This is a genomic window from Streptomyces herbicida (genome assembly GCF_032656585.1).
Classification (GTDB): Bacteria; Actinomycetota; Actinomycetes; order Streptomycetales; family Streptomycetaceae; genus Streptomyces; species Streptomyces herbicida.
The window spans coordinates 57,672-113,486 of record NZ_JAUYWJ010000014.1 but is presented as its reverse complement, the minus strand read 5'-3'; the positions used below and the strand labels follow the sequence as shown (position 1 = coordinate 113,486).

Annotated in this window: 54 protein-coding genes and 7 pseudogenes (2 of these 61 running past the window's edge); 33 read left to right on the top strand and 28 right to left on the bottom strand. The window is 68.7% G+C overall.

Annotation, left to right across the window (positions count from 1 at the left end; genetic code table 11):
* A protein-coding gene (locus Q8A52_RS28100) for an MDR family MFS transporter (protein ID WP_316756428.1) crosses the window boundary here: on the top strand, positions 1-402 show its end. The gene continues 852 nt to the left of window position 1, outside the view; the window shows 402 of its 1,254 coding nt (coding positions 853-1,254); its start codon lies off the left edge, out of view; its stop codon occupies positions 400-402.
* Between the two features lie 116 nt (positions 403-518).
* On the top strand, positions 519-1,460 hold the full coding sequence (locus Q8A52_RS28095) for a YhjD/YihY/BrkB family envelope integrity protein (RefSeq protein WP_316756427.1): 942 nt from the start codon (positions 519-521) through the stop codon (positions 1,458-1,460).
* A 268-nt stretch (positions 1,461-1,728) separates the two neighbouring features.
* Here Q8A52_RS28095 and Q8A52_RS28090 read toward each other — a convergent pair whose 3' ends face one another.
* A complete protein-coding gene (locus tag Q8A52_RS28090; protein WP_316756425.1) occupies positions 1,729-2,136 on the bottom strand; it encodes a hypothetical protein in 408 nt (135 codons plus the stop codon).
* 187 nt (positions 2,137-2,323) lie between these two features.
* Here Q8A52_RS28090 and Q8A52_RS28085 point away from each other — a divergent pair, with 187 nt between their 5' ends.
* Together Q8A52_RS28085 and Q8A52_RS28080 are read left to right on the top strand one after the other, a co-directional pair.
* Positions 2,324-4,096, top strand: coding sequence for an RNA ligase family protein (locus Q8A52_RS28085; protein ID WP_316756422.1), 1,773 nt, complete (start codon positions 2,324-2,326; stop codon positions 4,094-4,096).
* Positions 4,096-7,032, top strand: a complete 2,937-nt coding sequence (locus Q8A52_RS28080; RefSeq protein ID WP_316756421.1) for a poly(A) polymerase — start codon at positions 4,096-4,098, stop codon at positions 7,030-7,032. Before Q8A52_RS28085 ends, Q8A52_RS28080 begins: the two co-directional genes overlap by 1 nt.
* 21 nt (positions 7,033-7,053) lie before the next feature.
* Here Q8A52_RS28080 and Q8A52_RS28075 read toward each other — a convergent pair whose 3' ends face one another.
* A complete protein-coding gene (locus tag Q8A52_RS28075; protein WP_316756420.1) occupies positions 7,054-7,446 on the bottom strand; it encodes a nuclear transport factor 2 family protein in 393 nt (130 codons plus the stop codon).
* Positions 7,447-7,553: 107 nt separating this feature from the next.
* On the opposite strand from Q8A52_RS28075, the gene Q8A52_RS28070 reads away from it, so the two are divergent.
* Complete coding sequence (locus Q8A52_RS28070; protein ID WP_316756419.1) at positions 7,554-7,997, top strand: MarR family winged helix-turn-helix transcriptional regulator; 444 nt, start codon at positions 7,554-7,556, stop codon at positions 7,995-7,997.
* 225 nt (positions 7,998-8,222) lie between these two features.
* Here the strand turns inward: Q8A52_RS28070 and Q8A52_RS28065 are convergent, their stop codons facing one another.
* From Q8A52_RS28065 to Q8A52_RS28050, 4 genes are all read right to left on the bottom strand, one after another.
* A complete protein-coding gene (locus tag Q8A52_RS28065; protein ID WP_316756417.1) occupies positions 8,223-8,825 on the bottom strand; it encodes a 2'-5' RNA ligase family protein in 603 nt (200 codons plus the stop codon).
* Positions 8,826-8,896: 71 nt separating this feature from the next.
* Entirely contained in the window at positions 8,897-9,757 is an 861-nt protein-coding gene (locus Q8A52_RS28060; protein WP_316756415.1) for a phosphatase PAP2 family protein, read from the bottom strand.
* Positions 9,754-10,560, bottom strand: a complete 807-nt coding sequence (locus tag Q8A52_RS28055; protein WP_316756413.1) for a polyphosphate polymerase domain-containing protein — start codon at positions 10,558-10,560, stop codon at positions 9,754-9,756. Before Q8A52_RS28055 ends, Q8A52_RS28060 begins: the two co-directional genes overlap by 4 nt.
* Positions 10,557-11,216 carry a DUF4956 domain-containing protein gene (locus Q8A52_RS28050; RefSeq protein WP_316756412.1) on the bottom strand — a complete coding sequence of 220 codons (660 nt, stop codon included), beginning with the start codon at positions 11,214-11,216 and terminating at the stop codon, positions 10,557-10,559. Before Q8A52_RS28050 ends, Q8A52_RS28055 begins: the two co-directional genes overlap by 4 nt.
* Positions 11,217-11,373: 157 nt before the next feature.
* On the opposite strand from Q8A52_RS28050, the gene Q8A52_RS28045 reads away from it, so the two are divergent.
* From Q8A52_RS28045 to Q8A52_RS28030, 4 genes are all read left to right on the top strand, one after another.
* On the top strand, positions 11,374-12,045 hold the full coding sequence (locus Q8A52_RS28045; RefSeq protein WP_316756410.1) for a response regulator transcription factor: 672 nt from the start codon (positions 11,374-11,376) through the stop codon (positions 12,043-12,045).
* Complete coding sequence (locus Q8A52_RS28040; protein ID WP_316756407.1) at positions 12,042-13,415, top strand: HAMP domain-containing sensor histidine kinase; 1,374 nt, start codon at positions 12,042-12,044, stop codon at positions 13,413-13,415. Before Q8A52_RS28045 ends, Q8A52_RS28040 begins: the two co-directional genes overlap by 4 nt.
* A gap of 271 nt (positions 13,416-13,686) precedes the next feature.
* Entirely contained in the window at positions 13,687-14,193 is a 507-nt protein-coding gene (locus tag Q8A52_RS28035; RefSeq protein WP_316756405.1) for a Dabb family protein, read from the top strand.
* 124 nt (positions 14,194-14,317) lie between these two features.
* On the top strand, positions 14,318-15,025 hold the full coding sequence (locus tag Q8A52_RS28030) for an AAA family ATPase (RefSeq protein WP_316756401.1): 708 nt from the start codon (positions 14,318-14,320) through the stop codon (positions 15,023-15,025).
* Between the two features lie 154 nt (positions 15,026-15,179).
* Here the strand turns inward: Q8A52_RS28030 and Q8A52_RS28025 are convergent, their stop codons facing one another.
* From Q8A52_RS28025 to Q8A52_RS28010, 3 genes are all read right to left on the bottom strand, one after another.
* Positions 15,180-15,377, bottom strand: a complete 198-nt coding sequence (locus Q8A52_RS28025) for a hypothetical protein (RefSeq protein ID WP_316756755.1) — start codon at positions 15,375-15,377, stop codon at positions 15,180-15,182.
* A gap of 173 nt (positions 15,378-15,550) precedes the next feature.
* The gene (locus Q8A52_RS28015; protein ID WP_316756399.1) at positions 15,551-16,351 is read right to left on the bottom strand and encodes a thioesterase family protein; all 801 of its coding nucleotides are present in this window, start codon (positions 16,349-16,351) and stop codon (positions 15,551-15,553) included.
* Positions 16,352-16,531: 180 nt separating this feature from the next.
* Complete coding sequence (locus tag Q8A52_RS28010) at positions 16,532-17,002, bottom strand: DUF6624 domain-containing protein (protein ID WP_316756397.1); 471 nt, start codon at positions 17,000-17,002, stop codon at positions 16,532-16,534.
* Positions 17,003-17,189: 187 nt separating this feature from the next.
* Here Q8A52_RS28010 and Q8A52_RS28005 point away from each other — a divergent pair, with 187 nt between their 5' ends.
* The 3 genes from Q8A52_RS28005 to Q8A52_RS27995 all read left to right on the top strand — a co-directional run bounded on the left by Q8A52_RS28005 (position 17,190) and on the right by Q8A52_RS27995 (position 19,300).
* Positions 17,190-17,630 (top strand): MepB family protein, encoded by a 441-nt coding sequence (locus Q8A52_RS28005; protein WP_408649268.1) that lies wholly within the window; start codon positions 17,190-17,192, stop codon positions 17,628-17,630.
* 222 nt (positions 17,631-17,852) lie between these two features.
* Positions 17,853-18,419, top strand: coding sequence for an RICIN domain-containing protein (locus tag Q8A52_RS28000; protein WP_316756394.1), 567 nt, complete (start codon positions 17,853-17,855; stop codon positions 18,417-18,419).
* 146 nt (positions 18,420-18,565) lie between these two features.
* The gene (locus tag Q8A52_RS27995) at positions 18,566-19,300 is read left to right on the top strand and encodes a rhomboid family intramembrane serine protease (RefSeq protein WP_316756393.1); all 735 of its coding nucleotides are present in this window, start codon (positions 18,566-18,568) and stop codon (positions 19,298-19,300) included.
* A gap of 31 nt (positions 19,301-19,331) precedes the next feature.
* On the opposite strand, the gene Q8A52_RS27990 is transcribed toward Q8A52_RS27995, so the two are convergent.
* A complete protein-coding gene (locus Q8A52_RS27990) occupies positions 19,332-21,722 on the bottom strand; it encodes a discoidin domain-containing protein (protein ID WP_316756391.1) in 2,391 nt (796 codons plus the stop codon).
* A 621-nt stretch (positions 21,723-22,343) separates the two neighbouring features.
* Here Q8A52_RS27990 and Q8A52_RS27985 point away from each other — a divergent pair.
* A complete protein-coding gene (locus Q8A52_RS27985; RefSeq protein WP_316756389.1) occupies positions 22,344-24,410 on the top strand; it encodes an alpha-L-fucosidase in 2,067 nt (688 codons plus the stop codon).
* A gap of 429 nt (positions 24,411-24,839) precedes the next feature.
* Here Q8A52_RS27985 and Q8A52_RS27980 read toward each other — a convergent pair whose 3' ends face one another.
* The 8 genes and pseudogenes from Q8A52_RS27980 to Q8A52_RS27945 all read right to left on the bottom strand — a co-directional run.
* Positions 24,840-25,841 carry a zinc-dependent alcohol dehydrogenase family protein gene (locus Q8A52_RS27980; RefSeq protein ID WP_316756387.1) on the bottom strand — a complete coding sequence of 334 codons (1,002 nt, stop codon included), beginning with the start codon at positions 25,839-25,841 and terminating at the stop codon, positions 24,840-24,842.
* Entirely contained in the window at positions 25,838-26,713 is an 876-nt protein-coding gene (locus Q8A52_RS27975; RefSeq protein ID WP_316756385.1) for a carbohydrate ABC transporter permease, read from the bottom strand. Before Q8A52_RS27975 ends, Q8A52_RS27980 begins: the two co-directional genes overlap by 4 nt.
* Positions 26,710-27,570, bottom strand: coding sequence for a carbohydrate ABC transporter permease (locus tag Q8A52_RS27970; RefSeq protein ID WP_316756383.1), 861 nt, complete (start codon positions 27,568-27,570; stop codon positions 26,710-26,712). The genes Q8A52_RS27975 and Q8A52_RS27970 overlap by 4 nt, the downstream gene beginning before the upstream one ends.
* Before the next feature lie 188 nt (positions 27,571-27,758).
* Positions 27,759-29,126 carry an ABC transporter substrate-binding protein gene (locus Q8A52_RS27965; RefSeq protein WP_316756381.1) on the bottom strand — a complete coding sequence of 456 codons (1,368 nt, stop codon included), beginning with the start codon at positions 29,124-29,126 and terminating at the stop codon, positions 27,759-27,761.
* Positions 29,127-29,248: 122 nt separating this feature from the next.
* Positions 29,249-30,049, bottom strand: coding sequence for a DeoR/GlpR family DNA-binding transcription regulator (locus tag Q8A52_RS27960; protein ID WP_408649264.1), 801 nt, complete (start codon positions 30,047-30,049; stop codon positions 29,249-29,251).
* A 217-nt stretch (positions 30,050-30,266) separates the two neighbouring features.
* Complete coding sequence (locus tag Q8A52_RS27955; RefSeq protein WP_316756379.1) at positions 30,267-30,464, bottom strand: hypothetical protein; 198 nt, start codon at positions 30,462-30,464, stop codon at positions 30,267-30,269.
* A gap of 28 nt (positions 30,465-30,492) precedes the next feature.
* Positions 30,493-30,662: pseudogene (locus Q8A52_RS49445) on the bottom strand (IS630 family transposase); the annotation flags it as partial.
* Between the two features lie 431 nt (positions 30,663-31,093).
* A pseudogene (locus Q8A52_RS27945) lies at positions 31,094-31,522 on the bottom strand (VOC family protein); the annotation flags it as partial.
* A 51-nt stretch (positions 31,523-31,573) separates the two neighbouring features.
* On the opposite strand from Q8A52_RS27945, the gene Q8A52_RS27940 reads away from it, so the two are divergent.
* Positions 31,574-32,107, top strand: coding sequence for a DUF5990 family protein (locus Q8A52_RS27940; RefSeq protein WP_316756377.1), 534 nt, complete (start codon positions 31,574-31,576; stop codon positions 32,105-32,107).
* Positions 32,108-32,140: 33 nt separating this feature from the next.
* Here Q8A52_RS27940 and Q8A52_RS27935 read toward each other — a convergent pair whose 3' ends face one another.
* Positions 32,141-32,749 (bottom strand): isochorismatase family protein, encoded by a 609-nt coding sequence (locus Q8A52_RS27935; protein ID WP_316756375.1) that lies wholly within the window; start codon positions 32,747-32,749, stop codon positions 32,141-32,143.
* Here Q8A52_RS27935 and Q8A52_RS27930 point away from each other — a divergent pair.
* Positions 32,648-32,962, top strand: coding sequence for a MarR family winged helix-turn-helix transcriptional regulator (locus Q8A52_RS27930; RefSeq protein ID WP_316756738.1), 315 nt, complete (start codon positions 32,648-32,650; stop codon positions 32,960-32,962). The two genes, Q8A52_RS27935 and Q8A52_RS27930, sit on opposite strands and share 102 nt — an antisense overlap.
* Before the next feature lie 55 nt (positions 32,963-33,017).
* On the opposite strand, the gene Q8A52_RS27925 is transcribed toward Q8A52_RS27930, so the two are convergent.
* Positions 33,018-33,383, bottom strand: a complete 366-nt coding sequence (locus Q8A52_RS27925; RefSeq protein ID WP_316756373.1) for a hypothetical protein — start codon at positions 33,381-33,383, stop codon at positions 33,018-33,020.
* Between the two features lie 343 nt (positions 33,384-33,726).
* Positions 33,727-33,879: a hypothetical protein gene (locus tag Q8A52_RS27920; RefSeq protein ID WP_316756372.1), complete on the bottom strand. Its 153-nt coding sequence runs from the start codon at positions 33,877-33,879 to the stop codon at positions 33,727-33,729.
* 459 nt (positions 33,880-34,338) lie between these two features.
* On the opposite strand from Q8A52_RS27920, the gene rox reads away from it, so the two are divergent.
* The 3 genes and pseudogenes from rox (at position 34,339) to Q8A52_RS27905 (ending at position 36,759) form a co-directional block, all read left to right on the top strand.
* Entirely contained in the window at positions 34,339-35,766 is a 1,428-nt protein-coding gene (gene rox, locus Q8A52_RS27915; protein WP_316756737.1) for a rifampin monooxygenase, read from the top strand.
* Positions 35,767-35,888: 122 nt separating this feature from the next.
* Positions 35,889-36,167, top strand: a pseudogene (locus Q8A52_RS27910) (cytochrome P450); the annotation flags it as partial.
* A gap of 76 nt (positions 36,168-36,243) precedes the next feature.
* Entirely contained in the window at positions 36,244-36,759 is a 516-nt protein-coding gene (locus Q8A52_RS27905) for a hypothetical protein (protein ID WP_316756370.1), read from the top strand.
* Between the two features lie 204 nt (positions 36,760-36,963).
* Here the strand turns inward: Q8A52_RS27905 and Q8A52_RS27900 are convergent, their stop codons facing one another.
* A complete protein-coding gene (locus Q8A52_RS27900) occupies positions 36,964-38,748 on the bottom strand; it encodes a trypsin-like serine peptidase (RefSeq protein ID WP_316756368.1) in 1,785 nt (594 codons plus the stop codon).
* A 257-nt stretch (positions 38,749-39,005) separates the two neighbouring features.
* On the opposite strand from Q8A52_RS27900, the gene Q8A52_RS27895 reads away from it, so the two are divergent.
* Positions 39,006-39,890 carry a hypothetical protein gene (locus Q8A52_RS27895; protein ID WP_316756366.1) on the top strand — a complete coding sequence of 295 codons (885 nt, stop codon included), beginning with the start codon at positions 39,006-39,008 and terminating at the stop codon, positions 39,888-39,890.
* Between the two features lie 443 nt (positions 39,891-40,333).
* The gene (locus tag Q8A52_RS27890) at positions 40,334-40,510 is read left to right on the top strand and encodes a hypothetical protein (RefSeq protein ID WP_316756364.1); all 177 of its coding nucleotides are present in this window, start codon (positions 40,334-40,336) and stop codon (positions 40,508-40,510) included.
* Positions 40,511-40,555: 45 nt separating this feature from the next.
* On the opposite strand, the gene Q8A52_RS27885 is transcribed toward Q8A52_RS27890, so the two are convergent.
* Both Q8A52_RS27885 and Q8A52_RS27880 read right to left on the bottom strand, forming a co-directional pair.
* A complete protein-coding gene (locus Q8A52_RS27885) occupies positions 40,556-40,750 on the bottom strand; it encodes a hypothetical protein (protein WP_316756363.1) in 195 nt (64 codons plus the stop codon).
* A gap of 101 nt (positions 40,751-40,851) precedes the next feature.
* A complete protein-coding gene (locus Q8A52_RS27880) occupies positions 40,852-41,385 on the bottom strand; it encodes an NTPase (RefSeq protein ID WP_316756362.1) in 534 nt (177 codons plus the stop codon).
* 123 nt (positions 41,386-41,508) lie between these two features.
* On the opposite strand from Q8A52_RS27880, the gene Q8A52_RS27875 reads away from it, so the two are divergent.
* On the top strand, positions 41,509-41,961 hold the full coding sequence (locus Q8A52_RS27875) for a YbhB/YbcL family Raf kinase inhibitor-like protein (RefSeq protein WP_316756361.1): 453 nt from the start codon (positions 41,509-41,511) through the stop codon (positions 41,959-41,961).
* A gap of 109 nt (positions 41,962-42,070) precedes the next feature.
* Here Q8A52_RS27875 and sph read toward each other — a convergent pair whose 3' ends face one another.
* Positions 42,071-43,054 (bottom strand): sphingomyelin phosphodiesterase, encoded by a 984-nt coding sequence (gene sph, locus Q8A52_RS27870; RefSeq protein ID WP_316756360.1) that lies wholly within the window; start codon positions 43,052-43,054, stop codon positions 42,071-42,073.
* A 15-nt stretch (positions 43,055-43,069) separates the two neighbouring features.
* Here sph and Q8A52_RS27865 point away from each other — a divergent pair.
* Positions 43,070-44,047, top strand: a pseudogene (locus tag Q8A52_RS27865) (SDR family NAD(P)-dependent oxidoreductase); the annotation flags it as partial.
* 151 nt (positions 44,048-44,198) lie between these two features.
* Here the strand turns inward: Q8A52_RS27865 and Q8A52_RS27860 are convergent.
* Complete coding sequence (locus Q8A52_RS27860) at positions 44,199-44,624, bottom strand: PPOX class F420-dependent oxidoreductase (RefSeq protein ID WP_316756358.1); 426 nt, start codon at positions 44,622-44,624, stop codon at positions 44,199-44,201.
* A gap of 388 nt (positions 44,625-45,012) precedes the next feature.
* Between Q8A52_RS27860 and Q8A52_RS27855 the strand changes: the two genes are divergently transcribed.
* The 8 genes and pseudogenes from Q8A52_RS27855 to Q8A52_RS27820 all read left to right on the top strand — a co-directional run bounded on the left by Q8A52_RS27855 (position 45,013) and on the right by Q8A52_RS27820 (position 51,220).
* On the top strand, positions 45,013-45,351 hold the full coding sequence (locus tag Q8A52_RS27855) for an antibiotic biosynthesis monooxygenase family protein (protein WP_316756357.1): 339 nt from the start codon (positions 45,013-45,015) through the stop codon (positions 45,349-45,351).
* Positions 45,348-46,235, top strand: a complete 888-nt coding sequence (locus Q8A52_RS27850) for an NAD(P)-dependent oxidoreductase (RefSeq protein ID WP_316756355.1) — start codon at positions 45,348-45,350, stop codon at positions 46,233-46,235. The genes Q8A52_RS27855 and Q8A52_RS27850 overlap by 4 nt, the downstream gene beginning before the upstream one ends.
* Complete coding sequence (locus Q8A52_RS27845; protein WP_316756353.1) at positions 46,232-47,215, top strand: amidohydrolase family protein; 984 nt, start codon at positions 46,232-46,234, stop codon at positions 47,213-47,215. The genes Q8A52_RS27850 and Q8A52_RS27845 overlap by 4 nt, the downstream gene beginning before the upstream one ends.
* Positions 47,212-48,453 (top strand): cytochrome P450 family protein, encoded by a 1,242-nt coding sequence (locus tag Q8A52_RS27840; RefSeq protein ID WP_316756351.1) that lies wholly within the window; start codon positions 47,212-47,214, stop codon positions 48,451-48,453. The genes Q8A52_RS27845 and Q8A52_RS27840 overlap by 4 nt, the downstream gene beginning before the upstream one ends.
* A 202-nt stretch (positions 48,454-48,655) precedes the next feature.
* A complete protein-coding gene (locus Q8A52_RS27835) occupies positions 48,656-49,795 on the top strand; it encodes an inorganic phosphate transporter (protein WP_316756349.1) in 1,140 nt (379 codons plus the stop codon).
* A gap of 44 nt (positions 49,796-49,839) precedes the next feature.
* Complete coding sequence (locus Q8A52_RS27830; protein WP_316756347.1) at positions 49,840-50,070, top strand: hypothetical protein; 231 nt, start codon at positions 49,840-49,842, stop codon at positions 50,068-50,070.
* Between the two features lie 239 nt (positions 50,071-50,309).
* Positions 50,310-50,369 (top strand): annotated as a pseudogene (locus tag Q8A52_RS49135) (hypothetical protein); the annotation flags it as partial.
* Between the two features lie 185 nt (positions 50,370-50,554).
* The gene (locus tag Q8A52_RS27820) at positions 50,555-51,220 is read left to right on the top strand and encodes a class I SAM-dependent methyltransferase (protein WP_316756345.1); all 666 of its coding nucleotides are present in this window, start codon (positions 50,555-50,557) and stop codon (positions 51,218-51,220) included.
* A 56-nt stretch (positions 51,221-51,276) separates the two neighbouring features.
* Here the strand turns inward: Q8A52_RS27820 and Q8A52_RS27815 are convergent.
* A pseudogene (locus tag Q8A52_RS27815) lies at positions 51,277-51,510 on the bottom strand (carboxymuconolactone decarboxylase family protein); the annotation flags it as partial.
* Here Q8A52_RS27815 and Q8A52_RS27810 point away from each other — a divergent pair.
* Together Q8A52_RS27810 and Q8A52_RS27805 are read left to right on the top strand one after the other, a co-directional pair.
* A pseudogene (locus tag Q8A52_RS27810) lies at positions 51,504-51,953 on the top strand (RNA polymerase subunit sigma-24); the annotation flags it as partial. The pseudogenes Q8A52_RS27815 and Q8A52_RS27810 sit on opposite strands and share 7 nt — an antisense overlap.
* A gap of 233 nt (positions 51,954-52,186) precedes the next feature.
* Positions 52,187-53,800, top strand: coding sequence for a phospholipase D-like domain-containing protein (locus Q8A52_RS27805; protein WP_316756343.1), 1,614 nt, complete (start codon positions 52,187-52,189; stop codon positions 53,798-53,800).
* Positions 53,801-53,907: 107 nt separating this feature from the next.
* On the opposite strand, the gene Q8A52_RS27800 is transcribed toward Q8A52_RS27805, so the two are convergent.
* The gene (locus Q8A52_RS27800) at positions 53,908-54,864 is read right to left on the bottom strand and encodes a LysR family transcriptional regulator (protein WP_316756341.1); all 957 of its coding nucleotides are present in this window, start codon (positions 54,862-54,864) and stop codon (positions 53,908-53,910) included.
* Between the two features lie 115 nt (positions 54,865-54,979).
* On the opposite strand from Q8A52_RS27800, the gene Q8A52_RS27795 reads away from it, so the two are divergent.
* Positions 54,980-55,815 carry the 5' portion of an FAD binding domain-containing protein gene (locus Q8A52_RS27795; RefSeq protein ID WP_316756340.1) on the top strand. Its footprint extends 37 nt past the window's final position, so 836 of the gene's 873 nt are visible here — the first part of the coding sequence; it begins with the start codon at positions 54,980-54,982; the stop codon falls past the right edge of the window.

Below are 55,815 nucleotides of genomic sequence, written 5' to 3'. Positions count from 1 at the left end.
CGGGCCATTGCGTACGGGCTGGTGGTCATGAGTGCTGCTTTCCTGCTGGTTCTGCCGGGTCCGTACGACGGAGCCGTCGGCCTGGCGGCAGGCGTCCTCGCGCTCGTGCTCTGCGCCGCGCTGCTGGCCTGGGGCGGGGCCCTGCTCTACCCGTTCGAGATGGACACCGTGGTCCGCCTCTCCAGCGACCGGCTCGTCGCGACCTATTACGGCGCCTACAACACCGTCTCCGGCATCGCGATCTCCGTCGGGAACCTCGCGGTCGGGGCGCTGTTCGACACGGGCGTGCGGTGGCTGCCCTGGGCGGTGCTGGCCGCCACCGGACTCGTGTGCGCCGGGCTGGTGGCGCAACTGCACCGCACCGGACATCTCGCGCCGGTGGCCGTACCGGTGACCGGGTGAGGCGACCCGGACGGTCCGCAACAGCTCGTGTCTGCGCGGTCCTCCGTCCGTGGGACGTGCCTGACGTGCCGCGCAGCGCTCCGTCCCCCACTCTGGTGGGAGGAAGGAGCAACGTCATGCGCAGTGCCGGAAAGGTGCCGCCAACGGGCATGCTCCGTTCGGGGCGCCGGCCGGCCGACGCGTCCCGCCAACAGAGGTGGACACGCCGGCTGGTCGCCTCCGCCCGGTCCGCCCACACGCGGGCAGCGACCCGGTTTCCGGTGCTCACCCACCTCGTGGACCGCATGGTGTCGGTCAACATCTTCGACTCCGCGACGCGCCTGGCGGCGGAGTGCTTCCTGACCGCGGTTCCGCTGCTCTTCGTGATCGGGGCATACGCTCCGCCTCAGCTCAGGCACCAGCTCATCACTTCCGTCCGTACCGTCTTCGGGATCACGGGTGCCGCGGACGCCCAGCTCGTACACGCGCTCAGTCCCACGACGGGCAATCTGCGGCAGGCGACCGGCGTGGTGGGCGGACTGATGGTGCTGCTCTCGGCCACCGCGGTCAGCAGGGCGATGCAACGGCTGTGCAAACGCGCCTGGGAGATCCCCCGGGCAGGGACCAGAATCGCCCCCTGGCGCTGGCTGGCCTGGCTCGCACTGTGGCTGGGGGCACTACTGGTGCAAGGCCCCATGCGCGAAGGGTTCGGCGTCGGGGCCTGGCTGGGGATCCCGATCAGCCTGGTGGGTCTGACGGGTTTGTGGTGGTGGACCCAGCACCTGCTGCTCGGCGGCCTGATCAGCTGGAAACCCCTGCTGCCCGGAGCAGTGATCACGGCCGTCGCCCTCACCGCGCTGACCGAGACCGCCCGCTTGTATCTGCCGCGGGCGCTCAACCACGCCCTCGCCGAGTACGGCCCCCTCGGCTCGGTGTTCATCATGCTGTCGTGGCTGATCGTGGTCTGTGTCGCCGTCGCGATCAGCATCAGCGCGGGAGCCGTCGCGGCCCAGGAACCATCCCTGGCCCGTCGTCTCGGAAGCCCGCCTCCGGCCCGGGACCGGACCGCACACCCGTGACGACTCCGGCTGTGGCACCCTCGGCGCCCGCCGCCACGTGTCACCCGATTGTGGTCATACGCAGCAGCCCGTCTGGTGAACTCGCCTACGAGCAGTCCGCCCGCGCCGGACAGAAGGAGTTCACCGCCATGACGAGTGGCGAGCCGTTGACGCCCATGGATCACTCCTGGCCCGCTTCGCCTCCCTGACGGGGGCGACACCTGAGGGGAACGCAGGGACGCGATGTCGACGTCCGTCAGTGATGCCCAGTTCCGCCGCGCGAGACCGTTCACGACTCGATCACCTCGGCCCCGCCCGGCAGTACACCTGGGTCCTCGGAGCCGGCCGGCGCCGGCACGGGGGCGGATGGCGCACCGCCGATCACCGCCTGCTGGGTGCGCGCGCTGCCGAGCCGCCGCAGCAGCGCCGGTGCGGAGGCGCCCACCGCAACTGTGGCCAAAGCTCCGGTCAGCTGTGGCGAGAAGATCCATCCGCCTCCGGCGCCGAGCGACAGGCGAGTGAGGGCCGTCAGTACATCGGACGGCGGATCGACATACTTGTCGAGCCGCGGCAACTGTTCCCGCTGCTCGTTCCGCGCCGGGGCACCGTGCCGAGCGGTCTGCCACGCCGCGATCCGTCCGTAGAAGACGACGATCTCCACGACGAGGCCGTCCAGCGCACCGTATGCGACGGACATCGTCCACTACACGGAGCCGCCGTCCAATCGCACGCCTCATCTGACCCCGGGTTGCGGGCAGTTGGCCCGCTAGCGCGGCACCGCGTTGGTGCGACTGCCCCCGGCGCGGCGGATATTGCGTGGCTCCCCCGCCGCTCGATCCCTACAGTGGCCAGGCACGACATCGCCAGGGGGAGGCTCTCGGATCATGCGGACGCACTATCCGCGCACGCCGCATCTGCCGTGGTCCCCCGGTGCGACGCCCGACGATGTGCGGGCCGGTGACCTGACGGGGCTCAGGGGCCAAGAGGTCGTTGTCACCGAGAAGCTCGACGGGGAGAACACCACTCTCTACCCGGACGGGCTGCATGCGCGGTCACTGGATTCGGGGCACCATCCGTCCAGGGCCTGGGTCAAGGCCCTTCAGGGACGGATTGGACCGGGGATTCCGGCGGGGTGGCGCGTATGCGGGGAGAACCTCTACGCCCGCCACTCGATCGCCTATGAGGGTCTGGAGAGCTGGTTCTACGGTTTCTCGGTCTGGGACGGGGAACGGTGCCTGGACTGGGACGGCACCGTGCGGTTCCTGCGGCGGCTGGGCGTGCCCGTCCCGCGGGTGCTGTGGCGCGGCACGTTCGACGAGCGGGCCCTGCGGGCACTGCGGCTGGATGCCGCGCGGCAGGAGGGGTACGTCGTACGGGCCGTCGACGGCTTCCAGCGGGCTGAATTCGGGCAACGAGTCGCCAAGTGGGTGCGCCCGGGACACGTACAGACCGGTACGCACTGGATGCACGCGCCCGTGGTGGAGAACGGACTTGGTCCGGGCGCGGCGCTGTGGGCCGTGCGTTCCGGCGCCGCCCCCGATGTGCCGTCGTTGCTGGCCGCGGTCGGAGTGCCGGAGTACGGCCCCTCCCCCGCTGCCGAACCCATGGCCGTCGAGGCAGCCGTGGCCGAAGCAGCCGCGCGGCTCGATCTGCTGGGACGGCTTGGGGACGCGCGGCTGGCCGGTGTGCTGGCCGCGCTGCTGCACCGCCGCCCACGGGCACGGCTGATGGCACGGCTCGCGGTTTCGCTGGGCATGCCGCTGGCTCGCCGCGTCGGCGACCTGGTCGGGCTGCACACCGGGCTGCACCGCCCGTTCCCCGACGAGGAGCGCCGCGGCGGGCTGATACGTATGACCACGGCGGTGGATCTGGGGGTGCTGCACGCGGTGGCGGGCGCCGTACTGGCCGGGCGCGGGGGCGTGGAGGCCGTCGAGGCGCGCGAGCAGGTGGAGTGGTCCGCGCTGCATGCCGAGGAGGCCGGGCTGCTCGGCCGGGCAGCGCTCGAGCCGCTGCGCGGCGGCCTGCGCGACGCGCTGACGGACCTCGGCGGCGACGCCGCCGACCGTTGCTGGGCCCAGGCGCGGGAGATGTGTGCCCAGGGGCGGATCGTCAGCGTCGAAGAGGCGCTGGCGGCGACGTGGCGGTGGCGGTCGGGGGCGTTTCCCCGGCTGATCCACCTCGTCGGGCCGTCCGGCAGCGGCAAGAGCACGTTCGGCGCGGGGCTGTCCGGTGTCGATGACCTCGTCTGCCTGGACGACCTGCGTCAGGCTCGCGGCTCTCGGGCGGACCAGAGTGCCAACGCGGACGTCCTGCGTGAGGGCCTGGGCCGACTGGATACCGCGCTGGCCGGCGGCGGCACCGTCGTGTGGGACGCCACCTCCCTCAGCCGTCAGCAGCGTTCTCTGGTGCTTTCGGTGGCACGGCGCCGTGATGCGCTGGTGACCCACGCGGTCGTCCTCGTCGATGAGGACGAGACGGCACGGCGCAACGCCGACCGGACGCACCCGGTGCCGGCGGAGGTGCTCGACGCTCAGCAGCGCCGGTTCGACCCGCCCTACCCGGGTCAGGCGCACCGCACCTGGTATGTCGGCCCGGGCGGATCGGTCGACGACATTGCGGGCGCCCTGGAGAGCACCCTGGAGGGAGAGGAGGCGTGATGCGCACCAGCGAGGAGATCTACCACAAGGTCCGCTGGGATGCCCGGTTCGACCCGGCCCGGTTCGTGCTGGGTATCCATCAGCGCGGGGCCGGTGTCAAGCGCGTCCCGCTGCCCTCCTTCACGCCCGGCGGTGACATCCCCTGGCACCGGGTGCTGTTCGTGGAGGCCGACGGAGAGTTGGTGTGGGACCGGGCCACGGGCACGGACCGCCTCGACGACTGTGACGCAGGCCGGGTACGGCAGCCTCGCCTGCTGAGGGCCCCGTTCTTCACCGCCGGCACGCCGTACGCCTGGCAGGAAGGGGCCGGGTGGCGCCCGATGGCCGATGCTCCCGCCACGGCTTCGCCGAGCGGGGCGGGCTCGATTCGCGTACTGACCTGGAACACCTTGTGGGACCGCTACGACAGTGACCTGATCGACACGGCCCGCCGCCGCCCCCTGCTGGTGGACGCTCTCGAGAACGCCGACGCGGACGTCATCGCGCTGCAGGAGGTCGAGCCGCAACTGCTCGACATGCTGCTGAGCGCCGACTGGGTCCGTGCCCGCTACACGCTGGACACCGATCCGGAGGGCAGGGACGTCGACGACAACGGGCTGTTGTTGCTGAGCCGCCTGCCGGTACAGGAGGCGGGGCGGCACGTCCTCGGCCCGCACAAAGCAGTCACCGCCCTCACCGTGGACACCGCATCCGGACCGCTGGTCGTGGCCGCCACCCACCTCAGCAGCGACCACTCCGACAACGGCCCGGCCCGGCGGCAGGCCGAACTGGTCCAGCTGGCGGACGGACTGGCGGGTGTGGACTGCGACCTGGTCGTGCTGGGCGACTTCAATGCCGGCGGCGACGGGCCCGACGGACCGGCCGCCGTACTCGGGATGCGCGACGCCTGGACCGATGTGCACGGGCCCGACGACGCCACCCCCACCTTCGATCCCGTCGTCAATCCGTTGGCCGCCGTCTCCTCGCTGTCCGGACGCGCCTCCCGTCTGGACCGGGTACTGGTACGCGGCGGCGCGCTGTGCGTGGCCGGGGCGGCCCTGCGGGGAGACTCGCCCACCCGTGAAGGCCTGTTCCTGTCGGACCACTACGGCGTGGAGGTCGTCCTGGGGGGCGGTTCCCCCGATTCCCCCGCCGGTGTGCTGCCCGGTGACAGCGGCGTCCTCGACGTGCCGCCGACCGCCCGTACTGCGGTGGCGTGGCTCCCGCCCCGGCAGCTGTGGCCGCCGATCCAGGAACTGCGTCGGCAACACGACCCGCAGATCCACCGCTGGCCGCCCCATGTCAACCTGCTCTTCGGCTTCGTCCCGGAGGCGCACTTCGAGCGTGCCGCACCGCTGTTGGCCGCAGCGGCCGAGGAGATACCGGCCTTCACCGCCCGGCTGGACGGCGTGCACACCTTCGGGCACCGGGAGGACGCCACCGTCTGGCTCGACCCGGCGGCCGACGGCGAGGACCCCTGGGCGGCGCTTGTCCGTGCCCTTCAGCGGCGCTTCCCCCGCTGCCGGGGCCGCGCCGAGGGTTTCACCCCGCACCTGACGCTGGGCCGCACCCAGGACCCGCAGCGGCTGGCCGCCCTCTGTGCAGCCCGGCTCGAGAGCATGACGGCCGAGGTCGGAGAGCTCGTGCTGCTCTCACGCCGCGGCGACGAACCGATGCGGGACCGGGCCAGGGTCGCCCTGGGCACCGGAGACGTCCGCTGGACGCCCGACACCGACGCAACGCCCGGCGGCGCAGGGGCGCTTGCTGAAGATCCGGCCACGGAGGACGCGTGGCGCGATGCCGATGCCGGGCGGACGGCGCGGCGCATCGCCCAGGCGCTGGCCGAAGGTACCGTCCACGTCGTCGGATCCCGGCGCATGAGCTGCCACTTGACCGGGGCCGACCTCGATCTTGTGGCGGTCATGCCCGACCCCGTCGACATGGCAGAGGTGACCGAGCGCGTGACGGCGGCGCTCCCGAACGTCACCCGCGTGCGCCGGGTCAACGGCGCGAGGGTGCCGGGGCTGAGGCTCACCGTCGGAGGGCTGGACGTCGATGTGGTGGTGGTCTCCGCCGGGCCGGTGCCCTGCGGTGAGGCGGTGGATCGCCGGACCGAGCTGGGCCAGGCGAGCGCGATCGCCCTGAGCGCGGTCAGCGACGCCGACGCCGTCCGTGCGGCGATAGGCGACGCCCACCCGTCGTTCGCCCGGCTGGCCCGGCAGGTGAAGGCGTGGGCGAGGGCCCGCGGCCTGGACTCGGCGCCGTTCGGCGGACTGCCCGGCCTGGCCTGGACGGTTCTGGCGGCGCGTACGGCCCGCGAGGCCGGGCACCTCCCCGCAGCCGACCTGCTCCGCCACTTCTTCGCCACCTGGGCCGCCTGGGACTGGCGGGAGCCGATCGCCCTGTCACCCTCAGCGGCCCCCGCCCCGGCATCGCCCGCCGCACTGACGGTCATGACACCCACCGCACCGGTCCGCTCGTGCACCGAGCAGGTCACCGTCGGCATCCGGGACCTGCTGGCCCAGGAGCTCTACCAGGCCTGGGAGACCCTGGAGAAGGCGGCCAGGACGGGCACCTCCCCGTGGCCCGAACTGCTGTCGCCCCCACCGCTGCACCGCCGGCACGCCGCATGGGCGATCCTCACCGTACGCCCGTACCGTGGCGAGGAGTTCGAGGACACCCTCGGCCGCTTCCGTGGGCGGGTCCGGAGCCTGGTCAGCGGCCTCGAAGAGGGTGGGACGACCGACGTGCACGCATGGCCCCACCCCTTCGACACCGGCCCGCGCACGGCTCGGTACGCGATCGGCCTCGGCCTCGACCCGCCCGACGCGGCGCGCCTTGCGGAGACTGCCGACAGGTGGAGCCGGGTTCTTCCAGGGGTCGACATCACATGGGCGGAATGCGGCGTCGTACCGACGCTGACTCAGAAACCCGGCCCCAGCGGTGGGCTCGTATGAACGGGCGCGATCGGGGCGCTTCTAGCGGGCGCTGCCGATGTTGCGGTCGGCCTCGTCGCCCTGGAGCATCAACGTCGTCTCCTCGATGCGGTTGAATCGGCCGTCGGGCGCGAGGTCGGCGAACACGTAGACCTCCATGCTCACGGCCGAGCCGTCCTTCTTCGTGATGTGGGCGGTGTGGCGGTCGGCGTACTTGCTGCCGTCGTACAGCTCTTGGTGAACCTGGACATGACCGTCGGCGACTATGTCACGCAGGTGCGTGATGTGCTCGAGGAAGCCGGCGCGGTCGGCCCACTGCCCGTCCGTGCGCTGACGGTACTGCGGGGTGAAGTGGCGGTCCGCCGCCTCCTGCACGGAGATGTCCCGGTTGAACAGCAGGTCGGTGAGGGCGGCCTTGATTCCTGTGCGAGTCATGGGACTTCCTTGTCAGGGCAGGAGCAGGGTGAAGGCAATACGTGCGCCACGCACGCATCTCCTTCACCCTAGCACGATGCGTGCGCAACGCACGCTATTCTTGTGGTGTGGAGAACGAGGTAGGACACGAGATCGCGGACGCGCTGGGCGTCCTGCTCAGGCGCACCACGCGCACACAGCTGCACAGCAAACTCACCGAGGGCATGGGCGAGGCGGTGGACGAACTGACCTACCCGGTGCTCAGCGCACTGGCCCGGATCGGCCCCCGCAGCGCGGCCGATCTGGCTCCCGACGCCGGAGTCGACCGCTCCGGTGTCACCCGGCGCGCATCCCGGCTGGAGGCCGCCGGACTCATCCGCCGTGAGACGGACCCCAATGACCGGCGCGCGCACCTGCTCGTTCTCACCGAGCAGGGCCGATCGACCGTGGCGGAGCTACGGGAACGACTGGCCGCCCACATCATGGCCGGCCTGTCGTCATGGCCGCCCGGCGAGGCCGAGACGTTCGCCCGCCACCTGCGTCGGTTCACCATCGAAGGCCCGTTCACGTAGGCACGTATGCAGGCGGCCTGCGCGCGCTCATGTCCTGGTGGCCGAGGACGACACCAAACAGGCCGCGATCATCGGCCGCTACCCGGAACGCGCTCACCGAGGCGCGCGGCGGGAGCGTAACCGCGGCCAACGCCCTGGGCGCCGGAACCGTCATCACCCTCCGCCTGCCCTTGTGAGGTTGGGGGATCGTGCAAGTCTGCGGCGGTGGACATCAGCGCCGATCACTCAACCGTCTTCCTGCGGTCGGCGGACCTCACCGGTACCGAGTGTGATCACGGCCCGGGGCCGCATGGGCCCCTCGCCGCGGCGGGAGAGCACGACCACCTCCTCGATCACCGCCGACAGCGCGCCGAGCCGCACGGCGCACTCGGCGGCCAGACGCTTGGGGTCCTGGGTGCGGCCGAGCGACAGATGCGGGGTGAAGCGGCCGCCGCGCCCCTGGCAGAGCGGGAACCGCTGCTGCAGCTCACGCTGGAGACGGGCCCACGGCGCCGGGCCCGCCGCGGCCGGATCGAGCCATACCGTCGCATAGTGCCGGTGCCGGAAGTACCGCACCCCGGCCAGCCGCGCCGTGAACGCCGGGTTCTGCGCCGCCCCGGCGGCCAGCAGCGGCACGGCCCGTGCGAACTCCTCCTCAGGCACGAAGCCGAACAGCAGATTCACATGCGGAGGCCACCGCCGTACCTGTGGATCGTGCTCCCAGCGGATGTCCTGGATCACCGGCCAGAGCTCCCGCGGCGGCAGCCACGCCACCGCCGTGCGGCCCGTCGGCGCCACCTCGAGCACATCCACCGGCCCGGCACCACCGAACACCGGATTCCCGTCCACACGGCCATGATCCCAAAGTCGGCCCGGAAACCGTCATGGCCGTGCGGCGCTCCCGTCTGCCGACCGCAGTGTCAGTTTCCGTTGACTGCCACTTCGTAGTCGCCGATCAGGTCACCGAGGAAGGTTCCGGCGGTGAGGTCGCTCGGGACGTGGCCGGCCATGTAGAGCCGGGAGTAGATGACTTCGTCCTGCATCCACTGGTACTCCTCGGCGCGGTGGGCAGACAGTGCGCTGAGGATGGTGACCGCGGTGGCGGCACGGGCGGCGTGGCGGGAGGGGTAGGAGTACGGGCCATTGGCGCCGGGCTTGATGTGCTTGTCCGGGCGCAGGCCGGGGTCGAGGACGAAGGGGGCGGGCTGCTTGTCCTTGGCGGCGAGCTGGTCGCTGATCGTCTTGGCCAGCTTCAGGGCGGACTTCAGCTCGGCCTTTTCCGCAGTGCCCTGCTCGGCGGGGATGAGCTCGCGCTGGTCGTGGAGGTAGAGCTTCCAGATGTCCTTCTTGCCGTAGAGCTCCAGCCAGGTGGCGGCCTTCTTGCCGGCCGCGGTGCGGGTCTTGGCGAGCTCTTGGACCTGGCGCAGTTCGGCGGTGCGCTCGGCGGTGGTGGGCGGGGCGGGGACCTGCTGGGCGGCCCAGGCGGCGAACGCCTTGTCGTCGCGGGCGGTGCCGTGCTCGGCCTTCCACCGGGCGAAGACGGCGTCGGCCTTCTTGCGCTGGGCGGCGGCCTGCTTGCCGATCGGGGTGATGGCGGCGTCGGTGAAGAGTTTCGGGGGCGGGTTCTGCTTGATGCGTTCGGTGGCTCCGGGCTTCTTCTTCGCGGTGGTGGACGCGGCGGCCGGGCTGGTCTGTGGCCGGAGCACACCGAAGGCGGCGGCTGCGACCGCGAGGAGGGCAATGACGGCGTACGGCCATGAGATGCGGCGCGGGGCATTCATGCGGCATGGGTCCTTTCGAGGTGCGGGACCGTGTGGAAGTGGGTGCGGGCGAGGCGGCGTACGTCGTTGTCGGGCAGGCCGGGGGTGAGCAGGGACTGGCCGACGATGTACTTGCTGAGGGAGACCGGGCGGGCGCCGAGGCCCAGGAGCAGCCGGTCGGCGGGGGCGGGGCGGGTGCCGCCCTTGGTCTCGATGAGGACCGTCTGCGGGTCGAGGGCGGCGGTGCGGTGTCCGTGGTGGCAGGTGAGGGTGCCGTCGAGGGTGACTCGGGTGCCGTGGTGGAGGTCGGCGAGGGCCGCGCGGACGTAGCGGATCTCGACGACGGGGCCCAGGTCGGCCGTGGTGACCGGGACGGCGGCCTGGTGCAGCACGTCGTCGATGAACTCGGCTGCTTCGGTCTCGAGTTGGCCGTAAGTCTGAGATTCGACCTTCAGGGCGTGCTTGACCGGGGCACCGCGTCCGTCCTTGGTCTTCACCTCCACCCGGCACAGTCCGTCCTCGGCGTACAGGCGGGTGCGGACCTTCCAGCGTCGCCGCCGGCGCTGTATGTGAGCGTGCCAGGCGCCCAGCTGTGGGGTGTCGAAGTAGGTGCTGAGGTAGCTGGTCGTACGCCTGCCGTCCAGGTCGAGGACGTGGTGGCTGTCCGCCAGCCGGCCCACGAAGGCACGGGCGCGGTCGAGCGGGAGCAGATATTTGCGGTCGGTGCGGTGCTGCAGGGCGGCGACCGCGTCGACCTCGGCGAGGGTGGCGCCGCGCAGGGCCGGCAGGCCCAGTCGCGCCTCGAAAGCAGTCGTGGAGGTCATGGAACCACCACCGGCTCGTGCGGTTCGTCGCCCGCGGCGGTCGCGGGCTCGTCGGGTCCGGCGGGGTAGCGGGCGGAGACGCGCGTGGTCTCGCGTACGTAGTCCACCTCGTCCACGTCCACGGACACCGGAGCCTGTCCGAAGCGGAACGCCAGGTCCTGGGCGATGAGCGTGGGCTCGGGGTAGATCCGGTCGAGCGTGACCTTCACGGTCCGGGTCGGCGGCTCGTATCTGCCGGGGTCGTCGACCAGCAGCACCGCTACCAGCACCACGACGCCCAGCACGGCGACGAGCCAGACCTGGCGCTGCGGCAGCCCGGTGCACAGGGCGATGACCAGAGTGACGAAGGTGTAGGCGACGTCGCGTAGGGTGAACGCCGCACTGCGCAGTCGGACAAGGGACAGGATGCCGAACAGCCCGAAGCCGACCCCGGCCGGGAACTTCCCGGAGCTGATCGTGCTCATCGCGGCGAACAGGCCGACGTTCAGCGCGGTGAGCACGAACGGCATCGCCGGTGCACTGGGGCGGCGCCGGTAGAGCCAGCCGACGAGGATCAGCAGGGCTATGACGTCCAGGCCCCCGCGGGTCATCAGGTCGGTGGGCGCGATGTGGTCGGTGATGCCCTTGGCGGCGAGCACCGTGACCGCTGTATGCATGTCTGTCCCTTCCGTCCCGGCGCGTAGGACGGCGGACCGGTCGCGGTCCGCGGAGCGCCGCGACGTGAACGACGGTAGGGATGTCACATGAACAGACCATGAAGCCTCCCGACGCCCGCCAATCCCGGCACCCGGACGGGCGGCTAGCCTGACCGGCATGCACTACCTGGTCGTCGACGACGAGACCCGCCTCACGGACTTGGTTGTCCACTACCTGACCGAGTCCGGCCATACCGCCGAGGGCCGCTACGACGGGCCTTCCGGGCTTGCCGCCGCCCGCGACCCGCGCGTGGACGGCGTCGTCCTCGATGTGATGCTGCCCGGCCTGGACGGCCTGGAGGTGTGCCGGACCCTGCGCGCCGAGGGCGTCGACGTGCCCGTGGTCCTGCTCACGGCGCGCGGTGCGATCACCGAGCGGGTAGCCGGCCTTGACGCCGGTGCCGACGACTACGTGGTCAAGCCGTTCGCCATGGAGGAGCTGCTGGCCCGGCTGCGCGCGATATCCCGGCGCCGCCCCGACTGCTCCGGCCGCGTACAGGTCGGCGACCTGGTCCTCGACCCCGAGCAGCAGCGGGCCTGGCGCGCGAACACCGAACTCGACCTCTCCCGGCGGGAGTTCGACGTCCTGCGGGTGCTCATGGAGAACGCCGGGCGCGTGGTCACCCGCCTGCAGTTGCTCGACGAGGTCTGGGACGGCGAAACCGACCTGCGCAGCAATGCCATCGACGTCCACGTCTCCAAGGTGCGCGCCAAGGTCGACCGGGCCTTCGACCGTACGACCATCACGACCCTGCGCGGACGCGGCTACCGCCTGGAGAGCACCCCGTGAACCCGACCAGCCGGCCGCGGACCTGGTTCCGGCGGCTGCCCGTCGTCACACGCCTCGTGCTGGCCGTCGCCATCACCATGTCGCTGGTCCTGACCGGCGCGGCGGGCTTGGTCTACTGGCGGGTGAAGACCGCCCTGGACCAGCAGCTGAACGACGACCTCACCACCTACCAGCGCAGTCTCGACCATGCTGTGCGTGCCGAAGCGCAGCTTCCTCCGGGCCCCAGCGGCAGCCTCCGACAGGTCTTGGACATGCACGGCAGCGTCCTGAACTCCAGCGAAGCCGTGCGCGACAAGCTGCTGCTCACCCGGGCCGAACTCGGCAGCGTCACGCGAGGAGCCACGGTGCGCCGTGACATCGGCTCCCTGCTGCCGATCACCGCGGACACCCTGCGCCTCCAGGCCAAGCGGGTAAGCGCTGACGGACATCCTCGGATCGTGATCACCGCCGTGCGGCGCGGCCACCGCGACGAGGCACTGCGCGAACTCCTCGCCCAACTCGCCCTGGCCTCCGGCCTGACCCTCGTCGCCGCTTCCTACGTCGGCTACCGCACCGCCCGCGCCGCCCTGCGCCCCGTCGAGCGCTACCGCAGCGGGGCCGCCACCCTCGCCGACGGCACCCAGAACCTGCGCCTCGACGTGCCGGGCGACCGGGACGACGAGATCACCCGCCTCGGCCACACCCTCAACCACATGCTCGACCGCCTCGAGGCGTCCGCCGAACGCGAACGCACATTCGTCGCGGACGCGAGCCACGAGCTGCGCACCCCGCTCACCCTGATGCGCGCCGAACTCGACGTCGCCCTGCACCGCCCCCGCTCGGCCGGGGAACTCACCGAGACCCTGCGCTCCGTGGACACCGAGGTCCAGCACTTGATCGACCTCTCCAACGCGCTCCTGGACCTGGAGGAACTCGGCAGCACCAACCACGTCACCCGAGCCCCCGTACGACTCGCCGATCTCGTCGACACCGCGGTCGCCCCGCATCTGCGCACCGCCGAACGAGCCGGGCGGGAGCTGACCGTCAAGTCGGCCGACACAACCGTCAACGTCGATGCCCGATGGCTGAGGCCCGCCATCGGCAACCTCGTCGACAATGCCCTGCACCACGGCCACGGCAACGTCCACCTCACCGCCACCGTCCACGGGGCTGGCCTGCAGCTGCGCGTCACGGACGACGGGCCCGGTTTCCCGCCCGAATTCCTGCCCCGGGCCTTCGACCGCTTCGCCCGCGCCGAAGCGAGCCGCACGAGCGAGGGTTCCGGCCTCGGGCTCGCCTTCGTGCACGCAGTCGCCACCGCCCACGGCGGCACGGCGTATGCCGAGAACACCGGGCAGGGGACCGCGGTCACGCTTGACCTGCCCTGCTGACCCGCCCGGGCCGCGGAGCCGAGTTGCGACACCGCGACCTTCCGCTTCTCGTCATCGTTCCTTCGGTGTTGCATTTCATTCTTTCTCCACGGACAACTCAAAGTCGACTACGATGCGAAATGCCGACTGAACCGGCTGGACGTGCCACCAGGCGTGAACATATGAAATCACTTTGTGTGGAGATTCATTCATGACGACAAGGAGACGATCTGCGGCCATCCGGTTCCTCATCCCGAGTACCGTTTCCGTGATCGCATTTACAGGATGCTCAATGGAAAGCAATGAAGCATCAGGCGGCGACGCAAGCGTGCCTGCAGCAGCCACTCAAGCCCCTGCGGACCAGGTCGACCAGGATGCGGCGAAGGTTCTACGCAAGGAATTGGCGCACGTCGGCCCCGAAAAATTCACTGCAGCAGATTACAAGCCGGGCAAGGTTCAGCATATCGTCCTATTCAAATTCAAGCCGGGCACAACCTCAAAGGAACAGGCCGAGACGATGGAGCGGTTCCGTTCCCTCATGACGCAGGCAACCCGCGGCGGGAAACCGTACATCAAGTCCCTGGACTCAGGCAGCCAAACCAGCGGCGAGGAAGCCGGAAGGGGCATGCAGCAAGGTTACGTCCTGACGTTCGACTCCGAAGGCGATCGGAACTATTACGTGGGAAAGCCTGTTGTCACTGATCCAAAGTTCTATGACCCAGCACATGAGTCATTCAAGAATTTCGTCCGGCCGTTCCTCGACAGTGCCATTGTTTTTGATTTTTACGCGAGCAAGTAATCCGATCGCTTCCTTGCCCCCAGAGGAGAGCAGCTGACTGCCGCCGACGTCGCCGGAGACGCTCGCGGCGGTCGCGGCCGGGGATCGACCTGCCTGTTGACGTGCCCTGTGAAAGACTCACCGCGTGATTATCGAACGCGCGTACGCACATGTGGCCTCACGCACCGACAAGGAGTGGCCCTGGTCCGTGCCCTGTGTACGTGGGCTCTTGGCGGACGGACTGCGCTTCACCGCTCCCGTGACCTTTCTCGTTGGTGAGAACGGCTCGGGCAAGTCGACCTTGGTCGAGGCCCTCGCGGAGAGCTTCGGTCTGGACTCCTGGGGCGGCTCGCACGACTGGCGCTACGCCAGTCACCGCCCCAGGTCGCCGCTGGGCGAGAGCATGCGCTTCGACGCCGCGCCGCGGGGGCGGCGCATGTTGGGCAACTGGTCCGCCCGTAAAGGGTTCTTCTTGCGCGCCGAGACAGCTCTGGATGCGTTGGACCGGGAAGGGTTCGCGCCGGATTCCGTCAGCCATGGGGAGGGCTTCCTTGCCGCGTTCCGAGGAAAGTTCCTCCGGCCAGGGCTGTATGTGATGGATGAGCCGGAGGCGGCGCTTTCCTTCGCCTCCTGCCTGGAACTGCTGGGCCACATCGACCAGTTGGCGAAGGTCGGAGGCCAGGTCATCTGCGCCACTCACTCACCGCTGCTGACCGCGATGCCGGGTGCGGACATCATCGAGGTGGGCGAGCACGGCATGCGTCGGGCGGCATGGGACGAACTTGCGCTGGTCGACCACTGGCGCCGCTATCTCGCCGATCCGCAGTCCTATCTGCGGCACATCCTCGACTGAGCGACCTTCCGTCCGGACCCGGGCGGTGTCAGGCGACCTGGACGAGTCGATTCGCGGTGGCGGACAGGCGTCGTCGGTGCATCGACGGAGGGCGACCTGCCCTGTCTCCTCGGAGCAGTTGCGAGACCGTCTTTGCGCCATCGTCGCAGCGCTGTCAGCCCGTAGACCACGAACGGAGCTTGTCGGGGTCGAGTACGGCCCAGATGTGATTGATCCGGTTGCCGATGACGTCGAACGCCATCACCGATAGGGTGACGCCGTCCAGTTGAGCCACCAGCCCCGGCTGACCGTTGACCGTGCGTTCGACGAGCGTCACGCCGGCCGCCGCAGCGGACCGGTCAGCGTCGGGCAACGCCTACGGCACTTCCCACGTGGCCGGCGACGGCCCGCCCGGTGACGTGGCCCTGCAGGCGGCCCGCTACCAGGCCCGCCGCGTCGTCGATCCGGCAGCCGCACTCAAGGCCGGCCGCGCCGCCTGATCCGGCGCGGGACGCCGACGGGCGAGTCGGTGAGGACCTGCTCGGCTCAGCTGCGCGCGGCCACGTACAGGCTCTGGGTGCTGCGGCCGAGCAGGCCCTTCTCGTCGTGCAGGGCGGACTCGGCGAGGCCGATGCCCGCGCCGTCCACCATCGTGCGGGCGTCCAGGCAGACCCATTCGCCCTCGGGATAGCGGTGCAGGTTGACGCTGAGGTCGGCGTTGATGAATACGTAGCGGTGGAAGTCGAGCGCGGCACTGACACCGTTGCCCGAGTCGGCAGCCGTCAGCACCCTGGTGAGCGGCGTGATCTCCTCTCCGGCGACCAGGGGAACCCGCATCCGCATCCACGCCGTGGCCGGCCCGGGCTCCAGGAACGAACCGGCCGCGAATCGTATTTCCATGGCCGTGTGGTAGCCCTGGTCCCAGGGGACCGGGAAGAAGGCCTTCGTGGGTACGGCCCCAGGCCCGGGCACCTGTCGGCCCGGCGACACCTGCGGTACCGAGTCCGGCGCTGTCTTCATCAGCAACGCCGTCGCCCGCATCACTTCCTGGCCGCCGTCGGGGGTCAGAGCCACCTCCACGAGTTCGACACTGCGCCCGGCACGCAGCACCCGCGTGGCCACGGTCAGCGGCCGTATCGGAACCGGACGCATGATCTCGTACGTGAGCCGGGCGACCCGCATGTCCGGCCGTCCGCCCGGTCGTTCCTCTACGGCCAGGGCGAGCAACGCGGCCGGCGGGCCGGCGTGCTGGGAGTCGGCGTCCCAGGGCCCCCGCGTACAGGCGGTGGGAAGGAACCGGTCGTCGGCCTCCCGCTCATAGAAGGCCTCGACTTGCGACATCGACATGACTGTCCCTCCCTGCCACATGGACTACCCACCGCGCATCTTACTAAGCGCTTGCTCACTCCGCACAAGATCAGGCCGGTACTGCAGCAGGTATGGAGGCATCGAGGCCATCAATGGTCGCAAGCGGCGGAGCCTTGCCCTGTCGATCGGAGGACACGGGCGCGCCGCATGCCGTTCGGGTCAGCCGGCGAATCGGCGCACAACCGTGTCGTACTCGGCCTGGGGCTCCATACCGGCCCGAGCCCGCCGCTCATCGAGGTGGGCAATGTCGGCGATCGGATGCGGGGCGAGCTGCCCGTCGGGGCCGGTGACGTACTGCGTACCGTAGGTCTGCGGCAGGCCCTGGTTCACCTGGCAGCGGTCCATCAAGTAGGCCAGCTGACGGGATGTGGCGTCGCCCGATGCAGCCGCCGAGGTGAGAAGTTCGAGAGCGCGCCGTTGGAGGACCGGGCTGGCGTCGGCGTGTTGGGCGAGCAGCCAGGCAGCGTTGGCGGCTTCCTCACCGACCATGCGGTGGCCCGGCCATCCGTACCGGTCCAGGACCGGCCCCAGCCAGGAGGCGTTCTCGGCATCCACCCTCAGTATGGCTGCACCGTCCGGCGATACCCGTCCGTCCTCGCGAACCCCACGAGCGTGCTGGTCCACAGCCATGCGGCGCAACAGTTCAGCTGCCAGGCCAGAGTGTTCGTGTGTCATACGGGCTCGACTCCCTGGGGACTCTCGAATGTGCGCGGGATGCCGCGCCCGTGCATTTCATACCCACAACCGGGTCCATGATGACCTTCTGCTCGGCCCCGACAGCGCGGTCGATCGAAGCCCCGTCAGTTTCTCGCGCGAGATGTGCCCCAGCTGCCATTCCCGGAAGGGATGGAACGGGTTCACGCTCGATGGCCGCGCGGTACGGTTCCGCGTGGCCAAGACCACCCCGACAAAGGTGGGCCAGTTCGTCACCGTGTGGCAGCGGTCCGAGGAGGGGCCGATCCGGCCCTTCGACACCGAGGACGGGGTGGACCTGTTCGTCATCAGCAGCCGTGACGACGACGGCTTCGGGCAGTTCGTGTTCCCGCACCAGGTGCTGTGCGAACGCGGCATCGTCTCCCGCAATGGCCGTGGCGGGAAGCGGGGCTTCCGCGTGTATCCGCCGTGGGTGACCACGACCAACCGGCAGGCCCACAGCACGCAGGCTTGGCAGGTGAACTACTTCCTCCCTCTCGGATTCCGTCTCGGAGAAAACGGACCTGCCGATCCGACGCGCGCCCACGCCCTTTACCACCTGTAGGTGCTCGCTACGAACGTTCCCACTCATCGATACCCGCCATTTGGCAGAGGTGGACGACCAGCATTCCCCGCCCCGGTGCACGTCCGTCCCATCTCTCGGGTAGGACCTGTAGCTCTGTTCAAGTGAACGGCCGCTCTGCCGTGTTGGTACATGTCCGACCAGCGGTAGTGATCTCTCAACACTCGTGCGAGCAGCTCTGCGTGCCGCGAAAGGTGAGAAACCATGTCAGCTCGGCGTCGCGTCCTGTCCGCCTGCACAACCGGCATCGCTGTCGCTGCGCTGGCTCTCGCATCGGCGCCCCCCGCGGCCGCTGTGGACTTCCCGAACCAGGACCTCATCAACAAGGCAAGCGGCGGTCGGCTGGCCCTCTTCCTGGACCATGTCAGCGAGGGCTCCATTCCGGTCACCCTGCGCGATCCGGCGTTTTCCTTCTCAACCGAGGCATGGGACGGCTACGGCTCGTTCGCGAACGAGGAGTGGACGTTCAAACTGAAGAACCGGGCCGCGAACAAGTGCCTTCAGCCGGTCGATGCCAGTCCCGCCCGCGGCAGCGCCGTGACAGTGAAGAACTGCAACGACTCGGACAATCAGTTGTGGAGCCTTCAGGCGGAGCGGGTCGGCGGCTCCCCCACCGGCTGGTGGGTCTGGCGACCTGTCCTCAACCGGAACATCGCCCTCACCGTCAAGCAGTACGCCGAGAACGGTAGATACGAGACCCTCTACCTCGACACCGCGTACCCATCCTCGGACAGACTCTGGAAGCTCGCCCACAACGACGCCACCTGGTGATCGAAACCGATAACGGTAGGGGCAGAGTTCGACAGGTTCTGCGGGCGTCACGACCCACGAGAGTGAGCGCCCCCCATGAACGACTGCGGCAGAACTCCCTAGAATTCGCGGCATGCGGATATGGATCCGCCGGGGAGGTGTCTGCTATGGGTGGGACGGATCAGGATCGGGCCGGCAAGGGACCCCTCGGGCCTGAGCAGATGATCGCGGAGGCGCGGAAGGCGTTCTTCGTGATGTTCGGGTTCCTCTTGGTCGTCTGGCTGGTGCAGCTGATCAACTACTCCGATCACTACGCCCTCTCACGGGACTACGGCGTGATATCCGGCGACCTCGGCACGTTGCCCGACATCCTCATCGCCCCCTTCCTGCATTGGAGTTGGGCGCACATCGAGAGCAACTCCGGGCCTCTGTTCGTCTTCGGATTCCTTGCCGCCCACCGAGGCGTGATCCGCTTTCTCGGGTTGAGTCTGCTGGTGGCGGTGACCAGCGGACTCATGGTGTGGTTCCTCGAAGGAAGCGGTGTGGAGACGGTCGGCGCCAGTGGCCTGATCTTCGGGTACTTCGGCTATGTCGTGGTCCGCGGGCTTTTCGACCGGCACCTGATCGACACGCTGATCGGTATCGTCATGGGGGCCTCCTTCGCTTACATGCTCACCGTTGCCGTCCCCGGAACGCCGGGGGTGAGCTGGCTCGGACACCTCGGAGGACTGATCGGCGGTCTGGCGGGGGCCTGGCTGTTCCGAGATCGGCGCTCACGGCCCCTCCCGACCGCCCACCCGGGTGGCTCTCCTGGGGCGCCCGCTCTCCGCGACCCACAAGTACGTGCCGACAATCCCCGGGCAGACCTGCACAAGGAACTCGGCGATCTGGGCCTCCTCTAGTCGAGCTTGTTCGTGCTCGGAAGTACGTGGATCAGCGAACCTCGAAGGCGTAGAGCGAGTAGCCGTAGCGGGTGCCACGGGTGATGCCGTGCATCCGCACGTACCTGGCGGTGGTGGCCGCAAAGGTGAGAGTGTCCGTCCCTGGCCCGGCCAGACCGCGCCGGGAGGCGACGGTCGTCCAAGCCGAGCCGTCCGGGCTGGTCTGGATGTCGTAGTCCTTGCCGTACGCCGCCTCCCAGGTAAGCCTGGCACTGCCGTACGTCTGTGGCGAGGCGCCGAGGTCCACTGCGAGCCATTGGTCATTGGTGTAGGCGCTGGACCAGCGGGTCGAGGGAAGCCCGTCTGTGGCGTAGGAGGCCGGGAACGCGGAGGTCTCGGTGGAGGACGCGCTGGTCGGCCTGCGAAGGGCCTGGTCTGCGGGGGCGCGCACCTCGAAGGCCCAGAGTGAGTAGCCCCAGCCGGTGCCACGGGTGATGCCTCGCATGCGCACGTAGCGGGCGGTGACCGGATGGGTGAGGACGAGGTTGTCGACACCGGGTCCGGACAGGCCGCGCCGAGAGGCCACAGTCGTCCAGGCGGAGCCGTCCGGGCTGGTCTGGATGTCGTAGTCCTTGCCGTACGCCGTCTCCCAGTTGAGCCTCGCCCGCCCGAGGTACTGGGGAGATCCGAGGTCCACGGCAAGCCACTGGTCGTTGCTGTAGGCGCTGGACCAGCGGGTCGCAGGGCTGCCGTCGGTGGCGTACGAGGCGGGGAACGCGGAGGTCTCGGTGGAGGACGTGGTGGTGGCCTTGCCCCGGGCGAGGTCGGGGTCGGCCGGGGTGGCCAGAGGGTTGGGCAGGTAGGACGTGCCGGGCCCCTGTCCGACCGTCCCGGCCGAGCCGAGGAAGACGCCGGCGTCGCTGCCGGCCTTGGTGCCGGACCAGGTCTTGGTGGAGCAGGCAGCCAGGTACGTACCGACCAGTTGGTGCACGTCCAGTTCGGTGTAGGTGGCGTGCACGAGGTCGTTCCAGACGGCGGGCATCGCGCCGAGCAGTCCGGGCTGCTGCGGGGTGAGCGTCTCGTTGTCCGGGAAGACGTGCGGCTCCCAGTCCGCCAGGATCGAGGCGGGGTCGAGGCCGTGCGGGTGGTAGTAGCTCGCGAACGGCACCACGTAGAGATAGGAGTCGTTGGTGTTGATCACCTGGTAGCCGTCGGCCAGCGCCTCCTTGGGCCCGTACCAGCCGTCGTTCCAGCTCTCCACGATGATGTTCCGGTCATAGCCGGCGGCCGAGCCGGACATCGAGGTGATGCTGCCCCACATGGCCGGCTTCTTGCCGAGAGCGCGGATGTACTCGGCCACGGTGTTCACGTACGTCTTGTACTGGCCGGCCAGACGGGTCGGGTACTCGTCGGCGCCCATGTGCACGGTCGGCCCCCGGAACCACGGGGTGAACTCGGCGAACACGGACTTCATGAACGCCGTCGCGTCCGGGTTGGACAGGTCCAGCAGGTCGGACTTGCCTCCGTTCATGCCGATGGACGGCTTGAAGGCGGTGAACGCCCTGGCATGCGCGGGAGCGTCGAACTCCGGGATGATCGTGAGGGCGTTGGCCGCGGCGGCGTCCTCGAAGGCGTCCCAGTCGGAGCGGCTGTACGCGCCGTCGGCTGCGGCAAGCCCGGCGAAGGCGGGGTTGTCGGTCTTCAGGCGGAACGCCTGGTAGGCGGTCGACCAGTCCGAAGGGTTGATCTCGTTGTCGTTCAGGTGCAGGTGGAAGGTGTTGAGCTTCAGCCACCCCATCCAGTTGATGTACGCGGTGATGAACTTGGGAGTGAAGAAGCGGCGGCCCACGTCCAGCATGAACCCTCGCACCGGGTAGTTGGGGTAGTCGATCGCGGTGCCCTGCGACAGTGTGGCTTGGTCAGAGGCCGCCAGCAGCGCTTGGAGGAGGCTGCGGGTGCCGTAGTACGCGCCCGCCTCGTCTCCGGCGGTGATCTGCACACGGTCGTTGACAGCCAGCCGGTACGCCTCGCCCTTGAGGTCGGCCAGGGCGCCGCCGTAGGACGCGTTCACGTCGACAGCGAGGACTATGTCCCCGGCGGCGGACGTGCCGGTGGCGGTCGTCAGACTCCAACCGAGCAGTTCCCTTGCATCGCTGACGAGCTGTCCGGCGATCTGCGTCAGGCGGGCGGACGCGCCCGGGGCGGTGACGACCCTGGCCATGGTCCTGAGTTTGAGAATGCCCGTGCCGCCGGTCCACTCCTGGATGGCCGGGACGACGCCGAGCGGCGAGGGGCCGAGGAAGGCGGCCGCCGCATCGGCCCCGGCGGCGTGGACCCGAGTGGGGTCCGCGAGGGCCGCAGCTGCCGCCACCCCGACCGCTCCGGCGAGCAGCGAACGGCGAGTGACGCCGGGAGCGGGCACATGGTCATCTGACGTGGTCATGACTACCTCGCGGGATGAAGAAGTAGAAGCGAGAGGCGTAACACGCGGGGACACAAGCGGCCGCGCACCATCAAGCACCGACCCAGGAGCGTTGGCCAGAGTAAAGGTCGCCGCTTGAGAGGTCTAGACCCCACACCTCTCACCCTCACCTGGCCACCCTCGATCGTCATGAAAACGGGCCCACTTGATGGCCTGGACCATGCTTGAGGATCCGGCGGGACGAAGCGCGTACGCCATGACGGAGCCCAGCACGCACTTCGCACTCGCAAGCACCGCGCTCCGCGTGGCCACGTGACCCGCGGCAATGCTCTCCACTCATGACCGCAGCTACTGCGGGCCACCACCAGCAATATAGATCCGATCTATACGGCATTGCCGACCCGAGGGCTCAACCGAAGGTGGACCGGCAACCCCGGCCATTTTGCCTAATGCAGCCGAAATCTAACGCAGCGCCACCGGACCCCTGGACGCATCAACGAGCCCTCTATATAAAGAAACATCCGATGCTTCCTGATGTCGTGCAGCGTCCCAGGACTGAATGCGCCGACACGTCTACAGGCCGGACATCGCATAGGCACCATTCCCGACTTGCACTCCCCGCCACCCCCCAGGAGCCGCACCATGTCGTCCTCTGGCCCCCTCAGCAGACGCTCCCTCATCAAAGCCGCCACACTCGCAGGTGGCGCCGTGGCCTTCGGGCTGCCGCAGGCCCTCTGGCCCGCCACCGCGGAGGCGTATTCCGTCCCCGCAAAGCTGGACTGGTGGTACCAGGCACGCTTCGGGATGTTCATCCACTTCGGGTCCTACTCCTACCTCGGCAGAGGCGAGTGGGCGTTCAACAGCGGCTGGAGCAAGAGCAACTACCAGGCGCAGGTCACCGCACCCTTCAACCCCACCGGGTTCAACGCCGCCACCATCGCAGAACTGGCCAAGAAGGCCGGTATGAAGTACCTCGTGATCACCGCCAAGCATCACGAAGGCTTCGCGATGTGGGACTCCGACGTCCCCGGCTTCACCGACACCACCGGCACCAAGCTGTACAACCTGCACGACTACAACGGGGTTCAGAGCGATCTGCTCAAGGAACTCAAGACCGAGTGCGAGAAGCGTGACATCAGGTTCGGCCTCTACTACTCGATCATGGACTGGAATCATCCGTCCCAGACCGACCGTCACGACTCCGGTCTCACCACGATGTCCTCGCAGGCCGCCCGCGCCGCCTACATCGCCGACATGAAGGCCCACCTGCAGGAGCTGCTGGACCGGTACGACCCAGCACTCCTGTGGTTCGACGGTGACTGGTTCGCCGAACCGTCCAGCCCCACCCTGGACGACTGGTGGCTGAAGTCGGACGGCATCGATCTCTACAACTGGTTGACCGATCCCGCACGCAAGCCCGACCTCGTCGTCAACGAACGGGTCAAGCGCGACCTCGGTCTCGGCGACTACGCCGTTGCGGAGTTCGGTGTCCCCGACGTGCCGATGAACCGGCCGTGGGAGCGATGCTCCACCATGAACGGCGCCTGGGGCTACGACAAGTCGAGGGAGAACTCGTACCGGTCCGTCAAGGACATCGTCCAGGAACTCGTCACGACCGTCTCCCGGGACGGCAACATGCTGCTGAACATCGGCCCCAAGGGTGATGGTTCGGTCACCGACGGATCCGTGGCCATCCTCAGCGGCCTGGCCTCCTGGATGTCTTCGTACAGCGACAGCATTCATGGCACAAGCGGCAGTCCATTTGCCGCCGAGCCCGTCTGGGGGAAGGTCACGAGGAAGAACGGCAAGCTCTTCGCCCACGTCTTCACCTGGCCCACGAGCGGCACCCTCCAGATACCCGCGATCGACAACACGGTCAGCCGCGTCTACCTGATGAACGCCCCCTCGACCTCACTCAGTCACAGCGTCAGCGGCAGATACGTCAACGTCACCGTGCCGACCAGCGCGCCGAACACCGACGACTCCGTGGTGTGCCTCGAGGTCAGCGGCATGCCGGCGCCCAAGACCTCGGCGACAGTGTTCCAGCACGTCGGCTACGCCGGGGCCAGGGCCGCCCTGCCGCTGGGGAGCTACACCTCCGCCCAGCTGTCGGCCGCGGGAACAGGACCTGGCGTCATCTCCTCGATACAGGTACCCCACGGCTACCAGGTGACGGGCTACTCCGGCGACAACTTCACCGGCAGCGCCTGGACGTTCACCGCTGACACCCCCGATCTGCGCGCGACCGGCAACAACGACGCCATTTCCTCGGTGAAGGTGTCGTTCAATCCGGTCACGTACTTCCGCCTGATCAATGTCACGGACTGTCTGGCTCTGGACAGCGGTGGCAACGTCGCCGACGGCTCGAACCTCAAGCAGTGGACACCGGTCGACAGCACCAATCTCCACTGGCAGGCGATCGACCTCGGCAACGGCCACTACAAGCTCGTCAACCGCACCAATGGCATGGTCGCCGACGGTTGGGGCGCGACCAGTGACGGCGCCCCGGCTCGCCAAGCAGCTTGGAACGGCGGTCCGAACCAACAGTGGAGAATCACCAACCGCGGCGTCGGCCAGTACTCGATCGCCAATCGCACCACGGGACTCGTACTCGACGGCGGCGGACCGGTCACCTCCGGGTCCGTGACCAAACAGTGGACCTGGCAGCAGCACAACAACCTTCTGTGGACCTTCAATCCGACCGGCTGACCACCGGCAGGTCAGGGTCCAGGCCTGGCTGGTCGGCGGGCGCCGCGCAGACCCTGCGGCCCAGATGGTCACACGGCACGCTCCGCGCACCCGTGTCTCCTGCTGACGTTGTGAAGGGAGATGGCGCGCGTCATGGGTCCTGCCCTGAGGGAGCTTCTTGTGCGGTTTGCTCACGGCTCGTGCCGATTGAGGTTTCTGGGTTCGCACGGCTTCCGGGGCACCGGCCGGGGACGAGTGCGGTGGTGCACAGCAAGGCCGTTCCGCTGGTACGGGCCGCCGTCGGCCCGGTCGCGCGGCGAACGGGGTGAGTCCTCCTGAGGAACCGAAAGACATCGCCGAAAGGCGCCCGAAGTGAGCGGGCGAAGGCCGCCACCGCCCGGTGGAGCGAGTGGGCGTGGCGGCTTCCCCTGTTCTGCCCTACTGGGGTGATCAGACGCCGAGGCCCGGCTGCACCTGTATCTTGCGGCCCTCGCCTGCCTGGAATCGCTTGAGTGCTTCGCTGTAGGAGGCGAGCGGCAGGCGGTCGCTGATGAAGATTTCCGGGTCCAGCACGCCGGCGGTGAAGAGCTCTGCGGCGCGTTCGAAGCTGTGCAGTACCGCCATCGATCCGGTGATGGTGATCTCCTGGTTGTAGATCCGGTAGGGCTCGATCGTCGCCCGGGCGGCGTAGTCGGAAACACCGAACTGCAGATAGGTGCCGCCCTTGCCCACCCGGCCAAGGGCGTCCTGGATCGCGTTCTCGTTCCCTGTGGCGTCGATGACGAGATCCCAGCCGCGGGGCTTGTCGATCTTGTCTGCGGACGTCACCGCGTTGCTGCAGCCCAGCGTCCGCGCGGTTTCCAGACGAGCGGGGTTGATGTCGATGACGTCGACACTGGCGGCGCCGGTGCGCTTGGCCAGCTCCAACATCATCAGGCCCATCGTGCCCGAGCCGTAGATGAGCACATGATTGGCCAGATTGCTGCGCAGGACGTCGTACCCGCGTATCGCGCAGGCCAGCGGTTCGATCAGGGCAGCGTCTTGGGTGGATACGTGGTCGGGCAGGACGACGCAGTTGGCGACCGGGGCCACGGCGTATTCCGCCGCACCGCCTGCGGTCGTGACGCCGATGGCCGCCCAGCGCTCGCACAGGTTGTTCCTGCCGAGGCGACAGTAGTAGCACTCGTTGCAGCTCAGTGAGGGGTCGACGGCGACACGTGCACCCACGGCCAGTTCGGCGACGTCGCGGCCGATGGCGACGACCTCACCGGCGAACTCATGGCCGGGAATGATGGGCAGCTTGGGAGCGAATTCGCCTTGCAGGATGTGCAGGTCCGTGCCGCACAGGCCGCAGGCCGCCACGGCCACGACGACCTCTCGGGGACCGGGCGTGGGATCCTCCACGGTGACCATCTCGATGGTCCCCTGCTCGGTGATGAGTGCGGCCTTCATTTGACGGCTCCCATGGTCAGACCCTGGACCAGGCGGTCCTGGGCGGCGAATCCGGCGATGAGAACCGGGATGGACACAGCGACGGCCGCGGCGCAGACCTTGGCCAGGAACAGGCCCTGACTGGTGACGAAGCTGGTCAGGAAGACCGGCCCGGTCGAAGCCTGGACCCCGGTGAGCACCTGGGCGAACAGCATCTCGTTCCAGCTGAAGATGAAGCAGATCAGTGAGGTGGCGGCGATGCCGGGCGCGGCCATCGGAATGATGATCCTGCGGAAGACGGTCGGCAGGCCGGCACCGTCGATCGCGGCCGCCTCCAGGATCGCCACGGGGATCTCCGCGAGGAAGGACCGCATCATCCATACGGCGATCGGCAGGTTCATGGTCGTGTAGAGGAGGACCAGGAGCCAGATGTTGTCCAGCATCCCGAGGTTCTGGGCCGCCAGGTAGACCGGGAGCAGTCCGGCCACTACGGGAAGCATCTTGGTGGACAGGAAGAAGAACATCACGTCGGACCACTTGCGCACCGGTTTGATCGACAGTGCGTAGGCCGCGGGGATGGACAGCGCGAGGACCAGCAGCGTCGAAACCACGCTTGCGGTCGCGGAGTTGATCAGAGCCGGCCAGGGGCTGGCCCCTGTTGAGGCCCCGAAGAACTCGCGATACCCGTGCAGGGTCAAGTGCGCGGCGAGGGAAGGCGGATTGGTGGCGGCGTCCGTCTCACTGTGGAAGGAGGTCAGGACCATCCAGGCGAACGGCGCGAAGAAGAGCAGGCCTACGACCCACGCGGCCAGTCCTATGACAGCCTTGGAATGGTGCCTGAGGAAGGGTTCGCGGTGCCGACGGGACCGGGGGTGGGCAAGGGTGGTGCTCATGAAGTCTTCTCCTCCCGCAGGAGCGTCGACACCGTGCGCAGTGCGAAGGTGGCGACCACGATGGTGCCCAGAACGACGATGACGCCGGCTGCGGAGGCACGACCGTAGTCATGTGCCTGATAGAAGGTCTGGTAGATGGTGTAGGGAAGGTTCGCGGTACCGAGCCCGCCCGAGGTGATGGTGAAGACCGCGTCGAAGTTCTGCACGATGTAGATGGACCCGAGCAGTGCCGCCAGTTCCAGGTACCGGCGCAGGTGCGGCAGGGTCAGATGGCGGAATATCTGGAAGGCGTTGGCGCCGTCCACCCGGGCGGCTTCGATGATCTCCAGGGGGCGGCTCTGCAGTCCGGCGAGCAGGATCAGCATCATGAAGGGGGTCCACTGCCAGATCAAGGAGACGGCAACGGCGGCCAGGGGTGAGGTGCTGATCCAGTCGGGCTGTGGCGGACTGTCCGAGCCGAACAGCGACCAGATCCAGGTCAGGGCGCCGTTGAGGAGGCCGTACTCGGGGTTGTAGAGCGCATGTTTCCACAGCAGAGCGGCCGCGACGGGGACGACGAGGAACGGGGCGATCATCATGGTTCGTACCGCTCCACGCCCGCGAAACTTGTGGTCGAGCAGGAGCGCCACCCCCAGGCCGAGCAGGAGACTCAGCAGCACCACACCGGCGGTGAGCCACACCGTAGTGATCACCGAGGCACGCATGTCCGGGTCGCGGAAGACCAGTTTGTAGTTGGTGAACCCTGCCCAGCCGCGTTCCTCGGGCCGCAGAGCGTCCCAGTTCATGAAGGAGATCACCAGTGTGGCGGCGAACGGCAGCTGGGTGACGATCACCATGTACACCAGCGCCGGCATCATCGGGGCGCGCCTGGCCCACGCCCTTGCGCGGCCCGACCGTTGCCGGGATACCGCAGCCGCATGTGACCCGGCGGGACGTCTTTCTTTCTGCATCAGGGCACTACTCACTTGTGTCTCTCCGCTCCGTGGGGCCCCCTTGCCCCTGTGCGAGGGGGAAGGGGGCCGCACAAGGGGCAAGGGGAATGCGGTCAGTTGTTCTGGTACTTGGAGGCGACCTGCTCGGCCAGCTTCTGACCCTTGTCGAGGGCCTGCTTCACTGACTGGCGTCCGGCGATCGCGGCGGATACTTCCTGGGTGACCTTGGTGCCCAGATCCTGGAACTCGGGAATGGTCACGTACTGCACGCCGACCGTGGGGCGAGGCTGTGTCCCTGGGTTCTTCGGGTCGGCCTCGCTGATGGCGGTCAACGTGGCCTGGTAGAAGGGCGCCGCGGCCTTCTGATAGCTCGGGTTGTCGTAGGTCGACTTCCGCTTGCCGGCCGGGACCCTGGCCCAGCCGAGCTTCTCACCGACGAGCTTCTCGTAGTCCTGGCTCGCGGCCCACTTGACGAACTGGGCGCCGGCGTCCTGGTGCTTGCCCGCCTTCGGCTGGGCAAGGGCCCAGGTCCACAGCCATCCGGAGGCCTTGGTCTGGGTCACCGGCGCCTGCGCGTAGCCGACCTTGCCGCGGACCGGTGAGGCGGGGTCTTCCAGCAGACCGGCTGCCGACGTGGCGTCCATCCACATGGCGGTCTTCTGCTGCGTGAAGGCGTTGAGGCACTCGGCGAATCCGGCCTGCGGCGCGCCGGCCTCACCGTGCTTGCGTACGAGATCCACATAGTCCTCGGTCGCCTTGGTGAAGCCCTCGCCGTTGACCTGGGCCTTCCAGTCCTTGGTGAACCAGGTGCCGCCCTCGGTGTTGACCACGGTGGTCAGGGCGGCTCCGAGCTCACCCCAACCCGGCTTGCCGCGCAGGCAGATGCCCTTCATGCCCTTGTCGGCGCCGTCCGCCTTGGCGGCCAGGTCGGCGACCTGCTTCCAGGTCGGGCGGTCCGGCATGGTCAGGTGCTTGGCCTGGAAGATGTCCTTGCGATACATCAGGAACGAGGACTCGCCGTAGAAGGGCTCGGCGTAGAGCTTCCCGTCCCCGCCGCGCAGCCCGTCCGTCATGGACGAGAAGACATCGTCCTGCTTGAAGGAGGGGTCCTTGGCGACCGTGTTGTCCAGTGGTGACAGCCAGCCGTTCTTGGCCCACAGGGGAACCTCATAGGCGCCGACCGTGACCACGTCATAGCCGCCCGCCTGCGTTGCGACATCCTGCGTGATCTTGTCCCGCACCTCGTTCTCCGGCAGCACGGTGAAGTTGACCTTGATGCCGGTCTTCTTGGTGAACTCGTCCTTGGTCAGCTTCTGGAGGTCGAGCATCTGAGGGTTGTTGACCATGAGTACGTTCACGGTCTTGTCACCGTCGCCCCCGCCACTGCCTCCCGCACCGGCGCAGCCGGCGAGCAAGGCGGTACAGGTGAGGCCGGTCAGGGCCGCCGTCGTCAGTCTGGCCCTGGTGGGTCTGTAGTGCATGGGAGCACCTTTCTTGGGGGAGAGAACAGCGAGCTGGGAACGGTCTTGCGCCGCGGGAGTGGCGGCGTGCTTGAAGGAGCCTGCGAGGGAAAGACCTCAGGCTTGGCGGCTCGGGCAGGAACTCAGACCCGGATGACGTTGGGTCCGTGCAAGGAGTAGCGGTGAGCTTCGGCAACCGGCAGGCCGGTGTCGGTGATGATGGTTTCGAAGTCGCCGATCTTGGCGAATCGGCAGAAGCTCTGCGCTCCGAATTTCGTGTGGATTCCGAGCAGTATCCGGCGATGGGAACTGCGGATCGCTTGGGCTTTGACGTCGGCCACCACCGGGTCGGGTGTGGTGAGGCCGGCATCGCGGGAAATGCCGTTGGCTCCCAGGATCGCCAGGTCGATGACGAAGCTGGACAGCATCTGGTTGGTCCATGATCCGACGGTGGCCAGGGTGCGGCCGCGGACCTTGCCGCCGAGCAGCAACACCGTGGCCCGGGAGGCCTCCGCCACCGCCGCGGCGGTGGGCAGGGAGGCGGTCACCACGGTCAGATTCCGGTCGGAGGGCAGCAGGTCGGCGATGAGGCGATGGGTGTAGCCCTCGTCGATGAAAACCGTCTCCGCCTCGCCGAACAGGTGCACGGCAGCGGCGGCGATGCGGCGCTTGTCCTCCACATGGTGAGTCTCACGCTGGGCCAGCGAGGTCTCGAAACCGGCGCTTTCCACCGGGTAGGCACCACCGTGGCTCCTGCGGACCAGACCGCCCCGTGCGAGTTCGTTCAGATCCCTGCGGATCGTCTCCGGCGCCACCCGGAAGTCGGCGGCCAAGGCGGAGACCTCCACTCTTCCGCTCCGGCGGGCGAGAGCCAGGATCCGATGCTGTCGCTCTTCGGCTTTCACGCGCAAGCACCTCCCTGGTGTTCCCGTTCGGGCGAACATTGCCCATCTGTTTCGGCCATGGATTTATATCGCCGTACTTCACCAGGTGAGACGCCCGTTGCTTCGCGGATATTGCCCGTTTGGGTGTGCACGCCGGACGGGATCCCTGCAGGTCATCGCATTGCAAATAGCATGATCGCCGTCTCCCGCTAACCGAATCGGGTGACTGAGGTGCCCGAATCCACAACAGCTGCGGGACGGACGACGCTCGTCCAGGTCATCTGAGGAGGTAGTCAACGACCGCGGTACAGGTGACGATGCCGATGAAGAGCCCGGCCTTCAGGGCTGCTGCGGTGGCGGCGGCCCGTTCCGCTCCGTCGCCCAGAAGGGTCACGCCGGGAATGTGTTGCAGCTGGTCGAGGCCGCTGGAGGTCGACCGTTCGGTCAGTTCTGGGCTGAGGACCCGGCTGTGCATGTCGAGCGCATGAGCCGATGAAGCGCTGGACTAGGTGTTCGGGGGTACTGAAGGCGACGTTGGAGAGCCAGCCGCGTCGCAGGAGGGACCAGATCTCTTCGACCGGATCGAGATCTGGCGGGTAGGGCGGCAGGCAGGTAGTAGATGGTCAGCCAGTCCCGGGCCGCCGAGCTGCTGGTGGGCTGCGGTCAGCAGGTCGGCTTCGTGCTCGAAGACGAGCCAGGCTCCACACGCCGCCGCGTCTTTCACGCAGAGCCCCACCGCCTTGCCCCTTGGCCAGGTCCGCCTCCAGTTGCGTGAACCGCTTCCGGCTGAACCTCGGCAGCGACGCCGACCCCTGCGACCGGGGCGCCCGCGGACCGCCCTCGTTCCATGTCCGCCGCAACCGCTGCCCGACCGGACCCTGACCCGCAGGTACTTGGCGATCAGCGCGCTCGCCTCGCCTCGAGCCATCCGCTTCGCGGCCCGGAGCCGTAACCCCTCGCGAAACTGCTTGCGTTCGGTTCGCGATCAGCCCCGCCCCCCTGTGGATGCCGCATGCCTCCGGTGATAGCGCAGCGGACGACCAGCCGTCAGTGTGACTTGGTGCGCACAAGGCTCACGTGTCGGGGTGTCGTCAAGGCTACGCGTCAGGACGGGGCGAGGACGCAGAACTCGTGGCCCTCCGGGTCGGCCAGGCACGTCCACGGGACGTCGCCCTGGCCGACGTCGAGGTCGGTGGCGCCGAGGGCCCGCAGCCGGGCCACCTCCGCTGCTTTGTCGTCACCGGGGTACGGCAGCAGGTCAAGATGGATGCGGTCCGGCACGGGCTTCACGTCGGGCGTGCGGAGGAACTCGAGATACGGGCCGACACCCTTGGCGGAGCGCAGCACCGCATGATCGTCGGTCACCTCGTGCAGGGTCCAGTCCATCGCCTCGTCCCAGAACCGAGCCATGGCCCGTGGATCCGCGCAGTCGACCACCACCGCGGCGATCGGCCCGGTGTCCCGGTAGATCTCCCGAGGCTCCAGCACGCAGAACTCGTTGCCCTCGCTGTCGGCGAGGACCGTGAACGGAAGCATGCGTCGATCAGTAGAACGGCGCACACGACACCGAGGATGATGACCGGTATGCGCATCCGCATCGACGCCGTCGACTTGCCCGGCCTCACCTGCCCGCCCGGCGCGCCCGCCGACGCCGGCGTGACCGTCCACCGCAACATTCACGTCGCCGTGCAACGCCGCGACCCCAGAACCGCACTCCTCGACCCGCAACCGGGCGACGCCACGTCCGCCTCCTGGACGCTGGAATGCACCACGCATGCGTCGCCGACCGGCACCGGCGTGAAAGGCCCCTACGTTCAGGGCCGCCCGGGCGGCCGGTTCATCTACCTGTCGTGGGGGACGGTCGACGAGGCAGGCACCTTCACGATGTTCCGGCGCGCCAAGCTCCTCCTCGACGCCGTCCCCACCGACGTCCTCGACGCCGCGGCACGCAGCGGCATGCTGCATGGACGCCTGGGCCTCACCGACGCACGCGGCGGCCCCGTGTGCGCACGAGTCGTACCTCCGACCATCTCCTGGACCGCCGAATCAGCCGACTGGAGCCGGCCGTCGATCCGAAGGGCCTTGCGGAGACCCGCGGATGACTCTGCGCCTGGGTGAACTGCCGTCGGCATGCCGTCGGGCGATGGGTCGCTAGGCCCGGTGGGCCGCGGAGATCTGGCCGACCAGGACGGCGAATGGCATGTCGAGGGCGGCGTAGAGGGCGCCGGCCTCGGGGAGGGCGTTGTCGGCCAGGGCCTCGACCAGGAGGGTGGCGTAGTCGCTGACGATGACGCCCGCCTGCTGCATACGCAGCAGGCCCGCCTCCCGCTTGGCCTGGCTGAAGGTGCCGGAGGCGTCCACGGCCGCGTATGCGTCGTATCCGGCGGCCGTCGCGGAGATCGCGGGCAGTGCCGCGCACACCTCGAGCGACACCCCGGCGAAGATCAGTTTGCGCCGGCCGGTGGCCTCGATGGCCTCGCGGACCCGGTCGTCGTGCCAGGCATTGACCGTACTGCGGTCGATGATCTTCTGCCCGGCGGGCACCTCGGCGTACTCGCGGCCCGGGTCCTCTTCTCCGTTCAGCGCGAGTTGTTCACCGCGCTCGCCGAGCAGGGCTTCGACGACGTCCAGCCCCGCGCCGGCGCCGCCCTCGCCTACCTGCGCCCCGACGGCATCCGGGCCAGCGAGCTCGCCCGCGCCTCCGGACAGCACAAACAGGTCATCGGCTCCCTCATCGACGACCTCGAGCGCCTGGGCCACGTCGCACGCAAACCCGATCCCGCAGACCGCCGCGCCAAACTGATCTGTCCCACCGAGCGCGGCCTGCTCCAGATGGAGACCGCCGCCATCATGCGGCACGATCGAGGAGCGACACGCGAAGACACTGGGCAAACAGGAATACGCCACCTTCAAGACCGCTCTCCACCGCGTGGCCGAACTCCAACGCAAGGACACCACAACAGCCGCTGCTGACGGCTGAGTTGCCGTAGCGCAGGGGCGTCGGCGCGGGAAGCCCCCGGTGGGTGTGTCAGGAGGGCGGACAGCCGAACCAGCGCACCGTGTCGTTGCTGGAGACGTAGCCCATGCACCTGACGGTGCTGTCGTGCAGGGTCTCGGTCCGGGCAACGCCTTCGTCCAGGTGCTCCGACTTGTAGTAGGTCTCCACCAGGGTGTCGACCTCGATGGTGTACCAGCGGCGCTTATTGTTCGGGATGTTGCAGTCGTGCCCGATCACGTCTGTGCCGGGCCCCTCGCTCCACATGTCCCGTTCGGCACGGTCGCAGTGCGCCCTGCCGGTGGCGTTGGCGGTGCCGGCGCCGGTGCCGAGCAGGGCCGCCGCGCCCATGGTCACCGCCGCAGCGGCGCCGAGCAGGCGCTTCAGAGTGGGATTCATCGATTGGTCCTCCTGCCAGCCGTGGTGACGGTGGGGAGTCGCTACGTCACCTTAAGGCGATGATCACACTTATCCGGGATGCCTGGCCCGGTGGCCGTCGGCACAATCCCCCGACCCGGTGACGTCGGTAATGCCAATGCAGCAGGCCACGTTCGCACCCTCCTGGCCACCGCCAACGGCCGAGGGACTCTCACACCGTGGAAAACCCTGCTGAGGTACGGGGTTCGACCCCATGACGCGCTTCACGGAATCGCCGGTGGTCCAGTAGAACAGGTGGTGCACGCGCTACGAGGTCCTCGGTGATCGCGTGAGGCATACGCAGCCGGATGCTCTCGACGTCACCTCACTCGCCACCCGTGCTGCCGCCCACCCTGGCGGGGTGGCCGCGGTCGAGGCTCTCTGGGACGGCGACACCGTCCACAACTGGTTCGTACTCCTGGTCGCGGTCCTGGAGAACCCGCCCGGGGAAGGCCAGCTGGCGACCGTCTACCACCACGCCGGCAGGCCCCCACCGGGGGCCGCTGCGACAGAGCAGGACGGGCCTTGGCCCACCACCTCGGCGTGCCGTTCCACTTCGCATCCCCGGATGTCCCCGACGACGAGGCACCGCGACGGCGGACGGCCCAGCGTCTGCCTGAAGGCCCGTCATCGGGAGGGCAAACGGATCCCGGACAGGCCCACGGACGCTTCCAACCAGGGACGAACCCCAGGTGTGTTCGGCAAAAGGCAAAGGCAAGGAGTTCCCACTCCTTGCCCTTCTCAACGTATAGCGCACAGGGGGCCTTGCGGCAAGGCCCCGGTCGTGCTGCAGAATCTCCCGGCCGAAGCCGGAGCCTGCGGAAATCAGGGACTCGCGATGCGCTTGCGGGCACGTGGCGCGGCGGTGCGGGTGTGTGCGCCGCCGCACAGCGCGGGGCAGCCGGCCGAAATGCAGCCTTGTCGAATGGGGGACTTGATGATCGATGTGATCGTTGCCGGTGGCGGACCGACCGGCTTGATGCTGGCCGGCGAGTTGCGGCTGCACGGCGTGAACGTGCTCGTGCTGGAGAAGGAGGCAGAGCCGGCCCCGTATGTCCGGGCGCTGGGCCTGCACGTGCGCAGCATCGAGGTGATGGACCAGCGCGGTCTGCTGGAGCGGTTCCTCGCGCACGGCAAGCAGTACGGGGTCGGCGGTTTCTTCGCCGCAATCGCCAAGCCCGCGCCCGAACGGCTGGACACCATGCATGGCTATGTCCTCGGCATCCCGCAGACCGTCACCGATCGTCTGCTGGCCGAGCACGCCGTCGATGTCGGTGCCGAGATCCGGCGCGGCTGCGAGCTGGTCGGGCTGAGCCAGGACGAGTTCGGGGTGACCGTGGAGCTGGCCGACGGCACGGAGCTGCGCTCGCGCTACCTCGTCGGCTGCGACGGCGGCCGCAGCACGGTGCGCAAGCTGCTCGGCGTCGGCTTCCCCGGCGAGCCGACCAAGGTCGAGACGCTGCTGGGCGAGATGGAGGTGTCCGTACCGCCGGAGGAGGTTGCCGCCGTGGTGACCGAGGTCCGCGAGACTCACAAGCGGTTCGGTCTCGGGCCCTTCGGGGAGGGGGTGTACCGCGTCGTCGTACCCGCCGACGGACTGGCCGAGGACCGCTCGGTCCCGCCGACCCTCGAGGAGTTCAAGCAACAGCTGCGGGTGTTCGCCGGCACCGACTTCGGGGTGCACTCACCGCGCTGGCTGTCCCGCTTCGGTGACGCCACCCGGCTGGCCGAGCGCTACCGGGTCGGCCGGGTGCTGCTGGCCGGCGACGCGGCGCACATCCACCCGCCGACCGGCGGGCAGGGACTCAACCTCGGCATCCAGGACGCGTTCAACCTCGGCTGGAAACTGGCCGCCGAGGTGGGCGGCTGGGCACCGGAGGGGCTGCTGGACAGCTACCACGCCGAACGGCACCCGGTCGCTGCCGATGTGCTGGCCAACACCCGAGCGCAGATGGAGCTGATGTCCCCCGAGCCCGGTTCCCGGGCAGTGCGCCGACTGGTGTCGGAACTGATGGACTTCGAGGAGGTGAACCGGTACCTGATCGAGAAGATCACCGCGATCGGGGTCCGCTACGACTTCGGCGAGGGCCACGAACTGCTCGGTCGGCGGATGCGGGACGTGGAGCTGAAGCGAGGGCGCCTGTACGCGCTGATGCACGGCGGCCGCGGACTGCTGCTCGACCAGACCGGTCGGCTCTCGGTGGCGGGCTGGGCGGATCGCGTCGACCACGTCGTCGACGTCAGCGAGGAGCTGGACGCGCCCGCGGTACTGCTACGACCGGACGGCCATGTGGCGTGGGTCGGCGAGGATCAGCAGGATCTGCTCGGCCGGCTGCCCAAGTGGTTCGGCGCCGCCGTCCACTGAGCGCGCGCATTTGGCTCGCGGGCGGCCGGCCAGTTGCAACCTTCCGGATTCGACTTATTGACTGGTAGGTACAGATTGGCTGAAGCATCCTGAGCGCGCTGGGCCAGCTCGGACATGGCGACCTCGCGTTCGGTCACGGCATCCACTACTGCCTGGGGGCACCGCTGGCCCGGCTGGAAGGACAGGTCGCCATCGCCACCGTCCTGCGCCGTCTCCCCCGTCTGGAGCTGGGTGTGCCACCCGGCGAACTCCGCTGGCGGCCCGGCAGCCTGCGGGGCCCCGAACACCTGCCCGTCACCTTCACCCCCGGCCGCCCCGGACCAGCCGCTACGGCACCTACGGGAATGACCGTCGACACCGCCGCCCCACAACCCGTACCGCCCTCTGGCGGACACGCGTAGACCTCGGGCACCATCTCCCTGCACCGCCTGCACAGCCGCTCCAGAGGAAGCACGGCCAACCGCAGGAAGGGTTTCCATGAAGGCCACCCGGATCACGAAAACCCGCGCCGCCCTGACCGCACTCACCCTCGTCGTAGCCCCCGGCGTCGCCGTCCTCGGCACCGCCACCGACGCCTTCGCCGTCACCAAGATCAGCCATGCCACCGCCACCCAGATGTTCCGCCAGGTCGGCATCACGTGGTCGTCCTCCGGCAACTGCTCCGACCGCAACAACTCGACGTGTACGTCCTTCGAGCAGCTCAACCTCGCCACCGCCCAGGGCGCCCAGACCCTCAAGCGCGCCAGTGGCTGCGCCCTCAACATCACCGGCGGCACGGAAACCGGTCACGCCTCCGGCACGTACTCGCACTGGAACGGCTACAAGCTCGACTACAGCAAGTACACCTGCGTCGGGAACTACATCAAGAACAACTTCACCTACATCGGCCTGCGCGGCGACGGCGCCCCGCAGTGGCGCTCCGGTTCCGGCAACATCTACGCCGACGAGGGCAGCCACTGGGACGTCCTCTACTACAACTGCGGCGGCTGCTGACCGCCTCGTGCACCGCGCGGACGGACAGCACCCACAGCCTCGGCAGCCGCGGTGACCGCCGCGCTGCCGGTCGTCCCCGCCGTGACGGTCGTCCCCGCAGTGGCGGTGGGCGCCGTCACGGCGGTGGTGACGCCAACACCACAGGCCGGTCGGGTCCCGCCCGGCACGGCCGCCCAGTGGTGTGGCCGCGTGGTTTCGATGAGGTCAGGAAGTCGGGGCGACAAGCATGTGCTCGGTTCCCAGCCGGTTGGCGAGCGTATCGGTGTACATGGTGGTCTCACCGTCGGTCCAGCGGACGACAAGGTCGTCGGTACGGCCGTTCCCGGTGAAGTTGCCCGTCGTCATGGCCGCGCCGCGGGTCCAGCGTTTGTTGGGCTTCAGGATGCGCTGCCCGGCGCCGAGGCCCGACGTGCTGGTGCCGACGTAGTTGTCGAGCTCGCCGTCGGTCCAGCGCACCAGGAGGTCCCACTTCTGGTTGCCGGAGAACTCGCCGCTGGTGAGGAGTGTGGCGTCCTTCCACCTGTCGTTGGCGGGCTTGAGCTTGCGCTCCTGGCCGAAGCTCCCGGCGCTGACGTTGGTGTGGAGGGTCAGTTTGCCGTCCGCCCACCGCACGATCAGGTCGTTCACGTTTGGGGAGACGTCGAAGCGGCCCGACGCGAGCTGGACCGCTTTCTTCCAGGTGCCGTTGGGTTTGATCATCTGGGTGCCGGCCCGGTTCAGGCCCTTGGAGCCGACGTCGCCGTAGAGGGTGACCTCGCCGTCGGACCAGCGCACCAGCAGGTCGAACTGCTTGGAGCCGGTGAAGTCACCGGCGGTCATGGTGGCCGCATGGGTCCACGTGCTGTGGTGGGCCAGCAGCTGCCGTTCGGTGCCGTAGCCACCGTTTCCGTTGCCGGGGTACAGCGAGACCTCGCCGTCGGTCCAGACCACGATCATGTCGCTGTGGCCGGTCTGCCGGAAGTCGCCCGAGGCCAGCAGCTTGGCGTGCTGCCAGGTGGGCGCCGTGCCGGGCAGCCACGGGTCCGTCACCGGCTGGTAGGGCGGCTTGTCACCCGGCTCCCGATGGGCGGCGGCATCGTTGAACAGGTCTTGGGCATCCTTGCCGTAGATCGGCGCGTAGGTCACCCAGTCGTCGTTGGCGTCGTTGCCACCGCCGTTGTACCCACCGGTGTTGCCGATGACCTTGCCGGTGCCGGTGGCTGGGTCGTAGTCCTCGATCCACGGGCCGCCGGAGACACCTCCGTAGAAGCCCTTGCACGTCATGCGCATCTGCCGGAATCCCGGTAGCCGCGAGGTGGTGACCGGACAGCGAACCGTCTCATGCTTGGGATTGACGCTGTCGGAGCTGGGATAGCCGATGACGGTGACCTTGTGGGCGTAGCTGGTGGTGGGCGTGAACGTCAAAGCCCCCGTGACGGCCTCCACCTTGCCCCGGCTGTTGGAGCCGACCTGCGCGAAGGCCAGGTCGAGGTCGGAGGTGGGCGCTTTGGTGTTCTTCTCGTATCGCGGGTCGATGTACAGACGCGACACCGGGAAGATGCCGTGCCGCTGATCGGCGGCGGACCTACCGCTGCGGTACTGGGGCACGAAGATGCGGTGGGTTGCGCGTTCAAGGCCGCGGCCGCAGTGCCCGGCGGTCAGGACGATGTCCTTGGCGGCCGTGTGCACGACGCTGCCCGTGCAGTACGTGCTCTTGCCGCCCAGCGGCCTGCCGTCGAAGAAGAACGTGCCCACCATCGGGTGGCCCCCGAAGTGCTCGGGATCGGGCGTGCCGGACGGCGGCGGCCGGTGCGCGCCGGTCAGGGTCTGTGAGGCCGGGGCCTTCGCTGCGGCGTCGACCGGGACCGCACGGTCCATGCGGTCAGCCGTCCAGTACCGCTCCTCCTCCCCGAGACCTGGCCCGGGCGAGCGGGCGGCGGACGCGGTGGGTTCGGCGGACTCCGCGCTCGTGGACGGCACCGGGTGTCCGGGGACGGGCGCCGCCGTCACGGCGGAAGCCGAGGGCGTTGGAGTGCCGCGCGCGGCGGACGCCGGGCCGGCGCCGAGTATGCCCACGCACAGGCCGAGCGCGAGGGCCGGAATCCATCTGTATCTGGAACGCAACGAGATGTCTTTCCATCTTGGAGGAAGCCGAACGGCAGGCGATGTCGAACTCCCAGGAATCGCATGGCAGTTCTACATGAAGATCGACAGCATACCTATCCGGCAATTCCTGACCAAACGTTAAATTACAGACAGATGAGGCGATGGATCGACTCCGTACGGCCGCATGGGCGGCGCTTCCGCTTCTGCTGCCACTCCTGGCAGCCGGGCCGGCCTCGGCCTCCCCGTCGGCGTCGTCGCTCCCGCTCGGAAGTGTCCGGTCGGTGCGGCCCGGCGACACACTGACGGCCATTGTCAAGCGGGGCGTGGTCGCCGGGTACGGCGACACCGTCCACTCATCCGCGTTCATAGCGGCAGGGAAGCTGCGCATGATGAACCCGCTGCTGACTGCCACCGTCACCATCGCCTGCGACGCCCGGCCGGGCACGTATCCGGTCGTGCTGAGGGGTGCCGGAGACGTGGGTCCGGACGAGCATCCGTTCCACTGGGCGCGCGTGCGTGTCGAACCGGCCGACGAGGCCGCGCGCCGCGCCTGTCGCGCCAAGGTGAGCAAGACACCCCCGCCCAGCCTGGAGGAACGCTGGGCCCCGGACGACACCTGGCCCATGTCGGAGTGGGACGTGCGGACCTTCCGGGCCGGCAGCCGCATCACGATCACGGACAACGACGACGAGGGAGCGGACGGGGACATCTCCCTCACCTCCCGCGCGTTCACCGACCGGCCCGTCCTGCGCGGCGCCAAAGCCGTCCTGACCGCCACCACCACCCTCAAGTGCGACGCCGCGCCCGGCCTCTATGTCGTCTACCGGCACGACGCCGACCAGGACGGCCCTGCCAAACCATGGGCCCGGCTGCGGATCGCCTCCGCCGCACGAGCGGGCGCCTGCGCCACCCAGGCGGCGACCCACTCCTCCTGGACGTCCCGCACCGCAGTGGTGGCCTGGATCGCTGGCGGTGTACTCCTCGCCGCCGGGGTGGGCGCGGCACTGCTCCTACGGGCGCGGTCGCGCCGCCTGAACTCTGCCTGAGACTGCGTCAAGGGTCAGCGTCCCTCGAGAGCTGTCAAGCAGGTGCTGCCCTCCGCGACCTCTGCCAGGCCGTTACGCATTCGAACACCTTCTACAGCGCCACGGCCCCGGCAGCGTCCTTCGTCGCGGCGGTGCTTGGTGACCCTCGGCCTCTCACCAAGGTCACCGACCAGACCCCCTGGGAAGCTGCCCACTTCGGTGAGGAGCCCCGGTTCTTTCTTCGCGCAGGTCTGCTGGACTGGCTGGGGGGCGCAGCTGCGGACGCTGCCGCTGAGCAGCCTGGCGGCAGACAAGCCGACGTCGAAGCGTTCCGCGCTCTGCGGCCCGCTCTCTACGACGCGATTCACCCATTCGTCTCAGACAACGAACATGAGATACGGGCGGCTGCCCTGGCCGCCCTCCTTCCCCTACTCGCCGCGTCCGAGCTGGCCCATCACAGTGCGGTGCTACGCGATGACGTCCGGGCTCTTGCTGCCGGCAACACCCCCTACCGGCAGCAAGCGATCGACACCCTTGCCTCCGGGGGCGCCGACACCACGGCCTTGGAGCAGACGACGAACATCACACCCGCCGGCGGCTCCGCCGATGCCGAGGGGTGCTCGGACGACCCGCTCTTCTGACGTGACCTTCGACCCACGCGGACTGATCCTCGGCGCGGAGCAGAACTACAGGTCATACGACGGAACACGGGCGGCGAGTTCCGCCGCGAAGTGCCGGGCCTGCGCGCCCCAGTCATGATCCATCGTGCCGAAATGCTGCAGCACCTCGACCAGTTGGTGTGCCTCGGACTCAGTCAGCAAGGGCAGACGGGGCTCCATGCGATCCGGCAGGTCGCAGGCATTGGCCAGTAGATCATCCATACCCCACTCAACCGGCCATCTGAGCGGGGGTTACGGGCACCTGCCCCAAAGTCGGGCGATGACCGCGCGCACTTGAGGTGATTCGCCATGGTGGGCCCGCGTCATTGCCCTTCAAGCCGGGCCGCCAGTTCCCCGGGAAGGGTGTCCCGATTGGACCGGGTCACCTGGAGGAGCGCGATGTCAGGACGCCGTTTGAGGGCGTCGGTGAACGGGGCGCTGTGCGCGTGGACTGTGGCGACGACGTCGATGTCGGACTCGAACAGGACCTGGACCGTATCCCGGAAGGCGTCGCATGCCAGCTCCATGCGCCCGAGCTCGTCGATCAGCACGAGATCTGCCGGAGCAGGATCCGATGCCGCTGACCTGAGCGGCGGCAGCGCGAGCCGTTCCAGAACGCCCAGATCGACGCCGTACCGTCCCACCCGCGGTGGTCCCGGGAAGTCGACGTGGGCGAACACGGCTCGCAGACCGTCGTCCAGCGTTTCCAGCGCGAAACCGCTCCGCGTCCCGCCGTGCCGGATCTCCTCCGTGGTGAAGCCGACTGGCCTACGGGTGCGCAGAAGCGTGGCCAATCGGCGGACAACGGTCGTCTTGCCCGTGCCCGGGCGTCCCTCGAGCAGGATTCGGGTCGGCATCGTCTGCTCTGTGTCAGGCACGTCTTATGGGTTCCCGGTGCGCTGGGCCGCGGACTCGGCCAATGGGGTGCTTGCCCCGCCCGGGCTGTTGCCGACCACGTTGTTCCGGGTAGGGCCGCGCGCATGACCGGAATTGAGCTCACGAGCGCGGCGTTCAGCAATCATGCGGCAATCCCTCGACACCACAGCGGGGAAGGCGACGACGTTTCGCCTCCGTTGACCTGGTCGGCGGTACCGGACGGAACATCGGAGTTGGTTCTGCTCTGCGAGGACCCCGACGCCCCGAGCGGGACGTTCCTGCACTGGCTGGTCACCGGGATCGATCCAGGCAGTACTGGTACGGCGGAGGGGGAGCCGCCTCCCGGCGGCCAGGAGTGGCCCAACGGTTTCGGCCGGACGGGCTGGGGTGGTCCCATGCCTCCACCGGGACACGGAGCGCACCGCTACTTCTTCCGCCTGTGGGCCCTGTCGGAGGCACTTCCCCTGCACGGCCGGCCGACAGCCGACGCGGTACATCGCGCCGTGAAGGGCAGAGAGCTGGCGAGCGGCACGCTGATGGGCACGTACCAACGCTGATCACCTCGTGTTGCTCGCTGCCTCGCCGCCGGCATGGCCCTGGTCCCGGCACTCGGCTCGACCGTGCACGGGGCCACGAGCCCGCCGGCGGCAACGCTTCTATGGACTGCTATCCGGCGTAGGCGCGCAGCGGGTAGTGGTCCGAGAGGTTCGTGTACGTGTAGGCCGTCCCCCAGCTCGAGACCGTCCAGGGCGCCGACTGCTCCTTGACGACCTCGTTGTGCCAGCCCGCCGGGCGGGCGTGACCGGCGCGGTTGAGCACGTAGTCGAGGTCCTCACGCGGGTCGTCCGGGTAGCGGTAGCGGGCGATGGAGTTGTCCTGCGTGTCGAACGAGTACGGGTGCCCGGTGCGCGCGTCGGCACCGACGAGCCCGGCGTCGTTGAGCAGTGACGCGTACTCTCCGCTGCGCGAGTCGACGTTGAGGTCGCCGGCGACCAGCACCTCTTCGTCGGCCGGGATGTTCTTCGCATCCAGGAAGGCGTCGATGGCCTTGAACTGGCGGCTGCGCATCGTTGCCGCTTCCCCCACGCCGCATCCGGGATCCGTCGACTGAGCGTGCGTGCCGACCACGTGCACCTTGGTGCCGTTCACGTTCAACACGACGTATGCGAAGCCCTTGTTGGACCACCAGTCCGCACCGCAGGCGTCCTTGTAGATGTACTGCTCCTTGTGCAGAATCGGCCACTTGCTCAGCACGGTGACCCCGCCGTCCTCCGGCGTGACGGCCGAGTACGCCCCGCCGGTGGCGTCCCAGCCACTTTTGCTGCGGCCCACCACCGGTGTCTGGTACGGGTATTCCGTGGCGGCGGCGCTCTTCAGCGCGTCGGACGAGGAGTTGTCGAAGGCCTCCTGGAGGACGACCACGTCGTTGCCGTGGAAGAACGACGTCTGCGGGATCTCGGCGGCCCGGTGGTCCTGGCCCCAGTTCGGGTACAGGTTCTTGCTCATGAGGAAGACGTTGTACGTCAGGACCTTCAGCGCCGGTGCCGGTCCGGCTGCCGCCGCCGGTGCGGAACCCGCAAGTGCCGCCGCGGGCAGAGCGAGGGCGAGCAAGGCTGCCCCGAGCGCGCGGCGGGGTACGAAGAGCGTCACTGGATCTCCCTGTGGATGAAGGGGGTTGAGTGGCGCCGCACATCAAACCACCTGGGATTACCCGTAGGTAACAGTCATGCAGGCAACAGATGGCTCACAGCCGAGGAGGGAGAGAGTCCGGTTGCCGGGCCCTGCCTCCACCCGCGGGCGCCACAGAGCCGTCACGGCCGCCTTCCGCCTCGTCCCCGTCGTGTCCGTCGTGGCGCTGATGTTCTGCCGGTTTGGCGCTGCGGTGCAAGCCTATGGGGTGTCGCTCTCCCCAGCGTTGGGTGGGCCGGGCAGGCGTACGGCGTCCGCTACTGGACGCGCACCCCTCCGATGCCCTGTGCGCGGACCCCGGCCCACGAAAGGACTGAAGTCGTGAATCACTTTGCCGATCGAGTAGTGGTCGTCACCGGAGCCGGGTCCGGTATCGGCGCCGCCGTCGCGCACCGGTTTGCCGCCGATGGCGCTGCCGTCGTGCTCGTCGGGCGGACGCGGGAGAAGCTCGACAGGACAGCCGCGGCGGCTCCTGACGGAGCGACCGTCCTCGCGCGCACCGCCGATGTCACGGTGCCGGACGAGGTCGATGGGCTGATCGCCTCCGTCGCGGCCGATCTGGGGCGCCTCGACATGCTGGTCAACAACGCAGGAGTGCCGGCGTTCGGCACGGTCGAAGCCGTTACTCCCACAGAATGGCGAGCGGTGATGGCGATCAAGCTCGATGCCATTTACCACGCCAGCCGGGCTTCGATCCGGTATTTGCGCGATACGTGCGGCTCCATCGTCAACGTCGGATCGCCGGGGGCTCTCGGCGGCGACTACGGCATGGGCGCCTACAACTCCGCCAAGGGCGCGGTCGTCAATCTCACGCGCGCCATGGCGCCCGATCACGCCCCCGAGGTCCGTGTCAACGCCGTCCACCCCGGGTTCACACTGCACACCGGGATCACTGCGGGCGCCACCCCCGACACGCCTGTGGTGAAGGCCTTCGCGGAACGCATCCCCTTCGGCCGGGTCGCCGGGCCCGAGGAGATCGCCGGCGTCATCGCCTTCCTCGCCGGTCCCGATGCGCTACATGACCGGCGCTCAGATCCCGGTCGACGGCGGCCTCAGCGCCACGAGCGGGCAACCTCGCGTCGAGATCTGAATTCAGCGAACGGACTCACTGCGATCCCGAGGCCCAGGGGCCGACCCCACCGATGCGTTCCACCGAGTAGCGCACGATGTAGCCGGGCCCCTTCGGGGCCGGGAATTCGGCGTCAGGGGAAATGTAGACCTTGGCGAGCCGGTTGAGCAGGTCCCATGTGTCGTCACTCGGCTGCACCGTGGCCCGCGCCTTCAGCACGGCGTACGGGTTCAGGACGGCACCGGGTTCCCGGGGCGCGTCGAAGGACAGGACGACGCGCGGGTCCCGCTCGATATTGCGCAGCTTCACGTGCCGCGCCATATGGCCGCTGACGACGTCATTGCCGTCCAGGCCGATCCAGATGACGGTCACCTGGGGGCTCCCGTCGGCGTTGATGGTACTCAGATGGGCCATCGGGCCGGAATCGATCAGACCTCGAAGCTCGCGCGGCAGATCGCTCATCGCTCTAATCCGTTCTGTCACCTCTGTCACCGTATTGCGGCAATCTTCCGGGCAGTCTTGATCACCCATCGGCCGACTCGCCGATGTTCCCGCCGTACCGACCGAGTTGTGCCGGCGTCCGCGCTGAAACCTGTCCGGAACCTCAAAACACCCGATCCGGTGCAGCCCGAGTGATTCGGACGGGGGGTTCAGTTACCCATTCGGAGGTGGTCGTCCGCGTCTTGCACGCGGGAAGTCCGGAGCCCCTCATCACTCACCCGAACGGACCTAATGCGGAGCGTAAACCCCTTGTCCCAACTGGCATGTCGCCCATTCGGAGTTGCGTCCGCATGGGGGACATGAGTCCGTGGGAGTCGTGTCCCACCGGATCTCACCGTCAGGAGGAGACATGGACACCAAGCAGAAGGGCCATTCGGCCGACAAGTTGTGCGTCGTTTTCACGGTCCGTGTGATCGAGGGCGGCGAGCAGGGCTTCCTGGATGTGTACGACCAGCTCCGTAAGTCCGTGGCCAGCACCCCCGGTCACATCGTCGAGAGGCTGGGAGCACCCGTCGACGACTCCCGTCAGTGGGTCATCACCAGCGAGTGGAAGACCGCCGAGGACTTCTTCAAGTGGCAGCAGAGCGAGGAGCACCGCGAACTCGTGGCTCCGCTGCGCCAGTGGGTCGACTCGACGCAGTCGCTCCGGTTCCGGGTCGTCAAGGAGACCAAGGGAGCGATGTCATGACGCGCATCGCCAACGGCCCCGTCGCCGTTCTCGGTCTCGGCACGATGGGTTCCGGCCTGGCCACCCGCCTCCTCGAACAGGGTATACAGGTCCGGGTCTGGAACCGTACCGCCGAGCGGGCCGGGCCGCTCGGCAAGGCGGGCGCCTATGTCGCCGCCCACCCCGCCGACGCCATCGAGGGTACGACCGCGGCCATCTGCGCCGTCGCCGACAGCGAAGCCCTCGGCACCGTGCTGCACGGGGCTGACGGCGTGCTGGCCGAGGGGACCTACCCCGGTGTCCTCATCTGCACCAGCACCGTGGCGCCCGAAGAGGTCGTCCAAATCGCCGGGGACATCCCCTCGGTTCTGGACGTCGGCATGCTCGGCAACGCCGACCACGCCCGCGACGGAGAGCTGCGGCTGTTCGTCGGCGGCGAGGAGCGGACGTTCGACGCCGGCGGCCCGCTGCTGAAGATGCTGGGCAAGGAGGTCGTCCATCTGGGCGAACTCGGGTCCGGCATGCGGATGAAACTGTGCCTCAACCTGCTGATGGGCATCGAGGTGCAGGCTCTGGCCGAGGCCACCGAACTGGCGGCGGCCTGCGGGCTCGACCGGCAGCTGGTCCTCAAGACCATCGCGGGCAGCGGTTTCGCCTCTCCGGTCATGGCGTTCAAGTCGAGGCGCCTGGTCTCCGGCCGCTTCGAGGAGCCGGACTTCCGGCTGCGGCTGATGGCGAAAGACCTCATGCTCGCTTCCAAGCAGGCAGCAGCAGCCGGCCTGAGCCTGCCGCTGGTGACCGCCGCGGCAGAGACCCACGTCCGCGCCGCCGAGCAAGGACTGGGCGACCAGGACTGTGCCGCGGTCACCCGCGCACTCACACCGAAACCGGGACACGAAACGTGATCATCGACATCCACGGGCATCTCTCCCCACCGGAGGCGGCCAAACGCTTCCCCATGCCCCCGAGCCTGACCGACGTCGACGGCATGCTCGCCGCTCGAGCCGAAGCCGGGATCGACCTCACCATCATCGGCAGCCCCGTCGGCGCCGGAGCGATGGCGCGGGTACCGGGCGTGGACAACTACGCGCAACCACGCGACCGGCTGCGCAGTTTCCACGCCTGGATGTCGGGGCTGATCGCCAGGTTCCCGGACCAGTTGCGCGGCTACGTGTACGCCAACCCGTTCGGCGACGACGATCACCTCGAAGGGGTGCGGGAGACCCTCGCGGACCCGGCCTTCGTCGGCCTGATCACCACGTCCAGCGTCCGCGGGGAGCTGCTCGGCTCCCCGCGTGCCGACTCCTTCTTCGCGCTGGCCGCGGAGGCGGGGGTGCCGGTCCTGGTCCATGCCCCGGCCGAACCGGTCGGCACGGAACGGGTCGACGAGATCGGCTTCGTCGAGCAGATCGGCCGGTTCGGCGACGTCACCGTCGGCATGGCCATGATCGCGTTCGCGGGATGGCTGGACAAGTACCCGGAGCTACGGCTGATCGGCGCGACCGGCGGCGGCGCGATGGCGCTGCTGCCGGAGCGCCTGCAAACGGCGGCGCGCCCCAGGCACTGGGCCGGGGGCGCTCCGCCCTCCGGCCGGCCCGGGGCGGCCTCCGCTCCGCCGGCGGCCAAGGAGCCGGCGGCCGACCCGGCCGGTGCGCTGCAGCGCATGTACGTCGACACGAGCCCGTTCAGTTCTGCGCATCTGAGCCTCAACGCGGAGGTGCTGGGGCCCGAGCGGATGCTGTTCGGCACCGACTCACCGCCGTTGGCCGCGCCGCTGGAGGAGCTCATCCGCATGATCGAGAAGCTGCCGGTCGACAAGGCGGCGCAGCAGCTCATCCTCGGTGGCAACGCCGAGGCTCTCTTCGACCTCAGGAGTCGTCCGTGACCACCACGCAAGAGGCCGTCACCGCGGCCGAGCGTTGCACACCGGAGTTCCGGCGCGACCCTCACTCGGTCTACGCCCATCTTCGCGACGCGGCGCCGGTCTGCCCCATGAGACCCCCGCACGGCAACGAGACGTACCTGATCACCAGGTACGAGGACGCGCGGGCCGCCCTGTCCGATCCGCGGTTGAGCAAGGACATGTACGGGGCCATGGACGCCTACCGAAGGATCTTCGGCGACTCGTCCGTCGCGCTGGACGACAACATGCTCAACTCCGACGCGCCCAAGCACACGCGGCTGCGCCGACTGGTCAACTCCGCGTTTACCCCGCGGCGCGTGGAGGCTCTTCGGCCGAAGATCCAGGAGATCGTCGGAGGTCTGCTCGACGAGTGCCCGGCCCAGAAGCCCTTCGACCTTCTGCCGGCGTTCGCGTTCCCGCTGCCGATCATCGTGATCTGCGATCTGCTCGGTGTGCCGCCGCAGGAGCGGTCACGGATGCAGAACCTGTCCTCCACCGTGGCGCAGAGCGGATTCAACGAGGAGGCCAAGCGGGCCCAGCAGAAGGCCGAGGAGGATCTGCACGCGTTCTTCACGGAGCTCATCGCCGCCAAACGCAGCCGCCCGGGTGACGATCTGCTGAGTGCGCTCATCGCGGCCCGGGACGACGACGGCGGGCTCACCGAGAGCGAGCTGGTCTCCACGGCGTTCCTGCTGATGTTCGCGGGTCACAAGACGACCGCGTACCTGATCGGCAACTCGGTCCACCACCTCCTGTCCCACCCCGACCAGCTCCGTGCGGTGCGGGAGAACCCGGATCTGATCCGGGCGGCGGTCGAGGAACTGGTGCGCTACGACGGCTCCGTGGAGACCGCGACGTTCCGCTACGCCACCGAGGACGTGGAGTACGGCGAGACGCGGATCCCCAAGGGCGCACTGGTCCAGATCGCGCTCAGTTCGGCCAACCGCGATCCGCTGAAGTTCGACTCCCCGGACAAGCTGGACGTCATGCGGCCGGGGAACGCACAGGACGCCCATCTGGGGTTCGGGCACGGGAGCCACTACTGCCTGGGAGCCCCGCTGGCCCGGCTGGAGATGCAGCTGGCCCTCACCATCCTCTTCGACCGGTTCCCCAGGATGAGGCTGGCCGAACCCCGCGGCGAGGCGCACTGGTTGGAGGTTCCCTTCCCGGCCTTCCGCGGCCTCGCGGAGCTGCCGGTCGTACTCGATGCCGCTGGGTGACCGACACGTCGCAAGCAATACGGCAGGGCTGTCCCGTCGGGGCGGCCCTGCGTCTCCTCTTCACCCCATGAGCCGAACCCCAGGCATGAGCTGCCCCTCACGGTCGCGGGCCTGTAGGACGCCGCTTAGCGTGGAAGACACGACGCGTCCGAGCTGAGACGGCGGGCGGGCGCGGGTCAAGCCTGCCTCGGGAGGTTTCCCAGTGGGTACCGTCTCGTTTCTCCTCGTCGTAGTCATTCTGACGGCTCTGGCCTTCGACTTCACCAACGGCTTCCACGACACGGCCAACTCGATGGCGACGTCCATCGCCACCGGGGCCCTGCGGCCCCGTATGGCCGTGGCCGTCGCGGGGGTGCTCAATCTGGCGGGCGCGTTCCTGTCCACGGAGGTCGCCAAGACCATCTCCGGCGGCATCGTGAACGACTCCAAGGTGTCCCTGGTGATGATCTTCGCCGGACTCGTCGGTGCGGTCCTCTGGAACCTGATGACCTGGCTCGCCGGACTGCCGTCGAGTTCGTCGCACGCGCTGTTCGGCGGGCTGATCGGTGCTGTGTGGGTCGGCGCCGGGGGATCCGCGGTGCAATTCGGGGCGATCGTGGAGAAGATCGTGCTCCCGGCCGTCCTGTCGCCTATCGTCGCCTGCGTCGTGGCAGTGCTGGCGACCTACTTTGCATACGTCATCACCCGGCGCACGGCTCCCGGTCAGGCGCGCAGCGGATTCCGCCGGGGCCAGATCGGCTCGGCGTCATTGGTCGCGCTGGCCCACGGCACCAATGACGCGCAGAAGACCATGGGTGTGATCACCCTGGCCCTCATCTCCGCGGGGGTGCTCACCCATGGCTCCGGGCCGCCCTGGTGGGTGGTGCTCACCTCCGGACTGGCGATCGCGCTCGGCACGTACACGGGCGGCTGGCGGATCATCCGCACCATGGGCAAGGGGCTCACCGACATCGAGGCACCTCAGGGCTTCGCGGCCGAGACCAGCGCGACGACCGTCATTCTCGCCTCGTCCCACCTGGGATTCCCCCTGTCGACCACGCAGGTGTGCACCGGCAGCATCCTGGGCGCGGGCCTGGGCCGGAAACTCGCCCAGGTGCGGTGGGGCGTGGCCGGTCGCATCGCGGTGTCCTGGCTGCTCACGCTGCCCTCAGCGGCGGCCATCGGCGGCGTGGCCGCATGGGTCGCCGACCACGGCACCGCGGGCGTGGCCCTGGTGGCCGCTGCCGCGGCGGCCGCGGCGACCGGCTTCTGGGCCCTGTCGCGCCGCCGCGCCGTGACCCCGGACAACGTCAACGAACTGCCCGCCCGACTGTCCGAGCACGCGGAGCAGACCGCGGCGTGACAGCCGGGCGGCCGTCCCATCCGTCAGCGAAAGGAAGAAGGGCGATGGACATCGACTGGGGCGCCTTCGGCAGCGTGTTCGCTGTGAGCCTCGGCATCACACTGGTCACGGTCGTGCTGTTCTCCCTCGGCATCGCCGCCTGGCCCCGTGACGACGGCGAGGACGGAGAACACGCCCGCGCCATCCGGGCGGCCGGCACGGCGGCAGCGGTGCTGTGCTTCAGTGCGTGCCTGGCGGTCGCGGGCTACGGGCTCGCCCTGATCGTCGGCCCTTGACGAAGGGTTCTCACGTAGCTGATGTCACGGACGCATCCGGTGTCACGGACGTAGCCGGTGTCGCGCATCCGTGACGCAAAACGGCTGGGCGGCGCACAGCGCTGAACGAGTGTCCTGGACCGCGATACCAAGGCGACGCCTGAATCCTGGGCTCGCAGCCCGATGCGCCGGGTGTTTCCGCTGGATGAGGCTTGGCCCATGAACACCGCAGCCATGGAATCTCACAGGCCCTCCACCGTGTGGCGATCGTCGGGACCGGCACCATCGGTGCGAGCTGGGCAGCGCACTATCTCGTCCGCGGCTTCGACGTCACCGCGACCGACCCCTCCCCCACCGCGGAGACGGCCCTGAGGTCACGTAGAGACGGCATGGGACGCGGCTGCCTCGATCGGACTCGCACCCCAGGTCTTGCCCGAGCGGTCGGATGTTCCGGAGGCCCTGCCAGCATGATCGGCAACAGTCGAGCGCCCAGGAGGCATCCGCCATGTCCGATCTCGACAGCCAGGTTCCCTACTGGGATGCCGCCTCGGCCACGAAAACGTTCACCCACCCGCTCCATCTGCCCTGGCTCGACGGGGTCGACAGGCACGCCGCGATCCTCGACTACGGATGCGGATACGGCCGCACCATGGGGGAGCTCGCCGAGCACGGCTTCGGCAACCTCACGGGTGTCGACATCGCGCCGGAAATGATCAATCGGGCTCGCCGACTTCACCCCACCATGCGCTTTGCAGCCCTGGATGAACCACCGGTCTCGCCTTACCCGGACGCGGGCTTTGACGCAGTCCTGCTCTTCGCCGTGCTGACCTGCGTCCCCGGCGACGAAGCCCAGCACCGGTTGATCGCCGAGCTGAACCGCATCCTCAAGTCCGGCGGCATCCTCTACATCAGCGACCTTTTGCTGCAGGACGACGAGCGCAATCGCAGCCGGTACCGTCGCCATGCCGAGCACTACGGCAGACATGGCGTGTTCGAAACCGGCGACGGGGCGGTCTGCCGCCATCACTCCCGCGAGTGGCTCTCCACCCTGCTTGCCGGATTCGAAACAACCGACACGCGAAGCATCACGGTGTCCACCATGAACGGGCATACCTCAACGGGCATCCAGATCCTCGCCCGCAAGCCCTTCACTGCCGTGTGCGCTGTGTGAGACGCATCGGCCCGGCCGGATGGAAGAACCCGGCCGGGCCGCGATGCGCCTGCTGGTCAGTTCGACAGGCCGGTGAGCATGCCGGGCTGGTAGGAGCCCCCAGGGTTGCGCACGATCACGCCGAGCCGGTTGGGTGCGTTGATCGTGGCCACCAGGAACACCAGCGCGGCGGTCTGGTCGTCGTCGTAGTGCTCACGCACCTGGGCCCAGGTCTGGTCGGACACGCCCAGGTGGGCGTCGGCAAGCCGCGTACCTTCTTCGGCGAGCGCCAGCGCTGCCCGCTCGGCCTCCGGTCGCGGTGCGCCAGCTCGCCCACCGCGCACGGATTCACGTCGCGGCCCGACGACCCCGCGGGGCCGTGTCCGCGGCCCAGGCCCGCGATGCGCTCCAGGCATTCCGACAAGCGGTCCGGACGGGCGACTTGCAACACCTGCTCGACCTTCTCGCGCCGGACGTCGTCCTGTTGGGCGATGGTGGCGGGGTCGTACAGGCCGCACTGACACCCGTCGTGGGAGCCGACAAGGTGCTCCACGTGCTGGGCAGGATCGCCGGCACGGCCGCGCTGGAACCGGCACAGGTCAATGGCTACCCGGCTCTGATCCTCCGCCTCAACGAAGAGATCGACACCGTCATCGCGGTGCGCATCGACGACGGCCTCGTCACCGGGCTCTACGCCGTACGCAGTCCCGAGAAGCTGTCTCACTTGGAGCGGGAGACCGCCCTGCGCCGTTGAGGTGATCATCCAAGGGCGACTCGGCTCTGATCGGTACTCGCGTCGCGTGGCGCGTCCCCGCAGGGGCTGTGGCCCGAACTGATCCGGGCGCGAATCGCGAGGACGTCCCCGGTTGATACATTCACTTGATCATTCGTGGGCCTGACCTGCGGCTCACCGGACGGACGACGTCTGGTGCTCCGAACCTGCCGGCGCCCGCGATGCACTATGACAATTCGACAAGGACTCAGACATTGGCTCGCACCCGGCTCCGTCGCCGTTTAGACCATCTCGCGAAAACCGCCACGCTCTCCGTGCTCATCAGTGCGACGCTGCCCACAACCTCGGCCCTGGCCGACTCGCCGACCCCCCATCTCGACAGTGTCGAGAGCGCCCTTCGTGAGGTCTCGCCGGGCCTGGAGGGGCAGGTCTGGGAGCGTACCGACGGCAATTCGCTCGACGCGGGTGGCGGTGATCCGTCCGACTGGCTGTTGCAGACCCCGGGTTGCTGGGGTGACGCCGCCTGCAAGGAGCGGCCCGGTACGCAGAAGCTGCTCGCCAAGATGGAAGAGAACATCTCCAAGGCCACTCGGACCGTCGACATATCGTCTCTGGCGCCGTTCCCCGACGGCGCGTTCCAGGACGCGATCGTCGCGGGCCTCAAGAAGTCGGCCGAGGCGGGCAACAAACTCAAGGTGCGCGTCCTCGTCGGAGCCGCACCGATCTACCACCTGAACGTGGTGCCGTCGAAATACCGCGACGAACTGCGCACCGAACTCGGTGATGCCGCGGACAACGTGACGCTCAACGTCGCGTCGATGACGACGTCGAAGACCGGGTTCTCATGGAACCACTCCAAGCTCCTCGTGGTGGACGGCCGGTCGGTGATGACTGGCGGCATCAACAACTGGAAGAACGACTACATCGACACCACCCACCCGGTGTCCGACGTCGATCTGGCCCTGTCCGGCCCCGCCGCACGCTCCGCCGGCCGGTACCTGGACCAGCTGTGGTCCTGGACATGCGACAACCGGAGCAACCCCACCAAGGTCTGGTTCGCCTCGTCCCAGGGCGCCGACTGCATGTCTTCGCTGAGGGAGGATGTCCACCCGGGCCCCGCGAGCGGGGATGTGCCGGTGATGGCGGTGGGCGGCCTCGGAGTCGGCATCAAGAACGTCGACCCGTCGTCCTCGTTCCACCCGACTCTCCCCACCGCTGCCGACACCAAGTGCCTGGTCGGCGTCCACGACTACACCAACGCCGACCGCGACTACGACACGGTGAACCCCGAAGAGAGCGCCTTGCGGGCGCTCATCGGCAGCGCCAAGGACCACGTCGAGATCTCCCAGCAGGACATGAACGCCACCTGCCCGCCGCTGCCGCGCTACGACATCCGCCTGTACGACGCGCTCGCGGCGAAGTTGGCCGACGGCGTGAAGGTCCGCATCGTGGTCAGCGACCCCGCCAACCGTGGAGCGATCGGCAGCGGCGGCTACTCACAGATCAAGTCACTGAACGAGATCAGCGACGTGCTCCGCAAGCGGCTCGAGCTGGTCACCGGCGGCCTGCCGCAGGCCAAGACAGCCATGTGTGCCAACCTGCAACTCGCCACCAGCCGTAACTCCGACAGCGCCACGTGGGCCGACGGAAAACCGTACGCACAGCACCACAAGCTGGTGTCCGTGGACGGTTCAGCCTTCTACCTCGGGTCCAAGAACCTGTACCCGGCTTGGCTGCAGGACTTCGGCTACATCGTAGAAAGCCCCGCAGCGGCTGGACAGCTCGCAACAAAGCTGCTCGACCCGCAGTGGAAATACTCGCGCGCAACAGCCACTTACGACTACACGCGCGGCATCTGCCAAGACTGACGCCGAGCGAGTCATGGGCCTTGAGCGACCGCTCTGAGAGGCGGAGTGCGGTCTGGTCGGTGATTGGCGAAGCCGGGCCCGCCACTCCCCTGGGAAGGCCTGCTCACTCACCCACCCCACAGCGTGACGTACACCGGCGGCCGGAACCGGGAGGGCGGGACGCCCGCTCCGGGCGCGCGCATGATGCGGGTCGCCGCGGGAGTGTGCAGGAAGTGCAGGAACGCGTCGGTGGCCGGGGAGCGGTGCTCGGGCGGCAGGACGGTGGCGTGCCATGTGGCGTCCCAGGGCGTGGCCGGCGTCTCCAGGATGCGCAGGTCGTCACGCCGGATGCGGGGCGACACCAGATGGGCCGGCGCGGGTGCCACCCCCGCGCCCTCGGCGGCGGCGGCCCACGTCGCGGCCTGATTGGGGAACACCCACACATGCCCCTCGGCCACCCCGAGCCGGCGCAGCAGCCTCCCGGAGTCCGCGTCCGGATCGGTCCCGGAGGAGTCGACCAGCCACGACCACTGCGGCGGCGGACCGGGCGGCCGCGGCGACCTGGCGCCGGTCACCACGACCAGCTGGGTGCGGAACAGCGGCTCGCTGACCAGTTCGCCCCTGCGGGTGGCGCCGAGATACGGCCCGAGCGCCACGTCGGCCAGCCGGTTCTCCACCAGCACGCGTATCTCGTTGCCGACGGCCACCCCGAACGAGGTCTCGGTTCTGCGGCCGGCGCGGTCGGCGAAGGCCTCCACGAGCGAGGGGAGCACGAATTCGGCCAGCGTGCTCGTGGCCACGACCCGCAACTCGTCGGGCGCACCCCGCGCCGCCCGTACCGCGGCCTCGGCATCCGCGCTCAGCGCAACCATCCGCGACGCGACCGGCAGCAGCCGCGCCCCGGCGGGCGTCAGTCGCATCCCACCGCCGCCGGTGCGCTGGATGAGCGGATCGCCGAAGTGGGTGCGCAGCGCGGTGAGCGCCTGCGACACCGCGGATTCGCTCACGTCCAGGGTCCGCGCCGCGGCGCTCACCGAACCGAGCCGGGCAACCAGCACGAAGGAGCTGAGCTGGGTGACGGTCACCACCCGATTTTCCCTCGTTTGGCGGGATAAGTGAATGCTTATCGGCCCATTGCCCGGCGGGTGCGGAAGAGCGCAGCATCGCAGCACAGCGGGCACAGCATTCCAGGAGGGCCCGATGCAGGTTCCGGCTGCTTTCCAGTACGAGACGGCCTCCAGCCTCGAGCATGCGATCGAGCTGCTCGCGCGCTATGGCAGCGAGGCCCGGGTGGTGGCGGGCGGGCACAGCCTGCTACCGATGATGAAGCTTCGGCTGGCCCAGCCCGAAGCCCTGATCGACATCAACGGCCTCGGCGAGCTGGCACTGATCCGGGTGGACGGGCACGACCTGTCCATCGGGGCGATGGTCCGCCACGCCGAGTTGCTCGCCTCGCCGGTCGTCGGCGAGCACTTCCCCATCCTGCGGGACGCGGAACGGGTCATCGCCGATCCGCTGGTCCGCAACCGCGGCACCGTCGGCGGCTCCCTGTGCCAGGCCGACCCGTCGGAGGACCTGTCCGCGGCGTTCTCGGCGCTGCGGGCGACCCTTGTCGCCCAGGGCCCCCGCGGCAGGCGCACCACCGGAATCAGAGAGTTCTTCCTCGGGCCGTACGAGACCGCGCTGGACGAGGCGGAGCTGCTGGTGGAGGTCCGGGTGCCCATCCGTTCGCACGCCAGCGCCTACCGCAAGGTCGAGCGCCGCGTCGGCGACTGGGCGGTCGTCGCCGCGGGAGCGGTGCTGGAGATCTCCGAGGGGGTCGTCACCGAGGCCGGCATCGGGCTGACCGCGGTGGGTGCCCCGCGGTTCGTGGCCGAACAGGCCGAGGACTTCCTGCGCGGCGGACGACCGGACGACGAGGCCTTCGCCGAGGCGGGCCGGATCGCCTCGCAGGAGTGCCGGCCGACCGCGGACCAGCGCGGCCCCGCCGACTACAAGCGGCATCTGGCCGCGGAGCTCACCACCCGGGCGCTGCG

Coding starts and splice junctions, on each gene's coding strand:
- Q8A52_RS27965 (WP_316756381.1), bottom strand. CDS start 29,126: ATGCACTACAGACCCACCAGGGCCAGACTGACGACGGCGGCCCTGACC.
- Q8A52_RS28015 (WP_316756399.1), bottom strand. CDS start 16,351: ATGTCGATGTCGCAAGTCGAGGCCTTCTATGAGCGGGAGGCCGACGAC.
- Q8A52_RS28090 (WP_316756425.1), bottom strand. CDS start 2,136: ATGTCCGTCGCATACGGTGCGCTGGACGGCCTCGTCGTGGAGATCGTC.
- Q8A52_RS28080 (WP_316756421.1), top strand. CDS start 4,096: ATGCGCACCAGCGAGGAGATCTACCACAAGGTCCGCTGGGATGCCCGG.
- Q8A52_RS27895 (WP_316756366.1), top strand. CDS start 39,006: ATGGATCGACTCCGTACGGCCGCATGGGCGGCGCTTCCGCTTCTGCTG.
- Q8A52_RS27995 (WP_316756393.1), top strand. CDS start 18,566: ATGGGTGGGACGGATCAGGATCGGGCCGGCAAGGGACCCCTCGGGCCT.
- Q8A52_RS27875 (WP_316756361.1), top strand. CDS start 41,509: ATGACCGGAATTGAGCTCACGAGCGCGGCGTTCAGCAATCATGCGGCA.
- Q8A52_RS27855 (WP_316756357.1), top strand. CDS start 45,013: ATGGACACCAAGCAGAAGGGCCATTCGGCCGACAAGTTGTGCGTCGTT.
- Q8A52_RS28060 (WP_316756415.1), bottom strand. CDS start 9,757: ATGAATGCCCCGCGCCGCATCTCATGGCCGTACGCCGTCATTGCCCTC.
- Q8A52_RS27830 (WP_316756347.1), top strand. CDS start 49,840: ATGGACATCGACTGGGGCGCCTTCGGCAGCGTGTTCGCTGTGAGCCTC.
- Q8A52_RS27975 (WP_316756385.1), bottom strand. CDS start 26,713: ATGAGCACCACCCTTGCCCACCCCCGGTCCCGTCGGCACCGCGAACCC.
- rox (WP_316756737.1), top strand. CDS start 34,339: ATGATCGATGTGATCGTTGCCGGTGGCGGACCGACCGGCTTGATGCTG.
- Q8A52_RS28000 (WP_316756394.1), top strand. CDS start 17,853: ATGTCAGCTCGGCGTCGCGTCCTGTCCGCCTGCACAACCGGCATCGCT.
- Q8A52_RS28005 (WP_408649268.1), top strand. CDS start 17,190: ATGTGCCCCAGCTGCCATTCCCGGAAGGGATGGAACGGGTTCACGCTC.
- Q8A52_RS28075 (WP_316756420.1), bottom strand. CDS start 7,446: ATGACTCGCACAGGAATCAAGGCCGCCCTCACCGACCTGCTGTTCAAC.
- Q8A52_RS27905 (WP_316756370.1), top strand. CDS start 36,244: ATGAAGGCCACCCGGATCACGAAAACCCGCGCCGCCCTGACCGCACTC.
- Q8A52_RS28035 (WP_316756405.1), top strand. CDS start 13,687: ATGGAAAGCAATGAAGCATCAGGCGGCGACGCAAGCGTGCCTGCAGCA.
- Q8A52_RS27880 (WP_316756362.1), bottom strand. CDS start 41,385: ATGCCGACCCGAATCCTGCTCGAGGGACGCCCGGGCACGGGCAAGACG.
- Q8A52_RS27850 (WP_316756355.1), top strand. CDS start 45,348: ATGACGCGCATCGCCAACGGCCCCGTCGCCGTTCTCGGTCTCGGCACG.
- Q8A52_RS28055 (WP_316756413.1), bottom strand. CDS start 10,560: ATGACCTCCACGACTGCTTTCGAGGCGCGACTGGGCCTGCCGGCCCTG.
- Q8A52_RS28085 (WP_316756422.1), top strand. CDS start 2,324: ATGCGGACGCACTATCCGCGCACGCCGCATCTGCCGTGGTCCCCCGGT.
- Q8A52_RS27925 (WP_316756373.1), bottom strand. CDS start 33,383: ATGAATCCCACTCTGAAGCGCCTGCTCGGCGCCGCTGCGGCGGTGACC.
- Q8A52_RS27990 (WP_316756391.1), bottom strand. CDS start 21,722: ATGACCACGTCAGATGACCATGTGCCCGCTCCCGGCGTCACTCGCCGT.
- Q8A52_RS27970 (WP_316756383.1), bottom strand. CDS start 27,570: ATGATGCCGGCGCTGGTGTACATGGTGATCGTCACCCAGCTGCCGTTC.
- Q8A52_RS27955 (WP_316756379.1), bottom strand. CDS start 30,464: ATGCACAGCCGGGTCCTCAGCCCAGAACTGACCGAACGGTCGACCTCC.
- Q8A52_RS27860 (WP_316756358.1), bottom strand. CDS start 44,624: ATGAGCGATCTGCCGCGCGAGCTTCGAGGTCTGATCGATTCCGGCCCG.
- Q8A52_RS27985 (WP_316756389.1), top strand. CDS start 22,344: ATGTCGTCCTCTGGCCCCCTCAGCAGACGCTCCCTCATCAAAGCCGCC.
- Q8A52_RS27960 (WP_408649264.1), bottom strand. CDS start 30,049: ATGTTCGCCCGAACGGGAACACCAGGGAGGTGCTTGCGCGTGAAAGCC.
- Q8A52_RS28050 (WP_316756412.1), bottom strand. CDS start 11,216: ATGCATACAGCGGTCACGGTGCTCGCCGCCAAGGGCATCACCGACCAC.
- Q8A52_RS27940 (WP_316756377.1), top strand. CDS start 31,574: ATGCGCATCCGCATCGACGCCGTCGACTTGCCCGGCCTCACCTGCCCG.
- Q8A52_RS27885 (WP_316756363.1), bottom strand. CDS start 40,750: ATGGATGATCTACTGGCCAATGCCTGCGACCTGCCGGATCGCATGGAG.
- Q8A52_RS28095 (WP_316756427.1), top strand. CDS start 519: ATGCGCAGTGCCGGAAAGGTGCCGCCAACGGGCATGCTCCGTTCGGGG.
- Q8A52_RS27820 (WP_316756345.1), top strand. CDS start 50,555: ATGTCCGATCTCGACAGCCAGGTTCCCTACTGGGATGCCGCCTCGGCC.
- Q8A52_RS27980 (WP_316756387.1), bottom strand. CDS start 25,841: ATGAAGGCCGCACTCATCACCGAGCAGGGGACCATCGAGATGGTCACC.
- Q8A52_RS28045 (WP_316756410.1), top strand. CDS start 11,374: ATGCACTACCTGGTCGTCGACGACGAGACCCGCCTCACGGACTTGGTT.
- Q8A52_RS28010 (WP_316756397.1), bottom strand. CDS start 17,002: ATGGCTGTGGACCAGCACGCTCGTGGGGTTCGCGAGGACGGACGGGTA.